The following is a 57,671-nucleotide window of genomic DNA, read 5'->3' on the forward strand; positions in this document are numbered from 1 at the left end:
AGCAGAGAGGAAAATCACAAAGGGATTTTCTTCCCTGCGGGCCTGTGTGTATTAACACAGGCATTGCTTGCCTCTTTTCTCCGAAAATGAAAAGAACCAGTGAGAGAATCGTTAAATTTCACTCACTGGCTCAATTCGTTTCAAATTTCTCGGATAACTCTGTCAGTTCCTTCACCGTTTCTTGGGTGTGATGCAGCAGGGTGTCACGCATTTCTGGCGGACAGCTGGAATAAAGCATTTTCATCTGATTAACACCCTCATCCTCCAGAGAAACATCTGGATTTATAAGCGTATCTAAAGAGATGTGCAGGACCTTTGCCAATGCTCTCAAAATCAAATAGGACGGGTTCATTTTCCCTTTTTCGATATTGGCAATTTGCTTTACAGAAACATGGCTTAGATCGGAAAGTTCCTGTTGTGTCAGTTCTTTATTCTTTCGGGCTTCCCGCATTTTTTGCCCTAAAGCAGTTAAATCATCAATCGGCATAATCGTTCACCTCAAATATATTTTATCGTTCCGATTTGCACAAAGGAATAACCTTATTGTGCTTGAGAACAGGACTGATTATGCCGATTCCTTTTTGATAACATGGTTGCTCCATGATTATGGCGTTTCCGGCTACTAATTGAACTATGAGGATGAATTGCAGATTTCAGCTTTTAGTTCGTTGCCAAACGAGAATGATATTGAATGCAGTAGGGAGGCTAGCAGTTTTATCCGCTCATCTATGAGCCGTTTTTTATTCTCTGTGACATAAAAATTCATCTGGATATTCCGTTTCCGGTTCGCCATGCGCTGCCTCCATTCTTCATAAGAGTTTGAGATTATCTCAACAAACATTTTTCATTTTCGGTCAAGAGATCTGAAAATACGAAAAATCGCAAGCGGGTACTCGCTTGCTGTGCTTGTTATCAAGCCTTACCTTCTATTTTTCTCTCTACTAATACTACAATTTGAAAAGGGGAAAATGGCTATATCCGTAAAGAAAAGCAGAAAAATGCCACGACTGAAACTCCGTTGTAGAGTGATCTGTCGTGGCATTACATTGTGAATTTATTTTTGCTGAGCCATTTTCCGATATTCAATCGGCAGGAGGCCTGTACTCTTGCGAAATAATTCCGCAAACCGGCTAGAAGTAGAGTAACCGATCATTTCCGCAATCTGTCCCATTGTGAAATCCGTATCGATCAGCAAATGCTCTGCCTGGCTCATGCGGCGCTGTTGAATGTACTCTGTGATCGTGCAGCCTTGCAGCTGCTTAAAAGATGTTTTCAGCTTAGTGGTTCCCATACAGGCGATTTTTGCAAGACGTTCTAATGGAATATCAAAAGCATAGTGGTCATTGAGATAAGCAATCACATTTTTCAGTTGCGCCACATCCTGCTCGGACAAACGTTTCTCTTTACGGGACAGAATTTTTTTCTGTTCTTCCACGACAAGAGATACGGCCTCGGCTACTTTCGCTTCATAGAATAATCCTGCGGCAATCCCATCCCCACGGTAGACCTTTACTTCATGGAGCAATTTAGCCATAGCTGGGAAATCTGTTGTCTGATCGATCTGCCGGAAAGCTGCAAGCGGGCTGATATAATCCCCTGGATATTGCTTTTGGAGATAATCCTCATAGTATGCCGGCATGACTTCGATACCGATGGAACGGATGGGGATTTTTTTGTGGATCAGCGCCTTGTATGGCTTATAACCGCCGATAAAGGCTTTAATACATCCGGCAGACATCCGCCGATAGGGATTTAATTCCTCCCCGGAGATAGATTCATACTGGGTAATGCTTAAGGCTTCTGGCAGGTTAAATTCCATGAAGAAATCTTCGTGAAAATAAAAATCGTGGATTTTAATGTCGTACAGGTCTTTTTTCGCATAGACCCAGTAAAGGCCTTCCCCAAATTCAGGCGATAACCGCCAGCATTGTCCGGCAGAATTGAAGCGGTTATTGCTATCTACCGGGATAAAATGGTTATCTGTTAAAAGCGGCTCATAGTAATCCGCAATAATGCTATTGTTCAAATGACGGCCTCCTTTGAAACGATTGGACGGAACTTTGCAATGAAAGGGCGAAGATGCCCGGAACGTATTGCAGACCGCCCGGAAAGTTAGTATCATATAGACCGTGGTTAGCAGAGACTAATCATAATATAACAGATTTCAGGCGGTAGGTCAACCGTTCTTGAAGCAGGAGGAAAAAATATGAGTAATCAAGTAAATGCAAAGGCAGGATTGTCCGTCAAGGACTTAGTAACAACAGGGATTTTCACCGCACTTTTGTTCGTATTCATCATGGTGGGTGGCGTCTTTTTTGCTACCAACCCGATGCTGACCTTTTTCATGCCCGCCGGGAGTGCTCTGCTTGCCGGGCCGGTTTATCTGCTGATGATCGCAAAAGTACATAAGCGCTGGAGTATCACGATCATGGGCGTTATAATGGCCATCATCTGGTTTGTCACCGGTATGCACTGGGCGTTTGCGCTGGGCTATCTCATTATGGCCGTCGTAGCGGATTTTGTCGCCGGTACAAAGCAGTACAAGAGCAAGAAAATCAACAGCCTGTCCTATATCCTTTTCTCCCTGGGCGGAACAGGGTCGTACCTTGTTTTCTTCGCTGATCCCCAGGGCTGGGCACAGACTATGTTGGGAAATGGAACCGAGCAAAGCTATATCGACACCATGCAGGCGACCGCAAACGCGGGAATCTTTATCGCCATGTTTGCCGCTCTCCTTGTAACAGCTTCTATCAGTGCATTTGTGGGCTGCAAAATGCTGAAGAAGCAGTTTGAAAAAGCAGGTATTACAGCATGATGGGTAACACCGTCAAGAAAGGGCTTTGGCTTGACCCGCGGGCCAAGCTCTTTCTTATTTTAATGTGCGTACTGTGTTCCATGTTCGCACCTTCCCTTTCGTATCAGTTTGCACTTGTCCTGCTGATTGCTGTATTGGGAGTGCTTTGCGGAAAGTGGAAATATTCCATAAAAGGGGTCTGCTTTTATGCCGTGGTCTGTGTACTGACGGTCTGGATCATGGCGGCCATGACGGGGACGCTACGGACCATGTTTGTTGCGTTCCTTGGACTGTACCATAAAGTTTATGCTTGTGGGATGCTGGCAGGGATTGTCCTGTCCACAACGAAAGTCAGTGAGTTTTTATCTGCCATGAACCGCATCCATGCCCCGAAAAAATTTGTCATCACATTTGCGGTCATGCTGCGCTATATTCCAACTATCCAGGAGGACTGGCATTTTGTTAAGGACGCCATGCGGATGCGGGATGTATCGCCCTCCCTGGGCGGATTCCTTTCCCATCCGGGGATGACGGTAGAGTGTATTTATGTGCCGCTGATGATGATGGCCTCCAAAGCAGCGGACGAGCTTTCCATTGCCTCTGTTACTCGCGGGATTGAGAATCCCAATCCCCGGACCTGCCTTGTCCAGATAAAATGCGGGATTGCAGATTGGATGGCGATGTTGATTGCTGTTGCTTTCTTTATTTTTGAATTATGTATGCGGGGAGGTGTGACCGGGTGATTGAATTTGAAAATGTATCATTTTCTTATGAGGGACAGGAGCATGGCGGTCTGCATGGAATCAGCCTGAAAATTGCAGACGGGGAATGTGTCTTGTTCTGTGGCCGTAGCGGGTGTGGAAAAACAACGGTCACAAGGTTGGTAAACGGCCTGATTCCACAATTTTACCAGGGAGAACTTCAAGGGCGTGTGCTGGTGGACGGACAGGAAATCAGCAACCTGCCCATGTATCAGATCGCCGCAAAGGTGGGCTCCGTCTTTCAGAATCCCCGGACGCAGTTTTTCAATGTGGATACGGACAGTGAGATTGCGTTTGGAATTGAAAATGAAGCCAGGCCGGTAAAGGAACTGGAGGAACGGGTAGAACAGACAACAAAAGATTTGCATATTGAAAAGCTACGGAACCGCAATATTTTTGAATTGTCTGGTGGGGAGAAACAGAAAATCGCGTTTGCGTCTGTCTATGCCATGAACCCGGAAATCTATCTGCTGGACGAACCATCCTCGAATCTGGACATGGCTTCCATCCAGGAATTGAAAGAACATCTGCGGCTGATAAAAAGCCAGGGGAAAACCATTTTGATTGCGGAGCACAGACTCTATTATCTGATGGAGCTGGCAGATCGCATTGTTTATCTGGAAGATGGAGAAATAGCAAGGATTTTCACGCCGGAGGAATTTCTCCGGCTGCCCGAAACCGAACGGGAACACATGGGGCTGCGGGCGGTTGATCTGGCAAGGGTGCTCCCTCCGGCCAGTCATCCGCCTATTTCCTCTCCCACATTAGCACTCCATGATGTTACTCTGCGCTATAAAAAACGGACGATTCTACACCAGATTGCTCTTTCTGCGGCAAAGGGGGAAGTCATTGGGGTGGTCGGTCATAATGGAGCCGGAAAGACCACGTTTTCTCGCGCCCTGTGTGGGCTTCATAAAGACTGTGAAGGCGCGTTCCTTTGGGACGACCAGCCGATGGAACACAAGGCGAGGTTGAAACGCTCTTATATGGTTATGCAGGATGTGAACTATGAATTGTTTGCGGAGAGTGTGGGGGCAGAATGTTCCTTCGGAATCCGAAACCCGGATCAAGATTTAGTAGAGGAAACCATGAAGGAATTGGGGCTTACAGCCTACCGGGAACGCCATCCCAACACGCTTTCCGGTGGACAGAAGCAACGTGTGGCTGTGGCAGTCAGCATGATCTGTGGAAAAGATTTGCTGGTGTTCGATGAACCCACCAGCGGCCTGGACTTTGACAGCATGGCGCAGGTGGCAGGTCTGATAAAACGGTTATCCGAACAGGGGAAAATCATTTTTATTGTCACCCACGATTTTGAATTTGTCTGCCGTACCTGCTCCCGTGTCCTGCATTTTGATGAAGGGGAAATGCCGGATGACATCCCTGTTGTGATGGATTCCCTTCAAAAGCTCCGGGAACTGTTCTCTGTTTCAGAGAGAAAGGAGATGTGAAGTGATGAAACAGAAAAAAGAAAACAGGATTGCACTGCTGCTTCAATGGGCCGGTGAGCAAAAAATCTGGCTGCTGCTGGCAATCCTGCTGGCCATGGCAAGTGGCCTGTGTATCATTGTCCCGTATATCGGGATTTATCGCCTGATGGATGCCGCTTTCCAGCATATCTGCACAAAAGAGCTTGTCGTACAGACGGTAATGATGATCTCCGTTTCTGTGGCCCTGCGCTTTGTTTTATTCGGGTGTTCCGGTGTGGCGGCCCATAAAGGTGCTTACGGTGCTTTGTTCAAGGTGCGCTGCATGGTGGCGGAACATCTGGCAAAAGTCCCCCTTGGTACATTGAATGAGCGGCGGACCGGGGATATTAAAACGGTTCTGAATGAAGATATTGAAAAGCTGGAGTTGTTTTTAGCCCATAACCTTCCAGACCTTGTGTGCTATATGGTAGGGCCGGTAGCAATTTTCATTTATTTGATGACAGTAAATATCCCATTGGCACTGGTTTCCCTGGTGCCGTTGATTTTGGCCGTTGTGGTAATGGGGGTTATGTTTCGGAATACGGACGGTTTGATGGACCGGGCGAATCGATCCATTACAACGCTCAATTCCGTTATGATCGAGTATATCAGCGGCATGAAACTGATTAAAGCGTACAACATGGGGAGCAAATCGTTCCAGAAATTTTCCGGTGCGATCCAGGAAGAGAATGCCATGTGGAATGAAACCTCCCGGAGAATGGGGCCTCCTTATGCAACCTTTGTGGTTCTGATTGAATGTGGGATGCTGCTGATGGTTCCCCTGGGCGGGATGTTCTTTCTGAAAGGCTCCCTGGCGGCCAGTGCATTTTTGCTGTTCGTCTATGTCGGCTCCATGTATCTGACGGAGATCCGGCCTTTACAGGAATTGGGGACAAACTTTGCGAATGTCCTGGGCGCCATTACCAAAACGAAAGAAATATTGGACGTTCCTGTTTATGAAGGTGGAATGGACTTCCCGGAAAACCATGATATTGAGCTTAAGAATGTACGTTTTTCCTACGATGGGAAAACGGATGTCCTGCAAGGCGTCAACCTCAAGATCAGGGATGGGGAACGCATGGCACTTGTGGGACAGTCCGGCGCGGGCAAGAGTACCGTGATTGAACTGATCTCCCGGTTTTATGATGTGCAGGAGGGGGAGGTGCTGATCGGCGGGATCAACGTGAATGAACTGAACTACGATACCATCCTGAAGAATATTGCCATTGTATTTCAAAAGACATTCCTTACCCGTGACAGTGTACTGGAAAATATCCGCATGGGTTCAGACGCCAGCCTGGAGGAAGTACGGGCTGCCGCCAGGGAGGCGCAGATTGATGACTTCATCATGTCGCTGCCGGATGGTTATGACACAAAGGTAGGCAGCTTCGGCTCCCGTTTCTCCGGTGGGGAAAAACAGCGGATTGCTATTGCAAGGGCAATCTTGAAAAATGCTCCCATCCTGATTCTGGACGAAGCGACAAGCGCCTCTGACCCGGAAAATCAGATGGAAATTGATAAGGCCATTCAGAACCTCTGCAAAGGCAGGACGGTCATTGTGGTAGCGCACAGGCTGAGCGCCTTGAAAATGTGCGACCGTGTGGCGGTGGTAGAGAATCATACGATCACCAGCGTCGGTACCCATGAGGAAGTGCGGAAAGAGAACGCTTATTATCGGAAAGCATGGGAGGACTACGAAACAGCGAGGGGAATTACTTATCAACTGGAAGGAGGCGGGCAGAATGAATCCAAATAACGTATGGAAGAAGAACCGGGAGTTTTATATTGGCGTTGCCGGGACTGTCCTGGAGGGGCTGTTCTCTGGTAGCCTGTTTATGCTGCTTTATTCCGTCATGCGGTTTTTATGGGACGGTCAGTTTGATATGAACCGTGTACTGGTCCTGACAGGTGTTATTGCATTTATCTTTCTGCTCCGTATTTTGATATACAGCTATGGCTATACCAAAGCACAGATCGGCGGCGCAAAAGTCAGTAAAAATATCCGCTTGTTTATGGGCGACCATCTCAAGCGTATCCCGCTTTCCCGGTTTACACAAGGGCAGACAGGCGATTATATCAACACCATTACCAGTGATGTAAATAACTATGAAAAAATTCTGACCCATAAGATCGGGGACATTGCAAAGAGCTTTGCCCTGTCGCTGATGTTGATTGTTTTTGTGATGACGATCTACTTTCCAGCCGGGCTGATCCTCCTGATTGCCGACCTGCTTTTGATCCCCGGATTGTGGCTTTCTTTCCGGCAGGTAGCGAAGTATGGCAAAGAGAAGAACGATATTTGTGCAGAGAATGTCAGCAGCATTGTGGAGTATGTATCCGGTATCCAGACTTTCCGGGCCTATGGCGTTGGCGGTCTGAAAAACAAAACCGTGATCCATGCCATGCAGGAGTTTAGCAGGATCAGCTTTGTGTATGAAGCCAAGGTTCTCCCGATAGGTGCGGGATTTGGTATTTTGAGCTGGCTGTCCTGCCCGGTTGTGATCTGGACGGCCTATGGCCCCTGGGCAGCCGGAACTTTAGATACCGTGTCCTATCTTTTGATTTGTATGCTGCCTTTGTTCTGTGCGAAGCTGGCAAATTCCATTTTTGTAGACCTCACCAGCTATAAGAATCTGATGATCTCGAAAAATAAAATCATGGCTGTGATGAAGGAACCGGAAGAAACCGGCAGCATGGAGCCGCTACAGGCAGCCTCCCATGAGATTGTATTTGACCATGTGAACTTTTCTTATGTTCCCGGGGAACCGGTGTTAAAACAGGCTTCCTTTACTGTGCCGGATCAGAAGCTGACCGCCATTGTGGGGGATTCCGGCTCCGGCAAGTCTACCATCCTGAACCTGATTGCAAAATACTATGAAGTATCTGGCGGCACGATTTCCATAGGAGGCAGGCCGATCAATCATGTAGCTGCGGAACGGGTATTAGACCAGATTTCTATGGTGGACCAGGATGTGTTCCTGTTTGATGATACAGTGCGGGAGAATATCCGCCATGCCCGTCCGGATGCTACGGACGCAGAAATTGAAGTGGCCTGCCGAGAGGCAAACTGTGACGGCTTTATCCGCAAGATGGAGAGGGGTTATGATACGCCGATTGGGGAAAATGGAAATCTCCTGTCCGGCGGCGAACGCCAGCGCCTTTCCATAGCACGTGCCATTTTGAAAAACAGCCCGATCCTGCTGCTTGACGAGGCGACGGCCTCCCTAGACATTGAGAATGAATTGGCGGTAAAGCAGGCGATTGCGAACCTACTGAAAGAGAAAAAAACCGTGGTGATGATCGCACATACCCTATCCATCGTAAAAAATGCCGATCAGATTCTGGTGGTTTCCGATGGTCGGATCACCGAAGCTGGTACACACGAAGAATTGTTAGCAAAGGATGGAAAGTACGCTGCCATGTGGAACGCAGAACAGCGGCTTTCCGCCTAAAAGGAGGCTACGATGAAGATTCATGCGTCCGGGGAGGATTATCTGGAGGCTGTGCTGATACTCCAAAAGAAGCAAGGCATGGTCCGCTCCATTGACCTTGCCCGGCACATGGGCTTTAGCAAACCGAGTATCAGCCATGCGGTAGGCGTTTTGAAAAATGGAGGTTTTCTGACCGTGGATGATGATGGGTTCCTTCATCTGACCGTCATAGGTCGGGAGATTGCCGAGAAAATCTATGAACGCCATTTGTTTTTTATGGAGCAGTTTATCGCTGCTGGCGTCGATCAGGAAACAGCGGAACAAGACGCCTGCCGGATGGAACACGCCATCAGTGATACATCTTTTCGAAAGCTGAAGGAGAAAGTACAAGGAACCGATTAGCGCACATCGGCTCCGCTCTGCTCTGCATAATAAGTTATCTGCCCCGTCCGGGGAAAGAAAAAAACCGTTGACTGGGGCAGATAATTTCGTGCGCTATTTTAAGGTTTGAACTCAATCGGCGGTTTTGAAGGACAATTTCAGAGCCGCCGTTTCTTTGCGTTTACACAAACTAATGACGACTTGCAGGGACACGGTAGCCGCTTGGAGGTTAATTTGCCGTGTCTCTTTTGCTTTTTCAAAGCTCCCATGATCTACATCAATTAAAAAAAGCATTGCCCCTCCTCCGGGCCAGTATAGCATTGCATCGGCATTATCGTTCCATGTGATTCAGCATAATAATGACTGTTCTTGGTGCGCCAGTTTCCCATTGCGGGAATCTGGCGTTTTTTGTTGCCTTTTTTTCGGAGATAATCCGGCTGTATACCGGTGTCGTTCCCCACCTCCATTCGATTCACTCGTCAATCACCCGTGAATCGAAATGGAGGTACATAATGAAGAAAATTAACCTTCGGGAACTTTATCCTGATGTTTATACAACAGACTTTTTTGTAGATGTGACAGAGGAAGTAATGGAGACTATTCGAGCAGCTGAACGTGCGGAGGCTGCGTATGAGCGAAAGATGTATCGTTATAAAGCACAGTATTCTCTGGATTGCGAGAATGGCATTGAAAATGCGGTGCTGTTGAAGCCGAAAACACCGGAGATGCTTCTGGAGGAAAAACAGCTTCAGGAGCAGGTCTATTCTGCTGTGATGAATTTACCGGAAAAACAGGCAAAGAGGATTTATGCCCGATATTACCTGGGAATGACGGTAAATGAAATTGCCGGGGTAGAAGGTGTAGACCCAAGCCGTGTCCGAGACAGTATCCGGCGCGGCTTAAAGCAGCTCGGAAAATATTTTTGATAAAGTTTCGTTTGATGCGCCTGTTTTTTGCCTTTTTTGTCAGTGTTAATAAGAAGGACAAATTTTCCTCCTTCATCTGCACATTGACAATCGAATAGACAGCACAACAGGTACATAACCCATGTACGAGCGAATATGAAACGCCGCGAGGATGGAGCAGTCAGGGAGGTGATGAAAGCACTGCTTCGGAGCGATCTACGATTTCATAAAAGAATGGTGGCAGATTTGGCGCGATGACTACATGGGGGCTTAAAGATACTTCCTCACGGCCCGCCAAAGACTTGGGGGGAACCCTGCGGCACACGATACGAACGATGCTGCGGAGTTATGACATCCGCGCCAGCGGAGACCTGTTGTGTTCCCATCGTCAGGGGGCGTGGCAAATGTGACGAAAGCTGAGAAATATAAATAGGAAGCGTTTGCCGCTTTCTGTTCAAAATCAGATACCATGCGCTGGTGGTTTCGGCTGCCAGCGTATTCATGTGATTTTGAACAAACACGATGACAAACTTGACGGATTGGAGGAAATATGCTTTATGGAAAAACTTATTACGCGAAAAGAAGCAGCAGAAATTTTGGGTATCAGCATTGCAACGCTGGACGCGGCCCGTAACAATGGTCTTATTTCTTATGTGCAATATGTGCAGAATGGCTGTGTGTACTTTACCTCAGCGGGCCTTCAGGAGTATATCGCAAAATGCACCCACAGAGCAAAGCCAGCAGAAAAGAACGCAACTTATCGTAAACCTCGCAGAGCTGGAGTGTGAGCCGGTCCGTATCCTTGTCGAAATCATAATGGTCTGATAAAACATAGATACAGCGCTGGAGTATATTCTTAGGAGGTGGAGGAATTGGCAAATAGGAAAATAATGCTTCCTCAATATGGCACAGTTATGAAAAGAGGTGTCCTATATTATAGGACCAGAATCAAAGACACGAATGGTAAGCTCGTAGCTATCTACGCAAAAACACCTGAAGAACTATACAACAAAGAAACGCTTGCGTTGGAACAGATTGAGAATGCCACTTTTCATCGGAAAACGCCCACAGTTGCAGAGTATTGTGAAAAGTGGCTGCTGATGCAGTCGGTTCATGTACGAGCTACTACTTTGACGGATTACACCTCAAAGGTCAGGCGGCATATTATAGCGGAATTGGGAGATAAACGGATGGGTGAGGTTAGCCTGGATGATATTCAGCTTGCCCTTGTTCCGGTTTCCAAGAAATCTGCATCGGTTTATAAATCTGTGGTAATCCTTTACAAATCTATCTTTCGCGCAGCGATGGAAAGCAGGATCATTGACCATAACCCGACGATTTATCTCACGACAAAAGGTGGCGGTGTTCCACAAGAGGATCGTCAGGCTTTGACAGATGAACAGGCAGCACGCCTTTTGGATGCTATCCGAGATTTGCCGCCTTATGTCTTTGTCATGATTGGTTTATACGCAGGGCTGCGCCGGGAAGAAATTCTTGCTCTGCAATGGGATTCAGTATATCTGGATACGGATACTCCATATCTGACGGTAAGGCGGGCATGGCACACAGAACACAACAGACCGGTAATCTCAGACGAATTGAAAACCAAGGCTGCGGAGAGAAATATCCCTCTTCCTGTTTGCTTGGCTGAGTGTTTGAAAGCAGCAAAGGAAACATCGACTTCGGAGTATGTGGTTTCAAACCGGGACGGCGAACCGCTGTCCTACACGCAGTTTAAGCGACTTTGGCAGTATATTGTTACGAGGACGGTCAAGGAGCGGAGCTATTATCGGTATGAAGATGGAAAAAGAGTAAAGCATACTGTCACACCTGTCTTGGGGGAAAAGGCTGCTCATAACGGAAAAGTGGTTTACAGTCTGGACTTTGAAGTAACACCCCATCAGCTGCGGCATACTTACATTACCAATCTCATTCATGCATCGGTAGATCCCAAAACGGTTCAATACCTGGCAGGCCATGAAAGCAGCAAGATTACCATGGACATTTATGCAAAGGTTAAGTACAACAGACCAGATGAGCTGGTCAGATCAATGAGTTGCGCGTTTGCAAGCTGGGACGCAGCACAGTAATAATAAAATAGGAAGTAAAGCAGGAGCGAGGCAAGGATGTCTCGCTCTTTGTTTTACATCAGCCGTATCTTTGATTAAATCGAGGCTTTCTGATAAAAAGAAAGTGTAGATACGGAGACTACACATTATCAAGAAAGGACGATCAAAGATGGCAAAAAAGAAAACACAGATCCCGAAGTATGGGACCATTACATTGAAAGGAATCCAGTATTACAGAACCAGGATTACGGATGCAGATGGCAAAGAGTTGAGTTTGTATGCCGCTACTTGTGAAGAATTGTATGAGAAGCAGTTAGAGGCCCGGAAGAAGGTGGAAGAAATTATCTTTCACCGGCAGCACCCGACAGTAGCTGAGTATGGAGAGAAGTGGCTGCTGATGCAGTCGGCAAAGGTGTCTGCGTCTACACTCAGAGGTTATACGAGGGATATGACAAACTATATCATCAAACCTCTGGGAGAGATGTATATGGAAGAAGTGACTGCTGACGATATTCGGCTGGCTCTTGTTCCATTGTCAAAGAAATCGGAAGGCTTATACAATAAGGTCAATATGCTGCTCAAGTGCATTTTTTATGCGGCAGAGAGAAACCAAATTCTTGAACACAATCCCTGTGCGGGAATATCCGGTAAAGGCGGAAAACCGACAAAAAAGAAGGAGGCATTGACAGATCAGCAGGTAGCCGTGCTTCTGGATACAGTCAAGGGGCTTCCTCCATATTTGTTTATTATGCTCGGTTTGTATTCCGGTCTGCGTCGGGAAGAAATTCTTGCACTGCAATGGGATTGTGTGTTTCTGGACGAGGATACACCTTATCTATCGGTGAGGCGGGCATGGCGTACAGAGCATAACAGACCCGTGGTTTCTACGGTGCTAAAGACTCCGGCGGCAAAAAGGGATATTCCGATACCGAAGTGTTTGGTGGACTGTCTGAGAGAAACGAAAGAAAATTCCATATCAGATTATGTGATCGCTGACAGCAAAGGAGAGCCACTGGCTGCCTCGCAGTTCCAAAGAGTGTGGCAGTATGTCGTTGTCCGCTCCACTAAGCCCCGGAGCTATTATAAGTATGTAAATGGGGAGAGTATCAAATATACGGTTACTCCAACGCTGGGTATGACCCAGAAGAATCAACCCCAAATCAAATATACGCTGGACTTTGATGTGACACCTCATCAGCTGCGGCACACTTACATCACCAATCTTCTCTATGCGGGCGTTGATCCAAAGACAGTACAATACCTTGCCGGACACGAAAACAGCAAAACAACTATGGACATCTATGCAAAAGTGAAGTATAATAAACCAGAGGAGTTGTTTGGGGTAGTAAATGGTGCGTTTCATCAGGCTATCGCTGAATGAAAAAAGGCCGTTTTTTATGGTCCGCACACCGGATAACTGAGAAGCAGAAAGCCGGAAAAGCCCGGAATATCAAGGAAAAACAGCTCAAAAACTCGCGCAGTACGGCCTGAAGGCTGCCCGCCGCGCTCCCCAGTTCAGCAAGCGCTGATTTTTCCTTTTGGATTTTCAAAAATGCCGCCCATTCTGGGCGGCATTTTTTGCATTTCCTAGATTGGGGTCCCGCAAGATCGTATGGAGGCAGTAACCGTGCAGGCAGTTTGCTTTCCCATTTCCCGACCTTCCATATAAACTTGCTTTTCCTATCTGTATTTAGTATAATTGTAAATAAACTCTTGCGTTTCGCGCATCTACCATTCATTATTAGGAGAGCCATATCATGCTGGGAACCAACTTATCGACCTCCTCCCCCGTATATCAGTCTCTCTGCGCGTTTTTTGACGCCTATCTTGTCCGCCGCGATCTGGATGCCGCCCTTGCCCAGGTCACAGAGGATATTTACAGTCTTGGAACCGGTGTTCACGAGGAAGCCCATGGCCGGGCCGAATTTGCCGCCCTGCTCCAGGAGGAATTGCACTCGGAACCAAACCCCAATCATTATCAGATCCATTCCTATTGGGAAAAAGAAGTTGCCCCGGGGATTTACAGCTGCCTCTGTCAAATCGAGGTTTCCGCCGAGGTCCCCGGTGAGGGCCGCGCCTACTTTTCCACCCGTCTTACGGCCGGCTTTCGGGCCGAGGAGGGCAAATACCGGGCCTTCAGCCTGCACATGTCCTGCGCCAATCCCATTCAGCAGGAGCGGGAATTTTTCCCGCTCCATTACGCCGCTCAGGAACTGAAAAAAATGAATGCCGACTCCCAGAGCAAACTCGCCGAGCTCTTCAATGAAATCGTACCGGGCGGCATCATGGGCGGCTATCTGGAGCCGGATTTTCCCCTCTACATCATCAACGACCACGCCTTGGATATGTTGGGCTATACTTATTTGGAATTCTGCGCCGACACAGAGGAAAAGATCGCCAACACGATCCACCCCGATGACCTCCCCGGCGTGATCCGGGCCATCGCGGATAGTTTTGCCGCCAGTGACAAGTACGATGTGGAATACCGCCTGCGCAAAAAAGACGGCTCCTATCTTTGGGTCCATGACGTGGGGCGAAAGATCGTCACAGAAGAAGGGCGCCCCGCGATCATCAGCGTCCTGGTGGATATTTCGGAGCGGGTGGCCTATCAAACCCTGCTGAAGGACAATTCCATCCGGGATTTCCTGACCGGGATCTATAACCGCCGGGGTGCGGAGGAATGCATGTCCGCCCTCCTGACGGCAGAGCGGGCGTCCTATGGTTTCCTACTGCTGGATCTGGACGATTTCAAGCAGATCAACGACCGCTTTGGCCATGCGACCGGAGACCGGGTACTCCAGATGGCTGCGGCACAGCTGCGGGCCCATTTCCCGGATGGCATCTGTGCCCGTCTGGGCGGGGATGAATTTGTGGTCCTGGTCCCCAACCTCTCCGAGCTTGAAGTCTTTCAGCTTCGCACCCAGTCTCTCTGTGAGGCCTATCGGAAGAGTTTGTCCACCCTCTGTACAGGCCATCAGGCCGGCATGAGTATTGGGGGACTCTTCTTCCACCAGTCTCGTTCCTTTTCTTCCCTGTATGTCCAGGCGGATCAGCTGCTCTATCAGGTCAAACACCACCGGAAGGATGGGATCTGCATCCACTCCCTCCCCTGAGCTCCTGTCCCGCGATATGCGATACAAAAGCCGGCAGGCCGGAATAATTCCGGCCTGCCGGCTCTTCTCATACATAACCAAGCATGCCCCGCACAGAGACTTCGCCCGCGTTGACGATCTCCCGCCGTCCATCGCTCCGGCGGACCACCAGCTGGAAATCCTCGTCGATCTCTTCCGCCACACCGGTCCAGCTCTCGCTGCCCCGGAGGATCCGCACCTCTTTCCCCAAGGTCACACAGTCTCTCCGGTACTGCTCCAAATAGCGCTCCCTGCTCCGGGGAAACTCCGCCCGCAGGGTGTCCAGCGACCGGAGCAGCGCCGCTGCCAGCTCCGCCCGGCGGGGTGGATGTTCCAGGATCTCTCCCAGCGACACGGCCAGAGGCGCCACCTCCGGCCCGAAGTCCTCGGCGGTCTGGGAGACATTGATTCCCACGCCGATGACCACATACTGGGGCTGGACGCCCTCGCCCTCCATCCCCAGCTCCGTGAGGATGCCGCACAGCTTCCGCCCATTCCAGACGATGTCATTGGTCCATTTGATGCCCGGACGGAAGCCGCAGACCTCCTCCACCGCATCGCAGACCGCCACGCCGGTCCAGGCCGTGAGCCAGAGCAGCTCCCGCAGGGCGCTCTCCGGCCGCAGGAGGACCGAGAGATATAGCCCCTTCCCCGCCGGGGAGACAAATCCACGGCCCCGCCGTCCGCGGCCCGCCGTCTGCTGATCTGCCAGCACGGTCAGGCCCTCCGCGGCGCCCTCCAGCGCCCGGCGTTTGATCTCACTGTTGGTGGAGTCCACCGTATCCAAGCATATTAGTTCCCGGCCCAGAACGCATCCCGCCAGACTTCCGGCCAGCTCTCCCGCAGAGATCCGGTCGGGAGAGGCCTCCAGCCGATAGCCCCGATTGGGCGCGGACGAGATGAGATAGCCCTCGTCCCGGAGGGCGCTCACAGCCTTCCAGACGGCCGCCCGGCTCACTCCAAGCCGCTGGCTCATCTCCTCCCCGGACTGGGGCCCCTCCCCCTCTTTCAGCAGTTTCAGCACATCTTCCCGGAGCATATCGGTTCCTCCTTCTTGTTTCCATTGCCCCCATTGTACCTGCTGGCAGGGACTTACGTCAACTCCCTCCCGGGCATATCCTCTCCTGTCGTTCCATATACATAGTAGCAAGATTTGGGAAAGGCGGGATGTACCATGGCATATGACGAAGCACGCCCCGGTGCGGATGTGCTCCACCACATCATTCTCGAAGGGCGGGAGCAGCTTACCGTCTCCGGCGTGGAAGAGGTGGAGAGCTTTGACGAAAACAGCATTGTAATGGATACCATCAAGGGCGTTCTGATCGTGCGGGGGGAAAACCTCCACATTGAAAAGCTCAGTCTGGACGGGGGCGATCTGAAAGTAGAGGGCAGCATTGACTCCCTGACCTACGAAGAACGCCGGAATGCACAGGGCGGTCTCTTTGCCCGCCTGTTCCGCTGAGCCATGGGTGTCTCCATTTCCGGCCAGCTCACCGCCCTCCTCTCGGCCCTGGGCCTGGGCCTGGGGACCGGGATGGTGTATGACTGCTTCCGCATCCTCCGATGCCGGTGCCGGTGGCGCTGGCTGGGCGGTCTGCTGGATTTTCTCTTTTGGCTTCTGGTGACTCTTGGCCTCTTCCTCCACGCCCTGGATACCGGCGGCGGGGTCCTCCGCTTCTACATGGTGGCCGCCGTACTGGGCGGCGCCATCGGCTACTTCCTGCTGCTCAGTCCTCTGTTTCTCTTTCTGGGTTACCGGATGGCTGATTTTGCCGGCATTCTCTTTCGTCTGGCGGTCTCTCCTCTGATCCTTCTGCGGCGGATCCGTAAAAAAATAGTACAGAACACAAAAAAGAACTTCCATTATCGCCGGAAATGGTATAGAATAAAGCTACTAATCGGTGAAATGGATGATGCCGTGCCCCGCGGGGCCGCGCAGCGAAAGGGGGGCGGAGCCCATGAAGACAAAACCGGCGGGATTTCTGACCAAACTGGTCGTGTTTGCCCTGTTGGTGGTCACCGCAAGCGCACTGCTCAATCTGCGCACCCAGATTCTCAGCGCCCAGGCGGAGCGGGACGCACTGCAGGCGGAGCGGGATGCTCAGCTTCAGATCAACGCCGATCTGCAGGACGCCGTAGACAACAGCGACGATCCCGACCGTCAGGCTGACATGGCCCGCACCAAGCTTGGGCTGGCTGCTCCCGGCGATCAGGTCATCCTGTTCACCGACTGACGCGGGCCTTGTGTCCCCGTTTTAACTTAAAGGAGGATATTTCAGTCAGTATGGAGTTCGGTGTTGGTTCGATTCTGGAAGGTAAAGTAACAGGTATCACAAAGTTCGGTGCGTTCGTGTCCCTGCCGGAGAACAAGTCCGGTCTGGTCCACATCTCGGAAATCGCTTATTCCTATGTCAGTGATGTCAAGGACCATCTGAAGGAGGGACAGGAGGTCAAGGTCAAGGTCATCGGGATCGACGAGAACGGCCGGATCAATCTCTCCATCAAGAAGGCTATGGATCCTCCTCCCCGTCCCGCCGGTGGTCCCCGTCCCGGCGGACGGCCCAATGGCGCCCCTCGGGCGGCCGGCGGAGGCGCCGGATTCCGCCGTGCGGCTCCCCAGGAGCCCACTTCTTTTGAGGATCGCCTCAAGCAGTTCATGCAGGCTTCGGACAGCAAGCTCTCTGAGCTGCGCTACATGGACAAGCGTGGTTCCCGCCGCGGCGGCCGAAAGTAAAAAAATATATCCCGCTCCGGCTCTACCGGAGCGGGATATTTTGTTTCTGGTGCGCTTCTTACAGCTCCCGGTACATGGCGGGGGCATCAGCCTTACCCACGTGCTCGGCCACGGTGAGGACCTGCACCTTTACGGTGCGCTCTCCAAACCGCAGCTCCAGCACATCCCCCTCCTTCACGTCGTAAGACGCCTTGACGGGGCGGCCATTGGCTGTGACACGCTGGTTGTCACAGGCCTCATTGGCCACGGTACGGCGCTTGATGAGACGGGAGACCTTCAGCCATTTGTCCAGACGCATCCGCATACCTCCTCTTCCAGCTGCACAGCGGCCCCGGGCAGATGCCCGGGGCCGCGATCCGTTTCAATGCTTACTTGGAAACAGCGTCCTTGAGGGCCTTGCCGGGCTTGAACATGGGCAGCTTGGAGGCAGGGATCTCAATGGGCTCCTTGGTCTTGGGGTTGCGGCCGGTACGGGCGGCGCGGTTCTTCACCTCGAAGGAACCAAAGCCCACCAGCTGGATCTTGTCACCCTCGGTCAGGGCGGCGGTGATGACGTCGATGGCAGCGTTCAGAGCGCTCTCCGTATCCTTCTTGGACAGGCCGGACTTCTCGGCAGCGGCGGCGATGAGTTCAGTTTTATTCATGGTTTTTTCCTCCTGTGCATTGTTGCGGGCGGGTTTCACCCTGTATCCTAAAAGCGGCTTCCAGGCGCGCGAATCGCGCCGTTCCCTCTCTGGGCCGGAAGTCTCCCGCTTTTATGCGTGTTTCGCGCGCTCCCAGAGCGCGTCCAGCTCCGCCAGGGACATCTCCTCCATGGGGCGTCCCTCGGCCTTGGCCTGGGCCTCCACCTTGCGGAACCGGTCGATGAATTTATCGGTGGCCTTTGTGAGCGCCTGCTCCGTGTCCACCTTCACAAAACGGGAGACATTGACCGCAGAAAAGAGCAGGTCCCCCAGCTCCTCCTCGATGTTGGAGCCCTCGGCCACGGCGGTCTTGAGCTCCTCGATCTCCTCGGAGAGCTTGTCCAGCGCACCGGAGACATCGGGCCAGTCAAATCCGGCCTTCTTCGCCTTCTTCTGGACCTTCTCGGCCCGCCACAGGGCGGGCAGGCTCCGGGCCACAGCAGAGAGGGCATCCGTGTTGGTCTTCTGGCCCTTCTCCTTGCGCTTGAGATCCTCCCAGTTGGAGAGAACCTCCCCGGTGCCCGACACCTTCATATCCCCAAAGACATGGGGATGGCGGTAGATGAGCTTCTGACAGATCCCATCCGCCACACCGTCCAGGTCGAAGCGTCCCTGCTCCTCCTCCATACGGGCGTGGAGAACGATCTGGAGCAGGACATCTCCCAGCTCTTCCCGCAGGTGCTCGGCGCTGCCCTCGTCGATGGCCTCCACCGCCTCATAGGCTTCCTCCAGGAAGTTGCGGCGGATGGACTCGTGGGTCTGCTCGGCATCCCAGGGGCATCCTCCGGGTGCCCGGAGGATGCGCACGATCTCTTCTAAATCTTTTACCGTATAGTGCTGCTTGTATTCAAAATCTACCATATTTTCATTCCTCCTGCAACAGCTCCCACACTTCATTTTAATGAATGTGCAGAATCTTTGCAAGTTTCTCTCCCTTAGGCATGAGTTCCAAATCTTCCCTGGAAATCACACGCAGGGCCAGTACCAGCACCAGATAGAGCACCACGCCCACGCCGATGGCCACGGCCACCGCCACGGCATTGCCCAGGAAGCTGAGCTGATCGCCGCCCAGGATGCGCTCCATCATTCCGTAGACCGCCCATACGCCGCCGCCCATAATGGCCGCCGCGATGACCGGCTTCACAAAGACTTTTGTATAGCTGGGTGCGCTGGGGACCCGCGCCTTGATGATGAGCAGGTTGAGCACTGCCGCAATGGCAAAGCAGCACAGGGTGCCCACCGGTGCGCCGTAGATCATGATGTTGGGGTTGCCCACCAGCGTATAGTTGACCAGGATCTTCACCACGCCGCCGATCACCACCGTGACGATGGGCAGGTTCACAATGCCGTTGGCCTGCAGGATGGAGGTGGCAATGAGCTGCACGCACACGAAGATGGACGCCAGGCCCAGGATGGACAGCAGAGGACCGGCAATGGTGTAGTCCGTGCTGCCGCCGGTGAGCAGGCGGATGATGGGCTCACCCAGGACAAAGAGTCCGGCGCCGGCCGGAAGGGCCAGGAGCGCGGCAAAGCGCAGAGCCGACTCGGAGACCTTCCGGGCCTCCAGGTCATTGCGGCGGGCACGGGCCGCCGACACGGCGGGGATGATGCTGGCGGTGAGGGGCACCATCAGATTGAAGGGCAGGTTGTAGATGCTCATACACTTCTGATAGGCGCCATACAGTCCGCGGGCAGAGTCCAGCACCGGGACCACGCTGGGATCGGTCAGGGCCGCCTGCATGTTCTGCTGGAGGATCAGGACCGCCTTGTTGCCGATGTCAAAGAGTCCGCGCACGCCCTCGGTGACCGTGGGCCCCGCGTCCTGGATGCTCTGGAACACATTCTGAAGCTGTCCGTTGACCAGGTTGGTGTCAATGAGCGTCACAATGGCGCTGGTGGAAGAGCTGATGGTGATGGGGATGGCCAGCTTCAGGAGCCGCCCCAGGATCACCTTGGAGCTGTCCGCCCGGTCGGTAAAGGGACCGGGGCGCAGCCGGTTGGTGCGCCGGTGGTTGAAGAACAGATAAAAGACCGACAGGATGCTGCCCACCGACACGCCCGCAATGGCGCCCACCGCCATCATCCGGTCGCCCAGATCGGCGGGCTGGATGGCCAGCGAGCCGATGAAGAGGGCCAGCCCCATGCCGATGATCAGCTTGGAGAGGTTCTCGGTGACCTGGGAGATGGCCGTCGGCATCATATTCATATGCCCCTGGGCATAGCCCCGGAAGGCCGAGCAGCAGCAGGTACAGAGCACTGCCGGCGAGAGGGCCACCACACACCACACTGCCTTCTCGTTCTGAAGGGCATAGGTGGCCACGGGCAGCGCAAAGACCGACATACAGATAAAGCTGAACAGGCCCATGGTCAGGAAGGCAAAGAAAGCCACCTTGAAGACCTTCTGCACCTGATTATACCGCCCCAGGGCATTAGCCTCCGACACGGTCTTGGAGAGGGCCACGGGCAGGCCTGCGGTAGAGATCGTCAGGAAAAAGGAATAGATGTTGTAGGCCGCGCCAAAATCGCCGTAGGCCTCATCGGACAGGATGATGCCCAGCGGGATCTTATAAATGGCGCCGATGACCTTGATGATGATGGTACTCACCATCAGCACGGCCACACCGCCGAAAAAGGTATTTTTTTTCTGCTGACTGGACAACGGTTCTCCCCCTTACTTTTGGAACAGCAGGGGCAGGGCGTAGTCCTGGACCTCCCGCTTGACCCGCTCAATGTCGATGGTGAGGAACTCACCATTCTGGTATATGACCTGACCGCGAGCCATATTCATGATGACGTCGCATCCACGGGCGGCGTAGACCAGATTGGAGATCACGTCGTGACAGGGCGTGAGGTTGAGCGCGTCAAAGTTGATCAGGATAAGGTCGGCGTCATAGCCCGCCTCGATGCGCCCCGTCTTGCGGCCCAGAGCGGCGGCGCCGTTGGCGGTGGCCATGCGCAGGGCCTGTGCGGGCAGAACGGCCAGCGGGTCGCAGTTGGCGCCGTTCTGGAGAATGGCCGCCAGCTTCATCTCCGCAAAGAGATCGGTGCAGTTGTTGGAGGAGACGCCGTCGGTCCCCAGTGCCACGTTGACCCCCGCCTTCTGCATGGCGGACACCGGCGCGATGCCGGAGCCCAGCTTCAGGTTGGACATGGGATTGTGAATGGCCGAGATCCCCTTCTCGGCCATGATGGCCCAATCCTCAGGGGTGGTCCAGACACAGTGTGCCGCGATGGCCCGGGTATCCCACACGCCGTACTGGTTCAGGGTCTGGATGGGCGTAAGGCCGTTATGGCGCCCCTTGCAGGCCTCATGCTCCGTGCGGGTCTCAGAGATATGCACGTGCATGCCCAAGTCCTTTTCCCGGGCATAGGCCGCCATCCACTCCCACAGGTCGGCCCGGGAGGTGTACTCCCCGTGGATGGAGGCGTCGATCCGGATCTGGCCGTCGTTGTAGCCGTGCCACTCCTCGGTCAGGGCACGCTGCACCTGGCACTCATGGTCGGTCTCCGGGTCAAAGGTATCGGAGAAAAGCACCCCGCCGCAGCACAGGTTGGCGCTGATGCCGGACTGGGCCACCCGCTGGGCGATAACCCCGGTGCGCATATACATATCGGCAATGCACGTCACGCCGGAGGCGATCATCTCGGCCAGGCCCAGATCGGTGCAGCATGCTACCGCCCGGTCATCCCATCTGGCCTCGGTGGGGAAAATATATTTCTCCAGCCAGTCCTGAAGGTTGTTGCCGTCGCCGTAGCCACGCATGGCCGTCATGGGCACATGGGTGTGGGCATTGACGAAGCCGGGCATCAGGACGTTGTTTCCACCGTCGATCTCCCGGTCAAAGGGACCGTCGGGGCGCTGGGTGCCCACAGAACAGATCTTGCCGTCCTCTACCGCCACAAAGGCGCCGGAGAGAACGGTGTCTGCCGCATCCATGAGCACGGCACGGACATTGGAAATCAGGGTCTTCATACCGCGCCCCCTTACATCTGCTTCAGGCACTCCAGCACCAGGCGGGAGAACTTATCCTTGCAGGCCTCGGCCGCCTCGAGCACCTCCTGCTCACTCAGGGGCTGGTCCAGAATACCGGCCGCCATGTTGGACAGCAGGGTAAAGCCCAGCACCTGCATGCCGCAGTGGCCGGCCGTAATGACCTCGGGCGCGGTGGACATGCCCACCGCGTCGGCCCCGGCGATGCGGGCAAACCGAACCTCGGCAGGGGTCTCATACTGCGGGCCGGGGAAGTACATATACACGCCCTCCTTCAGCTCGATGCCCAGGTTCTTGGCCGCATTGCGGGCCACCTGGCGCAGGGCGGGGGTGTAGAGCTTGGAGGCGTCGGGGAAGCGGACGCCGAACTCAGGCAGGTTCTCGCCGCGCAGAGGAGACTCCATAAAGATCTTGATCTGGTCGGTGATGAGCATCAGGTCGCCCGCCTTCCAGTCCATGTTCACGCAGCCGGCGGCATTGGTGACCACCAGGGTGTCGCAGCCCAGCAGACGCAGCACCCGCACGGCATAGGACACCTCCTCGTAGGAGTAGCCCTCATAGTGGTGCATCCGGCCCTGCATGACCGCCACCCGGCGTCCCTCCAGGGTACCGAAGACCAGCTGGCCCTTGTGACCGGGCGCGGTGGACGCCTTGAAGTGGGGGATATCCCGGTAGGAGACCACGATGGGATTTTCCACCACATCGCCCATAAAGCCCAGACCGGAACCCAGCACCATGGCGACCTGGGGCTTAAAATCTCCGATCTTTCCGCGGATGTAGTCGGCGCTCTCCTGGTACTGTGCAAAGGTATAGTTCATCGTTCAATTCCTCCTAATGGATGGGGGAACAGGACGCCGGACGGAACTTCCGTCCGGCGTCCTCCCCTCTTGATTGTGTTGGTTGGTCTCTTATAGAACCGCTCCACAGTGTTTGCAGTATCGATCCTGTAAACCGCAGTGCTTTTCGCAGGCCGGGCACACCTTAACATCCCGCAGCGCGGCAGCCTGCTCCCGCAGATGCTCGATCTGGGCGTAGCGTTTTTCCAGCTCTTCCATGCGCTCCTCCAGAAAATCGCTGTGGTCTTCCCCGGTCTGGAGAGACTCATAGACCTTTTCTCCGATGTCACGCAGCAGGCCCTTACACTCCCGCTCCAACTCCAGCGCCTTCATATTCAGTTTGGCCGCGCCGAGGGCTTCCCCGGTCTTTTTCCCGGCATAACACGCCGCCGCCTGGGCTGCTGTTCCCATCGTGGCCGCCGCCGCTTTCGTTCGGTCCAGGAATTCTTGCATACGCTCGTCCATGCGGAAGTCTCCTTTCACGCGGCAATCGCAGCGCTTTCAAGTCTGATTTCTCCTCATTTTACACCATGACGTGGGAAAAAGCAATTGAAAAGGCACACAGTTTTCATTCTTCCCGGAAGGGGCGTTCACATTCCGCCGCCCAGTGCGGCAGAGAGGGTGCGGTACACCTCAGCCAGGTCGATGGGCTTGGAGATGTGCCCGTTCATCCCGGCCTCCCGGCTCTTTTCCACATCTTCAGAGAAAGCATTCGCCGTCATGGCCAGAATGGGGATGCGCTTTCCGTCGGGCCGCTCCATGGCGCGGATGGCCCGGGTGGCCGCATATCCGTCCATCCGGGGCATCTGCACATCCATCAGGATCAGATCATAGTGTCCCGGACGGGAGGCCGCAAACCGCTCTACCGCTTCCTGGCCGTCGCAGGCCGTCTCCAGCCGGGCGCCGGATGGTCCCAACAGCTCCACGGCGATCTCCCGGTTCAAATCGTTATCTTCTACGATCAGGATGCACTTGTCCCGGAAATCATAGTCGGCCGGGCCCTCTTCCCGGGCCGGAAAGGCCCCCCGCTCCGACCACAGCCGGTCCAGCAGGTCCACCAGAGCCGACTCAAATACCGGCTTGTTCAGCACATCCCGGGCACCCACGTTCTTTGCTTTCTCCCGCACCTCATCCTCATCAAAGGCCGTGATGAGTACGACCGCCGTTTCCGGGGCCTCTCCGTGCAGTCTGCGAGCGGTCTCCACGCCGTCCAGGAAGGGCATTTTCCAATCCACCAGTACCAGACCGTAGGGATCGCTCTCATCCCGGGCGCGCTCCACCCGGGCCAGGGCCTCATAGCCGTTGTCCACCCAGTCGCACCGGGCGCCCAGCTTGCGCAGGAGCAGGGCGATGTGCTCACAGCTCTCCAGATCGTCATCTGCCACCAGAGCCCGCAGCTGTCGGTACTCCTCCCGCGGCGGTGTACCGGCACTCTCCACACGCTGGAAGGGAATGTGGACAAAGAAGGTGCTCCCCTTCCCCAGGGTACTGCTCAACCCAATCCGGCCCCCCATCATCTCCACAAAGCGTTTGCAGATGGCAAGGCCCAGGCCGGTCCCGCCATACTGGTGGGCCACTCCGGCGCTCTCCTGTTCAAAGGTCTCAAAGATCTTTCCAAAGTTCTCTTCCGCGATGCCGCACCCGGTGTCCTGCACTTCAAAGCGGATCTGCTGGGTCTGGACATTGCTCTCCAGCAGCTCCACACGCAGAGCAACCTTTCCGCCCCGCGGCGTGAATTTCAGCGCGTTTGAGAGGAGATTCATCAGGATCTGGTTCACCCGGAGCGAATCGCCGATGAGCTGCTCATCCATATCCCCCACCAGCTGCATTCCAAAGGTGATCTCCCGCTGGGCCGCCTGTCCATAGGCCAGATCCGCCACGCCTTCCAGCAGCCGCCGGAGATCAAAGGGCTCCCGCTTGAGTTCCAGCTTTCCGCTCTCGATCTTGGACATGTCCAGCACGTCATTGATGAGCACCAATAGGTGCTTGGAGGACATGCTGATCTTCCGCAGGCACTCCACCACCTTTTCCCGGTCATCGGATTTTTGCAGCGCGATGAGGGTCATGCCGATGATGCCGTTCATAGGCGTGCGGATCTCATGGGACATGCGGGAGAGGAACTCGCTCTTGGCCCGGCTGGCCTGCTCCGCCCGGGCGGTGGCCTCCTCCAGCTCCCGCTGGGTGCGCAGCAGCTGGGTCTCGTCGGTAAAGACTGTGATATACTGGGGCTCATCCTCTTTTCCTCCACCGGATACCCGGTAGACCTGAATCAACAGATCCCGGTCCTCACCGGTATGAGGATGGCGGTAACACACCGTGCTCTTCCAACAGCTCTCCCCGCCGTCTTTCAGCGCGGCCGCAATGCTCTCCCGCTCCTTCTCGGTAATATAGGGTCTGAGGACATAGGGGTCTTTCATCAGTTGTTCCACGGGTACGCCCAGAATGCGCTCCGCATTGGGGGAAATATAGTCCTCCCGGCCGCTTCTGGGAGAGCTGATGAAGAAGACGGTATCCACGGTTCTGCCCAGCAGATCAAAGAGCCGGTTCTGCCGCAGGATTTCTCTGGTCTGCCGGCGGATCCGCGTGCGGTAAAAATTCAATACCGCTACCACTGCGGCCGTAATAAGGATGACAAAGATCGTACCCTCGGTACGGATGTCTCCCGCCGCGCTATAATAGTAATCAAAACGGTCTCTGGCATAGTCCATGATGCCCGAGAGGATCTCCTCCATCTCTGCCTGGCTGGATGTGATCTCCTGCTGTGTGAAGGCAACGATCTCGGATTCGCTGCGCTCCTCTGCGGCGGCATATTGGAAGAGCTGTTCGTTGGCTGTTTTCAGCCGCTCCAGCTGCTCTCGCAGGGCGGCGACCTCCGAATGTTCTCCCAGATAGCGCTCTTCCACTATCTGGAGATGCTCCTCCACCTCCAAATAGATCGTTTCGATCTGTTCACGGACCTCGGCCACCATGTCGGGATCGTTGTTATATTGCAGGCGTTCCGTATAGACCTGTATCCGCTCCAGGTCATTTTGCAGGATGGAGGCGGAGTCCAGCACCCGGAAGGGATGCTCGGAGATCTGCTCCAACTGCTCCATCAGACGATAGGTGTTCAGAATGGTCATAAATACGAACGCAATGAGAAGGAGTACCAGCACCAGACCCGAAACCAGGGTCACCCGGCCTTCCCATGGCATGATTTCCTTCTCTTTCCCCTTCCACTCCACCTTGCATTCCCGCCTTTCCGCCATGCCCAATTGCGTGGAACAAATATGCTTTTATTATAGCGGGTTACACGAAAACTGGCAACATCGTCCCGGATTGGAAAAGAAAGCGTCCCCGGAGCCGATGGCTCCGGGGACGCTCTGCCGCTTTTATGGATGAATGATTCTGTGGCTCAGCGAATCAGTCCCAGATCTCCAAAGGGAAAGAGGACCAGCTCCGCCTTTCCCAGGATATAGCGGGTATCCACCGTACCCAGATCGGGATTTCGGCTGTCGTTGGAGACATTGCGGTTATCTCCCATCACAAAGACCTCTCCCTCCGGCACTGTAATGGTGGAGATGGTCTGCCAGGATTTCTGCTCCATGGGCTCCAGAATATAGTCCTGGGGGATCTCCTCGCCATCCACATAGATCGTATTGGCCGCATAGTCGATCTCCACCGTCTGTCCGCCCACGGCGATGACGCGCTTGACAATGGGCCCGGTGATATTCTCAAAGGGCTTGGTGAGGACCACCACATCCCCCTGCTTGGGGGTATACCCCAGACTACGCACGACCATCATATCCCCATGCCACAGGGTCGGTTCCATGGACGGTCCGTCCACGGGGGTCAGCCGTCCCACAAAGGTGAAGACCAGCACGATCCCGATGATGACAGGCGCCACTGCCTGAAGCCAGCTGTACAGACTCTGCCCCAGGGTCGCCTGCTCCTCCGGCTCATTCTCCTTCTTGACTGCCTGTGTGTCTGCCATAGTATTTTCTCCTTCTGCGCGGGGAGGCCCCGGCGTTTACCGCCGGGGCCTCCGCCTGGTGTCCCGCAGCGACTGTCCGCCGCGGCTTATTTGGCATACTCGACGACTTTGGTCTCCCGGATCATGTTAACCTTAATCTGTCCGGGATATTCCAGCTCGTCCTCGATCTTCTTGGCAATGTCCCGGGCCAGGAGGACCATCTGATCCTCAGACACCTGATCCGGCTTGACCATGATGCGCACCTCACGTCCGGCCTGGATGGCAAAGGACTTCTCCACCCCGGGGAAGGAAGAGGTGACCTCCTCCAGCTTCTCCAGACGCTTGATGTAGTTTTCCAGGTTCTCTCTCCGGGCGCCGGGACGGGCCGCGGAGATGGCGTCGGCCGCCTGCACCAGGCAGGCCACGATGGTCCGGGGCTCCACATCGTTGTGGTGCGCCTCAATGGCGTGGACCACGTTTTCATTCTCCCGGTACTTCCGGGCCAGCTCCACGCCGATCTGGACATGGGAGCCCTCCACCTCGTGGTCGATGGACTTGCCCAGATCATGCAGCAGGCCGGCGCGCTTGGCTTCCGCCACATTGGCGCCGATCTCGGCAGCCAGCAGGCCGGAGAGATGCGCCACCTCGATGGAGTGGTTGAGCACGTTCTGGCCGTAGCTGGTGCGGTACTTCATGCGGCCCAGGAGCTTGATGAGCTCGGGGTGCAGGCCGTGCACATTGGTCTCGAACACGGCGCGCTCGCCCTCGGCCTTGATGGTGGCGTCCACCTCGCGCTTGGCCTTCTCCACCATCTCCTCGATGCGGGCGGGATGGATCCGGCCGTCCTGGATCAGCTTCTCCAGGGCGATGCGGGCGATCTCCCGGCGGACCGGGTCAAAGCAGGAGACCGTAATGGCCTCGGGGGTATCGTCGATGATCAGGTCCACACCGGTCAGGGTCTCCAGCGTGCGGATGTTGCGGCCCTCACGGCCGATGATGCGGCCCTTCATCTCATCATTGGGCAGGGGAACCACAGAGACGGTGGCCTCGGCCACATGGTCAGCCGCACAGCGCTGAATCGCCAGCGAGAGGATCTCCTTAGCCTTGGTGTCGGCCTCTTCCTTATAGCGGGTCTCGATCTCCTTGACCTTCATGGCAGCCTCGTGGGTCACATCATCCTCGATCTGATGGATGAGGTAAGCCTTGGCCTCCTCCGCGGTAAAGCCGGAAATCCGCTCCAGAACTTCCATCTGGGTCTTTTTGACCACAGCCACCTCTTCCCGGGCATTCTCCAGCTCGGTCAGCTTGTTCTGAAGGTTTTCTTCCTTCTTCTCCATATTTTCGGTCTTGCGGTCCAGGTTCTCTTCCTTCTGCTGGAGCCGGCGCTCCTGCTTCTGCAGGTCGGCACGGCGCTCCTTTACTTCGCGCTCGTACTCGTTGCGGGCCTGCAGAATCTCCTCCTTGGCTTCCACCAGGGCCTCGCGCTTTTTCGCTTCCGCGCCTTTGATGGCCTCGTTGATAATGCGCTTGGCTTCCTCTTCCGCGCTGGAGATCTCCTTCTCGGCCACGTTTTTCCGCCACTGAATGCCGGCGGGGATTCCTATGGCAAGTGCGACCACGGCTGTGATCACACAGGCAATGATTGTCTGCATCAAGGTTTGAACACACCTCCATATAGTTTATTTGTAATTTTTGTTGTTATGATGTCTGTGGAATCGGTTTCCTTTGGCCAATCCACACAAAATTCGAAAAACTTCCCCTCTTGTTTTTCAAAATATTACACCGAATCTATTTTAGAACCAAGCGCTTCCCCTGTCAAGAAGTTTCGTATCCGACACAACAGTTTCCAGTGTCCATTTCACGTCATTTATTCAATAAAGTCGCGAGCTAATATTGATTTTTTTTATAAAAGGATCATATCCCTCTATTTTCGCGGAAAGTGCTCCTCTCCAGTCCGGTTTTTCCGGAAGAAAACCGCTTTCTTCTCCCCATGCCATTCCACTCCAGTTGACAGTTTCCCGCTTCAAATCTATAATATTTTTCACGAAAAGAAACCATTTGAAGGAGATTTTACTATGTCTCGTATCATTGACGCCAAGGGAAAGGCCTGTCCCATGCCGGTGCTCATGGCCAAGGAGGCCATCTCCGCGGGCGAGAGTCAGTTCACCGTTCTGGTGGACAATACCACTGCTGTTGGAAACCTCCAGCGTCTTGCCGCGAACCAGGGTTTTGACGCCTCGGTGGAGGAGAAGGACGGGGCTTACTGCCTGTCCTTTTTGAAAAATGGTTCCCTGCCTGTTGCCTCTGCGGAGGAGCTGGTCTGCGCGCCCGCTCCCTCTGCCGGCTACGCCATCTTTGTGGGCCGGGACATCATCGGCGACGGTGACCGGGAGCTCGGCACCAATCTCATGCGGATGTTTTTCTATACGCTGGCCCAGTCCGACGATCTCCCCCGCTCCATCCTGTTCATGAACGCCGGTGTAAAGCTGCCCGCCGGGGATGAGCAGGTGGCCCAGCACCTCCAGACCCTGCTTGACCGCGGCGTGGAGGTACTGGTCTGCGGTACCTGCCTGAACTTCTACGGGATCGCCGATCAGCTCGCCGCCGGTACCGTCAGCAATATGTATGACATTCTCACCCGTATGCAGGAAGCGGGCAAGGTGATCTCTCTCTAAGTCATGGATTACTGTCTGATTACCTTCTCTTCCTCCAGCGGGGCCATCCAGGCTCAGCGGGCCCTGAAAGGCCACCTTCCCTTTCAGACCATGCCGGTCCTGCGGGAGATTTCGGCCAGCTGTGGCATTGCCGTCCGTCTCGCCCCTGACGCGGCCGACGAAGCCCGCTCGCTCCTCTCCCATTCGGAGCTGCGGGCAGATGAGTACGCCTTTTATGGCATAAGCGGGCACGGCCCCACGCTTACCGCACAGCCCCTGTTTGGATAACGTATGTTCATTTGAAATCCCCCGGAGGATACCTCCGGGGGATTTTCAGTACTCTGTGACCGAAAAAAGAGAAAGTGCGCCATCCAGGGTCACGGGCCCGCTGCTGCGGACCAGAAACCGCAGTCCGGTCTGGACCGGCACCACAAAGAGAAACTGTGTTCCCATGGACAGCGGCTGCTCATCCGCAGCATGTATCACGGCACGCAGCATATCCTCCTCCGCCAGACCGGTCACCGGAATCACCGCACAGCTTCCCCCGGCCGGCAGCTGCGCCACCAGATGACAGGCGCAGTAGGCAATCCGCCGGGGCTGAGTCAGCACAGTATCTCCGTTCTGGAGTGTAAAGGTGCCTTGACCAGGCAAAAAATCATGGAAGCGCACATAGGTCCCATCGCTGTAGCTGCCCTGGTTGACCAAGAACTGGGCATAGTCCGTAAAAGCAGACAACCCCTGAGGGCCGGTGGGGCCGGCAGCGCCAGCTGGTCCGGTTGCCCCGATGGGGCCGGTCGGGCCGGTTGGACCCGGCGGGCCTGCTGGCCCCTGTGGACCCGGCGGGCCCGGGACACAGCACAGGCAGCATCCGGGCGGTCTCTGTGACGGCATATGGCATCCCCTCCTGCCTCAGGGTATGCCGCAGGAGAGCTCAGGGTGTCTTTTCTTCCTGCTGCTTTCGAAGGGCTTCCTGCCGCTTGGTCATACGCCAGAGGGTGGTACGGCTGATCCCCAACTCCTTGGCCAGGTCCTTTTTCTTCATGGTGACCGGAATCTGGAAGGTGATGGGTTCCTGCATGGGCCGCTCCACTTCCACCGTCCGCGGACTCTCCCGCTCCGGGAAAAAGAGGTGAAGATCCAGCAGGGCCTCCTCATCCACCGCCTGGGCGCTGCTGAGCACCACCAGCCGCTCACAGACATTGCGCAGCTCCCGCACATTGCCCGGCCAGGCGTAGCGGCGCAGCAGGTCCCTGGCCTGCGGCGTCAGCAGAGGCGGACTTTTTCCCTGCTCGGCAGCCAACACACGGATCTGGCTCTCTACCAGAGGCAAAATATCGTCCGGCCGCTCCCGCAGGGGCGGAATATAGATCTCCAGGGTGTTGAGCCGGTGCAGCAGGTCGCTGCGGAACTTCCCCTGGGCAATCTGGCTCTGGATATTGACATTGGTCGCGGCAATGACCCGCACATCCACCGGGATGACCACCGTACTTCCCACACGACGGATCTCCCGCTCCTGGAGCACACGCAGGAGTTTGGCCTGGAGGGTGACGGGGATCTCCCCGATCTCATCCAGGAAAATGGTCCCGTGGTGGGCCAGCTCAAAGAGGCCCGTCTTTCCCTCCCGGGACGCCCCGGAGAAGGCCCCCGGCTCATAGCCGAACAACTCGCTCTCCAGCAAGGTTTCAGGCAGGGTGGCGCAGTTGACCGCCACAAAGGGCTGGCCCGCCCGGCTGCTGGCGGCATGGATGCTGTGGGCAAAGAGCTCCTTTCCGGTGCCGGTCTCCCCGGTGATCAGCACGTTGGATGGGGCCTGGCTGAATTTTTTTGCCATCTCCACCTTGTGCTGCATAGCGGGACTGACCGCGATGATGTCCCGGAAGGAGTACTTGGCGCTCAGCCCCTTCTGGAGCAGGCCCCGGCGGATCTTGCGCTCTTCCTGCAAGATCTTATCTGCTGCCTGGGTGGTGATCAGCGTTCCCAGACCGGAGGTCTCGCCGGAAATGAGCTTGTATTTGACGAGAAAGCGCTGCCCGTACAGATTGAGGAAATTTTCATCGCCGTCCCGGCAGGGATTTTCCCGGTTTCCAATAAAGGTGAGGTCCGGGTGGATATCGCTCACCCGCCGGCCCTTCCAGTCCGCCACAAAGGCCAGATGGTAGAGCTGGTAGGCCTGGTCATTGGCCTCCAGAATACGGCCGGATTCATCCACGGCCAGCACAGCGTCCTCATTCCCATCCAGGATCATGCGGATGATATTGCTCTTAGTCCGCTCTGTATTGATGCTGATCGCCGTATTCTTGGCCTCCACCAGAGCATGTTCCAGCGTCTCGGAGCGAATGTGGATATAGGTATATGGCATCCCTCTGCCCTGGCAGATGTGCCCGACGGTGCCGCCGCAGACCACGGCGTCCATCCCGTCGCTCTGACAGGCGTCCACCGCCTGAATGGCACTCTGCTCATCCGTCACCTCATAAATGCGGATCTTTGCCCGGCACAATTCCTCCAGACCGCCCAGAATACTCTGTACCTCTTCCCGTTTGAGGCACAGGCCGATCCGGTTCGGGTGAAAGTCCTCCCGGCATTGGAGCAGCGCGCCCATGATGTCCATCCCGTCAAAGCTGAGGTGGGTCACATGCTTTTCCGGATAGAGTTCCTGGACCTTTCCATAGGTGATCCCTCGGGCTACAATGACGTCATAGCGCTCCAGATGGTGCAGGATCTCCGGCGTGCCGAAGCAATGGACGGCGTCAATGTGGACCTCATCGCTCTGCATCCGTTCCACCAGGCGTTCTACCGGCTTGAGCATCTCCGGCGCAGGGACAAATACGATGACATTGACCATCAGACCTCTCCTTTCCCATCCGTTTTGATTCCCCCCGGTCCACCGGCCGGGGCACTCACAGAAAATAGGGAGCGAACCCTCTGATCTCGCAGGTCCGCTCCCATGATACTATATTTTAGCCTTCGGCTCAACCTTCCTTGGAAGCCAGGTAGTCAGCCTGGAAGTCAGCCACATACTGGGTGGCCTCCTCGGTGGCCTTGTACTCGTCGATGAGCTGGTTGAGCTCCAGGTACTCCTGCCAGGCCTCGCTCTCGGCGCACTGGCCCAGAACGTTGCTCCAGTAGGTGACAGCCTCATCGCTCATGGCAGCAGGGGCAGCCACGCCGCGCCACACGGGCTTCTCCACGTTCTCATAGTCGCCGATCTCAGAGAGAGTGGGGGCGTCGGCCAGGTTGCCGGTGAAGCGCTCGGTGGACAGGGCCAGGGTGGGGGTCAGGTCGCCGGACTCCACATACTGGGAGGCGGCGGCGGGCTTGGAGATGACGAAGTCCAGGTTGCCGCCCAGAGCAGCGGTGATGGCGTCACCGGTGGAGTCATAGGTGATGTAGCCCATCTGATCCTGGGTCAGGCCCAGTTCCTCCAGGAGGGCGTTGTAGGTGGCGATATCGTCGCCCTTGGAGCCGCCGATGACCACATAGGTGCCGTTTTTGGCGGCCTCAATGGCAGCGGCAAAGTCGGTCAGGTCGCCGCCAGCCTTGGCATAGTCGGTCTTGTGCTCGGCCGCGGTCTCGCTGGTGAAGAGCAGCTGCTTATCCACCGCCATGATGGCCAGGATCCGGAAGTTCTCCGCGCGGTTCTTGGTGTTGTCCACCATGGGCATCAGGTCGCCGGAGTTGAAGGTCAGCAGGTTGTAGTCCGCACCGCTCTTCATGGTGGCGATCTTGTTGCGGCCCACTTCACCGGCGCCGTCGGTCTCATTGGAGACCACGATGGTCTGGCCGTTGACCAGGTCTTCATTCTTCATGATGTCGCTGAGCTTGCGGGTAAAGAGGTCGGAGCCGCCGCCCGCGGAAGAGGTGCAGATCCAGGTGATGTTCTTGGTGGGATTGAACTCGCCGTTTTCATTGATGTCGGAGGCGCCGCCGCAGGCCGCCAGAGAGACGGTCATCATGGCCGCCAAGGACAGGGAGAGCAGTTTCTTCTTCATATTCATGATTATCTTCTCCTTATGGATTCTTATATTTGATATAGGATACGTCCAGAGAATATCAGACCGCAGCCTTGGTGTTGCTGCCCTTGACCTTGCGCAGGATGCTCTTGACCACGGGAGTCAGGACCAGCACCAGGAAGATGGCCAGCAGGACCAGCTTCAGGGGGCTGTTGACAAAGATGCCCAGTTTACCCTGAGAGGCGATAAAGGCCTTGCGCATGTTCTCCTCCAGCATGGGGGCCAGAACAAAGGCCAGCAGCATGGGGGCGGTGGGGAAGCCATTCTTCTCCAGCAGGTAGCCGATGATACCGGAGATAAACATGATGACCACGCCGTACATGGAGTAAGAGGTGCTGTAAGCGCCCACGATGCACACGCAGGTGATGATGGGGATCATGTACTTGACGGGCACGCTCAGGATGTTGATGAGCACAGGGATGATCAGGATGGCCACCAGCAGGGTGAACACGTTGGCCAGATACAGGGAGGAGATCAGGCTCCAGCAGAACTCAGGGTTGGTATCAAAGAGCAGGGGACCGGGATTCAGGCCCCACATCATCAGGCCGCCCAGCAGAACGGCGCCGGTGCCGGAACCGGGGATGCCCAGGGCCAGCAGGGGAGCAAAGGCGCCGGCGGCAGCGGCGTTGTTGCCGGCCTCAGAGGCGGCGATACCCTCAATGGCACCGGTGCCCATGGGCTCTTCGCTCTTAAACTTCTTCTGCATGGCATAGCCCACCATGGAGCCGGTGGTGGCACCGGAGCCGGGCAGAACGCCCACAAAGGTACCCAGCACACCGGAACGGAGGATGGGGGGCAGGATGCGGCGGAAATCGTGTCCCTTGAGGAGGCTTCCGCGGATGGAGAGCTTGATCTTGCGCTCTTCGCTCTGGCGCTTCTCCTCATCGGCCTTGCGCTCATTGACCAGCTTGATGACCTGGGCAAAGCCTACGCAGCCGATGACAAAGGGAGTAAAGGTAATGCCGCCCAGCAGGTAGATGTTGCCGAAGTCGTAGCGGGGCACGCCGGAGAGGGTGTCCATACCGATGCTGGCCACCAGAATGCCCAGCATGGTGATGACGATGCCCTTGATGGGGTTCTCACCGATGAGCCAGCTGATGCTGGTCATGGCGATGAGCAGCACCACGGTCATCTCGGCATAGCCGAACATCAGGCCCACCTGGGCAAGACCGGAGGCGGTAATAGTCAGGATCAGGATGCCGATGGTGCCGCCGATAAAGCTGGAGAGGTTGGCGGCCACCAGCGCCTGGCCAGGACGGCCCTTCTTGGCCATGGGGTAGCCGTCCAGAGCAGTCGTAATTGCGGGGGTATCGCCGGGGATGTTCAGCAGGATGGCGCTGAAGGAGCCGCCGTACATGTTGGAGTAATAGAGGGCGCCCAGCATGATAATGGCAGTGGTGGGGTTGAACTTATAGGTGAGGGGGAGCAGCAGGGCCACGCCGGCCAGGCTGCCGATACCGGGCATGGCGCCGACCACCAGGCCCAGGATAGCGCCCAGCATACAGGCGCCGATGTTTACGGGATCCAGAACGGTCTGAAATCCGGCAAACAGCATTGCAAAGTTTTCCATACTTTTTCAGACCTCCTTACATGAAGAGCTCAAACAGGCCCATGGGGAACTGAACCTGCAGCCAGACCACAAACACGCCGATGATGATGGCGGCCAGAATGGCCTCAATGATGATCACATGCTTCCAGGGAGCATGCTCCACCAGCTTGAGCCACAGCACCAGGTACACCAGGCAGCTCAGGATCAGACCGATCACCATGCTGCCGATGATGATACCGGCGGCGCCCAGAATGACCATCAGCTCCGCACGGTTATACTGAACGTCCTTCCCGTCCTTATCCCGGGCCACCTGGATAAAGCTGGCGATGCTGGCCAGCAGCAGGACGACCGCAATGATGATGGGGAAAAATCCAGGGGTGGGACCCGCGTCCCAAAATCCAAAGTCGATCATGCCGACTGCAATGAACAAGATGGCCACAATGGCAGTGACTACCGGGATCAGTGCCCGTGTGTTGAGTTTCTTTTTCTCCACGTTCTATCTCTCCTCTCTTGCTTCCGGCCAGTGCTCCTATGGCCCCAGCCGTCCGGCGGAGTCGCCGGAGTTTGCCCGCTCCCGCATATCGACTGTACATTACCCTCCTCCGATGCAGTTGCAGGCGGTCAAGACCCTCACGCGGGCCTCATTCTGCCCGAATAAAAAAGCAACGCCTGTGCCAATCTCCCATTTTTTCAAACTTCTCTTTTCTCTTTCGGTGTTTTTTGTACAAATTATCCTGTATCTTTTCAAAAAATGTCCTTATATTTCCTCCCAGAAATTCTTAACAAAAAGTTTTCAATTTTTTTATGAAGTTGCGCTTTAGAACAATTGCTTCATTTTGTTTCACAATTTGTTTCAAAAAATGAAACGCATTGAAACATATACGTTTCAATGCGTTTCATTCAACTTCTGTGTGAAAAATAGGATCCCTCTACCCACTTCTGTTTCACCGAAGCACATGGTATCATACTCCAAAAGGAGGGGATCTTTTGCATCCATTTGACAGGCTCCTGCTCCAGGTACAGCAGGAGGCACATGCTCTGAGCATCCCGATCTCTGCTCAGATCGTCCCCCACGTGCACATCAACACCCGGGCACTCACCCGGTTTGGCCGCTGCTCCTTTCGGGACGGAGCATACCACATTGAATTGACCCACCGCCTTCTGGATGCGCCGGAGCGGGCCATCCGCCAGACACTGGCCCACGAACTGCTCCACACCTGTCCCGGCTGCCAGAACCACGGGCCGCTCTGGCAGCACTATGCCGGAGAGATGAATGCCGCTTACGGCTACTCCATCACCCGCACCGCACTCCCCAGTTCTCTGGGGCTGGCCGACGAAAAGCCGGTGCGTCACTTGGTGGTCTGTCTCTCCTGCGGCCGGGAATTTCCCCGCTCCCGCGCCTCCCGCCTGACCCAGCACCCGGAGCGCTATCGCTGCCGCTGCGGCGGCAAACTGGCGCTGCGCTTTTAGCCGTTTGGCGTATCTGTCTCACACTTCCCGTGAAAGAGCACGCAGCTGGTATAGGTAATGGTGTTGGGTCCGTAGTAATAGGGTACGCCAGCCCGCTCACAGGCGCTGGATACCAGCAGTCCAAAGGCCTCCATGGAGATGACCGCCCGCTGGGGGAAGCGGCAGGGCGCATCCGGATAGGTACACTGAGCACACAGCTGGCAGGTCCCAGCCCCCAGGGGCAGGCAGTCGGCTTCCTCCGCCCGGGCCGCCTCTGCCAGAGCGGCAAAGCGCTCCTTGTGGATCCGCTCCGTCTCCATCATGGTGTCTGCGTCAAAGGGGTCGTCCAGCATGCCGGTGCTCTGTACCAGCACGCCCTCCCCGTATTCCTTCAGCCGGGCCGCGCACTCCTCCAGACTTCCGCAGCCGGGAGGGCAGGTCCACCGGGTACCAAAGGCCCCGCACCGGCCTGCCGCACACATATCCCGCACCTCCGGCAGACACTCCAGGTCCTGTGCACGCACCACTCCCACATGCTCAAACCCAAATTCCTGCGCCTTTTTGCACCAGTCCATCTCGACCGTCCCTCCCTAATTTATTCTATATTTTTTTATTTTACTGCTCTTTTCCCCCATATGCAAGCTTTGCCCATTTACGCCAGCTCAGATGAAGAGTATAATAAGATATTCTAGCGCTCTTAAGGTGCGGATCTTGCCGCACCGGAAAGGAGATCTGTATGAAACGATCCGCACTTCTCCCGCTGACCGCTCTGCTGTTGGCCCTGGTGTCCTGTTCTCCCAAAGCGCCTGCTCCGTCTTCTTCCACGGCACCAGTCCCCACACCTTCGGCTCCCCCCACCCCCTCTCCCACCCCCACTTATACCTATGTTGCACCTGTTCTCTCCGAGCAGGTCTTTACCCAGGACTACACAGCCGACGACGGCACCACTGTACTGTCGGTGTCCTATACTCTGCCGGATTTCGAAAATAAATCCGAGTCCCCCGCCCTCGCCGCCATTTCCGCCTGGTATGCCGCTGAGGGACAGGCTCTTCTGGACAATACCACCGCCACCACCGCCCAGGACGCCCTCAGTGACTATGAGCTCTCCGGTCCTCTCGGGCTTCCGTTTCAGCCCATGAAAGAGGAAATGACCTATACCTCCCTCTATCAGAATGAGCAGGTCATCTCCTTTGCCCGGGAATTTTATGCCTCCTCGGAGGGGGCCGCGCACCCCACTGTCTTCCGTATGGGGGAGCTCTTTGACCTGACCACCGGTGCCTCGCTGACCTTTACCCAGTGCTTTACCGACGCCATTGCCGCCTCGGAACAGGCGCTGGAGTATATTCTCGCCTCGGATACGGCTGCCGGACTGATGCAGCAGGGCGTGGAGAAAGCTCAGCTCCAGGCCGCTTTTCAGCCGGAGAACTTCTATCTGACCAAGGATGGATTCGTTTTCTGGTTCCAATCCGGGGATCTGGGCGCCAACAACAGCCCCGTGGAGATCCCCGTCCCCTATTCTGCCTTGAAGGAGTATCTTGTCTCATGGATCGGATGATGGAACACACCATACAAACACTGACTGTCGACGCCTATTCCAGCGACGGCGCCGGCGTCGCCCATCTGGACGGCGCGGCCGTCTTTGTGGCGGGCGGCCTGCGGGGTGAGACCTGCCGGGTCTACCTGGACAAGGTGGGACGCACCGCGGTCTGGGGCCATGTGGTGGAGGTCCTGACTCCCTCCCCCAACCGGCTGACCCCTGACTGTCCCTATGACGCCCAGTGCGGCGGCTGCCGTTTTCGCCACATGACCTATGCGGAGGAGCTCTCCGCCAAGCGCCAGCGGGTAGAAGATGCTCTGCGCCGCATCGGCGGACTGGATCTGTCGGTGGAGGAGATCTTAGGTGCGGCCCATCCCGAGCGCTACCGCAACAAGGCACAGTTCCCCGTCTGTCCCGGTCCCCGGATCGGATTCTATCAGGCCGGGACCCATACTGTCACCGATGTCGCCGACTGCCTTCTCCAGAGCGAAGCGGCCGCCCGGCTGCGCACCGCCGCCAAGGAGTGGATGACCGCCTTCCGCATCCCCGCCTATCAGGAAAAGAGCGGCAAGGGCCTGGTACGCCATGTCTATGTCCGCACCAACCGCCGCGGCCAGTCTCTCTTCTGCCTTCTGGTCAACGGAACCAGTGTCCCCCACGAGGAGGAGCTGGTGCGGGCCCTGCGCAGCGCCGAGCCCGGCCTGATCGGTGTTGTACTGGGCGTCAACGAGAAGCGCAGCAACGTCATCCTCGGTGACTCCTACCGCACATTGTGGGGAAATGACTTTTTGGACGATACCCTCTGCGGACTTACCTTCCGCCTGTCCGTCCCCTCGTTTTATCAGGTCAATCCAGAGCAGACCGAGATCCTCTATGGCAAAGCGGCCGAATTTGCGGCCCTCACCGGAAGAGAAACCGTTCTGGACCTCTACTGTGGCATCGGCACCATCGGTCTGACCATGGCCGGAAAGGCCCGCTCCATCATCGGCGCTGAGGTGGTCCCGGAGGCCATCCGGGACGCCCAGGCCAACGCCCAGCGCAACGGCATCACCAACGCCCGCTTCCTGTGCGGAGATGCCGGTGAGGCCGCCCGCCGTCTGGCGCAGGAGGGACTCCGCCCCGGTGTGGTGTGTGTGGACCCCCCGCGGAAGGGCCTGCGGGAGGACGTGGTGGAGACGGTGGCCTCCATGGCTCCCCAGCGCATCGTCTATGTCTCCTGTGATCCCGCCACGCTGGCACGGGATCTGGCCCGTTTTGCCCAGTGCGGTTATTCCACCCAGAAGGCCGTGGCCGTGGATATGTTCCCCCGCACCGCCCATGTGGAGACGGTCTGTCAGCTCATCCGGGCCAGCCGCTGAGTCAACCGCTCCGCCTCAACTACATTCACTGATACTTCGCAGCGCCTTCCGGGCCGGCCTATCCCGGACTTTTGCTGTGTGCCCATGGAGGTACTGCTATGACAAATCCCCGCTCTTCTCTCACGGAGATTCTGGACGGCCTAAAGACCACTGCGGTCTACATCGTCCATCCCCAGACCCGGGAACTTCTTTTCCGCAATCAGGCCGCCGCTGCCCTGACACCCGAACTGATGCCCGGAAGTCCCTGTCCCGCCTTTCCGGACGCCTCTGTCGCGCCCATTCACTGGCAGGACGACACCGAGGCGGAGATGCTCTCCCGCACACTTCCGCGGGAGGTTGGGGACACTTCCTCCCCCTGTACCGGTGCGGTACCGGTATCGGCACTCTCCGCCTGCTGCGATCTGTTTTCCTACGTGCTGGACCTTACCGCGGGCACATATTGCATCTGTCCGCCCGCTCTCTCGGGTCAGCGGGGCACATTAGAAGAGCTGCGCACGCAGCTGTGCAGCCAGGTCTCCTCGGACCGTGTCTCTCTGCTGGAGCATTTCCTCTCCCCGGAGCAGCTGCGTCAGGCACTGACCGCTCCCCTCCCCCCGCTGGAGCTGGATCTGAAGCAAAGCGACGGCAGTGAACACCATGCCGTCCTCACCCTGCTGCCCCTCTCTCCCGCCGCCTGTGGTCCGGACCGCGTCCTGCTCACCGGCCGCACCCAGCACCAGACCATGGCTGCCCGACGGCATGCCGCCGAGCAGCGGGCGCTCTACGACTCTCTCCCCGGCGGGGTAGCCAAGTTCCGGATTGATGAACAGACTACCTTCCTGGGCGGAAGTTCCACCTTCCTGGAGATGTTCGGTACCCCGCCCCACAAGGGTATGGGGCACAGCATCCTCCACGAATACCGGGCCCATATTCTCTCGGAAATCCACAGCAAGGCCCGGCGCCGCCTGCCCATCTCGCTGGAATTTCCCATGCTGTGCCGGGATGGCCGTTCCATCTGGGTCCAGTGCGAGGGGACCTGTGTGGAGGAGGACGGCGGATATCCGGTCTATCTCTTCCTGCTGCTGGATATCACTCTGCGCCACGAAGCTGTGGAGGCGCTGGAACAGGAGCGGGCCAAGTACCGCCTGGTGGCGGAAGGGGCCGCCGACATCGTCTTTGAGTACTTCCCCCATCAGGACCACCTCTGTATCCAATACAGCCAGGGCGAATCCAGCCTTGCCATTCCCGGATATCTGGGCGATGTCGTGCAGCGGGAACGCTGTTCCGGCGCAGACCTGGAGCGGCTCCAACAAGTCCTGTGCGGCAGTCTCCGGCAGGCTGAGGTCCGCATTATCCCTTACCAGGAGGCCGAGCCCCACTGGTATCTGCTCCAGGGAAATCCGCTTCTGGACGGCGGGGAGATCACCCGGGTGATCGGCACCTTCCGCCTCATTGACGAGCCAAAAGCCCAGATCCAGACCGCCCAGCACCAATTGGCGGAGGCTCTGGAGGAAAACCGGCGGGCCAACCGCCGCTTCTCCAGCGCGGTGAGCCGGTTCTATGATGCCATCTATGAGGCAGAGCTCTATTCCGGTGATCTGATTATCTGGAAGGAGTCGGAGGGGGTCCTCACCCCCATGGAGAGCGGTGTTACCCTGTCCGAGCACATCCAGACGGTGGCCGACCATTTTGTCCATCCGGATTACCGGGAGCGCTTCCTGGCCCAATTCACCCAGGAACGGCTGCTGGAGTTCTTTCTCAGCGGCGGGCAGGAGTGCTCCATGGAGGCGCCCAACCTTCTCGTCTCCGGTGAATACCACTGGTTCAGCCTCCAGGTCCAGCTGGTGGAGCGGGAGGAGCATGTTCTGCGCATCATGCTCTACCTCAAGGATATCGAGGCGCAGAAGGCCGAACAGGAACGCCGGCAACAGGCCCTGCGGGACGCCCTCAAGCTGGCCGAACAGGCCAACGACGCCAAGACGGACTTCCTCTCCCGGATGAGCCATGACATCCGCACACCTATGAACGCCATCATCGGCATGACCACCATTGCCTCCTCCCATCTGGAGGAGCCGGAAAAAATCGCCGACTGTCTGCAGAAGATCACCTCTTCCTCCCGGTATCTTCTCTCTCTCATCAACGATATTCTGGATCTCTCCCGCATTGAATGCGGCAAGCTCTCCATTGCGCAGGAGCCCTTTGATCTGTTACAGCTGATCGAGGATCTGAACGCGGTGTGTTCCTCCCAGGCCCTGCTCAAAGAGCAGGAGTTTCGCATGACCGTCTCTCCCCAGCTGCGGCGCACCTATACCGGAGATGCCCTGCGCTTCCATCAGATCCTGATGAACCTGCTTGGAAACGCCCTGAAGTATACGCCTGAGCATGGCCATATCTCCTTCCGCGCCGACTGCAAACGGCTGACGGCGGATTCCGATCTGCTCACCTTCCAGGTGCAGGACGACGGCATCGGCATCACGCAGGACTTTTTGTCCCATATCTTCGACGCCTTTTCCCAGGACCGCCAGACCGACGCCCGGGTGGGCAGCGGCCTGGGCCTGGCCATTACTCAAAACCTGGTCCATCTCATGAACGGCAACATCTCTGTGGAGAGTGAATTTGGCAAGGGAAGCTGTTTTACGGTGGAGATCCCCCTGAAATATCCCGATGTCCAATCCGGCTTTGCCGAGGATGATCTTCCCGTGGACCTGCGGGTCCTGGTGGTGGATGACGACTCCACCGTTCTGGAACAGGCTGTCACCCTTCTCTCCCAGATGGGGGTCACGGCTCAGATCGCCGGCAGCGGCGCCAAAGCCCTGAGCATGCTGGAACATGAGCTGGAAAAACAGCAGCACTACGACATTGTTCTGGTGGACTGGAAAATGCCGGGCATGGACGGCGTCGAGACCGTACGGCGGATCCGCACCCTGACCGGCGGCGAGACCTTGGTGGCCGTCATGTCCGCCTATGACTGGAGTGATATCGAAACAGAAGCCCGGGAGGCCGGTGTGGACCTCTTTGTCTCCAAGCCGCTTCAGCCCCACAATCTGCGCGCCGTACTCACCTCGTCGGCCCGCCATCACAGACAGCAGGCACAGGAGGTCCACTTTGACGGGCAGCGCGTACTGCTGGTGGAGGACAATGAGCTCAATCAGGAGATCGCAGCCACTATTCTGGAGGAAAAGGGTCTTCTGGTAGATGTGGCGGAAAACGGGCAGGTCGCTCTGGAGCGGTTCCAGGCCACCCCGCCGGGGACCTATTTCGCCCTGCTCATGGACATCCAGATGCCGGTGATGAACGGCTACGAGGCCGCCCGGGCCATCCGGGCGCTGGACCGCCCCGACGCCTCCAGCGTTCCCATCATTGCCATGACTGCAAACGCCTTTGCCAGCGATGTCTCCGAGGCCATGTCGGCAGGTATGAACGGCCACATCGCCAAACCCGTGGAATTTGAAAAGCTCGCCGCCCTGCTCCGCGACGTGGCCAGAGGGCGTACCGACGCCCAACCGTGAAACGAGGGATACTATGTCTGATACCCATTCCATCCATGTCATCGCCCACATCCACACCCAGTTCCCCACGAAATTCGGCATCCCCCGTCAGAGTGGTCTGGTGGAAGAACTGCGGGGGACGGTGGTCTTTGAGCCGGAATACCGCAATCCCGACGCCCTGCGGGGTTTGGAGGCCTTTTCCCACATCTGGCTGATCTGGCAGTTTTCCGGTGCGGTACGGGAGAACTGGTCCCCCACCGTCCGCCCGCCCCGTCTGGGCGGCAACCGGCGGATGGGTGTGTTTGCCACCCGCTCTCCCTTCCGCCCCAACCCCATCGGGCTCTCCTCCGTGCGCCTTCTGGGCGTGGAACACCATCCGGAGCTGGGCCCCGTACTCCAGGTGGCCGGGGCTGACCTGATGGACGGCACGCCCATCTACGACATCAAGCCCTATATTGCCACCGACCTCCATCCGGATGCCGCGGGCGGCTTTACTTCCGGTCTCGACGAGCGCAGACTGGAGGTGGAGTTTCCCCCCGCTCTTCTGGAGCAGATCCCCGAGGTGCACCGCTCCGCCCTGCTGGGGGTGCTCTCCCGGGACCCCCGTCCCAGCTATCAGAAGGATTCCGACCGTCTCTACGGCCTGGCCTTCGCCGGATGGGATATCCAATTTACCATTTGGGAAGGCGTCCTCACCGTCCGCCATGTCCGCCCCTGCTGACCCGGGGCACACTGAAAAGGAGTCTTTATGACCTATTCTCTCTATCAACTTCTCTGGCTCTTCCTGCTCTACTCCCTTTTGGGCTGGTGTGCCGGCGTCGTGGCGTCCTCCCTGCGCAAACATGCCTTTATCAACACCGGTTTCCTCAACTTGCCCCTGTGCCCCATCTATGGCACGGCCGCCGTCCTCTTTTCCATTTTTCTCCCGGAACTGGCCCAAAACCTCTTCTTCCTCTTCCTGGGCGGCGCAGTACTCTCTGCCTTCCTGATCTTTGTGACCGGCTTCCTGCTGGAGCGCATTTTTCACCGGAAATGGTGGGACTTCACCCAGCACCGTTTTCAGTTTGAGGGGTATATCTCGGTTCCCCTTCTGGCCCTCTGGGGCGCCCTGGCCGTGGTATGCATCCGGCTGGGGAATCCCCTTCTTCTGCATCTGACACAGCTCATCCCCCGTTCCGTCGGCCAGACCATTCTGGCTGTGGTCTACGGACTGGTGGGGCTGGACTTCCTGCTCTCCCTGGTCTCGGTCCTCCAGCTGCGCTTCCGGGTCAAAAAGCTCACCGAACTGGAGGAGGACTTCCGCAATCTGTCCAATCAGTTCGGAAATGCCATTACCGGACGCATTCAGCGCCGTGTGATCCACGCCTATCCCAACCTGGAAACCGAAAAAATCGTCAAAACACAGAAGGAAGCTAACCGCCGGGAAAAGTCCCTTGTCTTTGCACAGGGCTGCTGCTTTCACAAGCTGGTGTGGCTCTTTGTCATCGCCGCCTTTTTGGGCGATATCATTGAGACGGTCTTCTGCCGCTTTACCCTTGGCTGGTGGATGAGCCGTTCCAGCGTGGTGTGGGGCCCCTTCAGCGTGGTGTGGGGACTGGGCGCAGTCATGCTCACCGCGGCCCTCTATAAATACAAGGATAAGAGCGACGGCTCCATCTTTTTGGCCGGGACCATCCTGGGCGGCGCCTATGAATATGTGTGCAGCGTCTTTACCGAGCTGGTCTTCGGCACCATCTTCTGGGATTACAGCCACCTCCCCTTCAACCTGGGCGGGCGGATCAATCTGCTCTTCTGCTTCTTCTGGGGGATCGCTGCGGTGGTCTGGCTCAAGTACATCTACCCCCCGCTCTCCCGTCTCATCGAGCGCATTCCCATCCGCTGGGGCCGTGTGGGAACCTGGGTGCTTCTGGTCTTTATGGTGTGCAATATGTCCCTCTCCGCCCTGGCGCTGGCCCGCTACTCGCAGCGCCAGACTCAGCCGGATGCCCCTCAGAATGCCGTGACCGCTTTCCTGGATGCCCGCTTCCCCGACGCACGGATGGAACGGATCTATCCGAAGGCTGAAATTGTAAACTGAATTCTCCACATTTTACGGCTCCATTGTGGAAAATCTATTGTGCCAGGAGGTCTTCTTCATGCCCAAATCCCAGGGACTTGTCCTCTATTATAACGCTTCCACCCCGCAGGAAGCCGCGAAAGCCCGCCTCGTTTTCATCCGTATGGGTCTGCGGATCAAGCTGATCTCCATGGAAGAATTGGGACAGGCGGTGGGCTCCTTTGCGGGTCTGGAGGTACCGCCCCCTCCCGCTGCCGATCCTGTTTCCATTGAGGAGAGCATTCTGGTCTTCTCCGGCCTTCCGGGGCGTGCGCTGGATCAGACGCTGGCCGCCCTGCGCAAGGCCGGGATCCCCCGCTCGGTCTACAAGGCCGTCCTGACCCCTGGAAATGCCTCCTGGTCTTTCTATCAGCTCTATCAGGAGCTCTGTAAGGAGCGGCAGGCCATCGAAGATGGCAATTCTCCCGATTGACTTCGACAATCCTCTATTTTATTAAGCAAGATTATAAAATTTTTCTCAAAAACAACTTTTTGCTTGTCCCGTGCGTCAAAAAGAGGTAAGCTTAGTGTTCGGTAGCGATCGGACGCAGGGCTTACCCCTGCCGTCAGTCTATGGAAAGGCAGGTGCGGCGCACTTTGAGCATCAATTATGACCAGCTTCTGGATCTGGCCACCGAGCTTGGCTTCCGTCTGATGGAGACGGGAGCCGAGATCTACCGGGTGGAGGAATCCGTACAATACATTCTGCGGGCATACGGTGTGGAGACCGGCGAGGTCTTTGCCATTCCCAACTGCCTGATCGTCAGTCTCACCGATACCGCAGGGCACGCCAGCACACGGGTGCGGCGGATCCCCGCCCACGGAACGGACATCTCGCTTCTGGAGTCCTACAACGAATTCTGCCGGAACATCGTACAGTCGCCTCCCCCGCTGGAAGAGGCCCTGAACCGCATGGAGGCCATCTCCGCCCGGCACTTCGTCTACCCCTTCCCCGTGATGCTCCTGGCCTATTTTGTGGGCGGCGGGGCATATTCCCTGTTTTTTGGCGGGGACTGGACCGACGGCATCTGCGGCGGACTGTGCGGCGTGGCCATCGGGCTGTGTCTCCGGCTACTGGGCCCCCTTGGCGCCAACTCCTTTGTGCGCACCATGGCTGCCGGAGCGGTAGCCGCCCTGTGCGCACTGGTTCTGGTGGGCATGGGTCTGGGACACAATCCGGACTTTATCACCATCGGCGCGCTGATGATCCTGGTGCCGGGGATCGCCTTTACCAATGCCATGCGGGATATCATGGCCGGTGATCTGACATCAGGGGTCAACAAAGTGGTGGAGGCCCTCCTCATCGCCACCGCCATCGCACTGGGAACCGGCTTTGTTCTGAGCCTGGCTCCGACGGTCTAAGGGGGTGGATGTGTTGGAACTGTTCACCTTCTCCTACTTTCTCCCCTGTCTCTACGCCTTTGTGGGCTGCGTGGCCTTTGCCGTCTCCTTCAATATCCACGGCCGTGAGATCCCCATTTCCGCCCTGGGCGGCGCGGTAGGCTGGCTGGTCTATCTGATCTCCGCCCCCTGGTTCCCGGGTGAGGTCGTGCGGTATTTTCTGGCCTCCCTGGCCCTCACCGCTTACTGTGAGGGGATGGCCCGGGTGCGCAAATGTCCCGCCACTTCCTATCTTCTGATCTCGATTTTCCCCCTGGTCCCGGGCGCCGGCATCTACTATACGATGGAGTATGCCGTCCACGGTGAGACCGCCCTCTTCCTTCAGCAGGGAATGGATACACTGAGCCTGGCCGGCGCGCTGGCGCTGGGCATCCTGCTGGTGACCTCCATCATGCGTATGTGGACCCTCTTCTGCCGCCGGACCAGGCGGACTTCCGCGCAAAGGAGATGATCTCTTGCCCCGCTACGACTATGTGCTCTTTGATGCGGATAACACCCTGTTTGACTTCGATCTGGCCGAGCGCCGGGCGCTCCAGGCTGCGCTGGAGGCCCACGGCTATCCCTTCAATGACCTGACGGAGCAGCTCTATCTCTCCGTGAATCGAGCGCTCTGGCACCGGTTTGATCTGGGCACCATTGACAAGGATACCCTCCTGCGGGAGCGCTTTGCCGTCTTTTCCCGTGTGATGGGCGGAGAGGACGATCCGGAGGAATTCAACCGCTTCTATCTCGACCGTCTGGCCGAGGGGAGCGATCTGCTTCCCGGTGCAGAGGCCCTCTGCCGCGCCCTTGCGCCCCACTGCACCCTGGCCATCGTCACCAACGGAGTCTCCCATGCCCAGCGGGGCCGCTTCTATGCCTCGCCCCTCCCGCCCCTCTTTTCCGGGCTGTATATCTCCGGCGAATTGGGCGTGAGCAAGCCCCAAAAGGCCTTTTTTGATGCAGTTCTTCAGGACCTGCATATCCCGTCCCATGCCCGTACCGTCGTGGTAGGGGATAATCTGCTCTCCGATATTCAGGGCGGGATCAACGCGGGTCTCGACACCATCTGGTACAATCCCCGGAAGCTTCCCAATCCCAACGGCCCGTTCCCCACATTTGAGGTATCGGATTTTGACGCGCTGCGCACGCTGCTCCTGTGCTGATTTTATTTCCTGAAATGAGGTACATATCCCATGTCTAACGTCAAGCGTTCCTCTTACCGCCGCCCGCCCCGGCGTCCCTCTCTCCCTCTGCTGGCCGCCGGCCTGGTGGTCTGCGCAGGACTGCTGCTGGCGCCTACGCTGACCCGCGCATTTTCGTCGGATTCCCCATCTTCCTCCAGTCCCACCCCCTCCCCTTCTGCGGCCGCTCCCTCCGTAACTCCGGTGGCCCCTTCCGTTGCCACGCCGCCTCCTGCCGCGCTGAGCGCCGCACCCCAGGCTTCTCCCACCCCCGCGCCTGCTGCCGAGTCCCCTGCGCCCGCCGGTAATGGTACCTACGACTATACCAAGCCGGCTCCCGCCTCTGACCCGGTCGATATGTCCTATTTCTCCGACGCGCTCTTTATCGGAGACTCCCGTACCGAGGGTCTCCAGCTTTACAGCGGCATTGAGGGCGCCTCCTTCTACTGCTATAAGGGCATCACCATTTTTGACGTGATGCAGGAGAATCCCAAAAAGCTCATCACCATCAACGGGCAGAAATATTCCATTGTGGACGCGCTCTCCGCTGAGGCCGGGAAGTACAGCAAGGTGTACATCTCCCTCGGCATCAACGAGCTGGGCTATTACGACGACCAGGGCTTCCACGACAAATTTGCCGCCCTCATCGATCACATTCGGGAAACCCAGCCCAACGCCATTATCTATCTCCAGAATCAGGTGCCGGTCAATCCCACGCTCTGCGCCAAAAACTGGCCCTCTTATGTAAACAACGACAAGGTCGCCGTCTACAACGGCATCTTTGAGCAGCTCGCCGAGGAGAAGCAGGTGGTTCTGCTGGATGTGGCCTCTGCCCTCTCCAACTCCGACGGGATCCTGGCCCAGGAAAACACCGTGGATGGCGTGCATTTCACCACCAGCTGGTACAAGACCTGGCTCACCTATCTGATGAATCACACCGTGGACCCCGCTCTCCTGTAACCCATGTGACCTACATGACACTATAACAATAGAAAGGAAGTCTTGCTCCATGCGTCCCTCCCTCTTCCGGCGGCTTCTTCCTCTGGCTGCCCTCTGTCTCCTGCTCTCTGCCTGCGGCGGAAAAGCTGCCACCCCCTTTGATCCTGCGGCCACGGCCCAAGCCCTTCAGGACTCCGGCGCCTTTTCTGAGCCTCTGGAGTCCATGTCTCAGGACCTGGCCTGCGGGACTCTCTACGCCATTGACAGCGCCGATGTGACCGGATGTGCCGTCTACACTACGCCCACCGCCGGCGCGGAAGAGATCGCTGTCTTCACCCTGGTGGATGAGGATGCCGCGAAGAGTGCCTTGGACGCTCTGACCCAGCGGGTCGCGGACCAGAAGGAGGCGCTGGAGAATTACCAGCCCGACGAGGTTTCCAAGCTGGACAACGCTATTTTGGAGCAGCGGGGCAACTCCGTCCTGCTGGCAGTGGCCGCCGATGCGGATGCTGCACAAAAGGCGCTGGACGCCCTGAAGTAAGCAGAATTTTGATACGGCCTGGTGGAGAATGTGCCATTCTCTACCAGGCCGCTTTTTTGTGGCTATCTTTTCCTTCCTCTTTTTCCAAATCATACAGGCTTTCGGCACCTGCTTTTGCAATCCTCATCCAAGAAAAGGCGCTTTTTTTCTTTTCTGTGCAATTAAATGAATATCTCTGTCTCTTTTTAGACTATATATAATTTTTGACAGTTTTACTTGCATTCTTTTGTGAAAATGCTATAATGCAAAGTGTCAAAGCTTTGAGGAGGAATGTCACATGGGCCACAAATATGTTTATCAGTTCAGTGAAGGCAACGGCAAAATGCGTGAGCTGCTGGGCGGTAAAGGCGCCAACCTGGCCGAGATGACCAATCTCGGTATGCCTGTACCCCAGGGCTTTACCGTAACCACCGAGGCCTGCACTCGTTATTATGAGGATGGCCGTGCCATCGCCCCGGAGATCCAGGCTGAGATCTTGGAGTACCTCTCCAAACTGGAGGAGACCACCGGAAAGCAGTTTGGCAACGCCTCCAATCCTCTGCTGGTCTCGGTGCGCTCCGGCGCCCGTGCCTCCATGCCCGGCATGATGGACACCATCCTGAACCTGGGCCTCAACGACAGCGTCGTGGTGGGCCTGGCTGAAAAATCGAAAAATCCCCGCTTTGCCTATGACTCCTACCGCCGCTTTATCCAGATGTTCTCCGACGTGGTCATGGAGCTCTCCAAGAGCCGCTTTGAGGAGATCATCGACGATGTCAAGGCCAAAAAGGGCGTCGTACACGACATCGATCTGGATACCGAGGATATGAAGACCCTGGTGGAGCGCTTCAAGGCCTTCTACAAGGACGAGAAGGGCGAGGACTTCCCCCAGGACCCCAAGCAGCAGCTGATGGAGGCGGTAAAGGCCGTCTTCCGCTCCTGGGATAACGACCGCGCCAATGTCTATCGCCGCATGAACGAGATCCCCTATGACTGGGGCACCGCCGTCAACGTGCAGTCCATGGTCTTCGGCAACTTCGGCAGCACCTCCGGTACCGGCGTGGCCTTCACCCGCAACCCCGCCACTGGCGAAAAGCACCTGTTCGGCGAGTACCTCATCAACGCCCAGGGCGAAGACGTGGTGGCCGGTGTCCGTACTCCCAGCAATATCTCCAAGCTCCAGGAGGAGATGCCTGAGGTCTACAACCAGTTCGCCGCCATCGCCTCCAAGCTGGAGCAGCACTATAAGGATATGCAGGATATGGAGTTTACCATTGAGAACGGCAAGCTCTATATGCTCCAGACCCGCAACGGCAAGCGTACTGCCGCCGCCGCCCTGAAGATCGCGGTGGATCTGGTGGACGAGGGCGCCATCACCGAGAAGGAGGCCGTCCTCCGCGTGGAGCCCAAGCAGCTGGACTCCCTGCTCCATCCCCAGTTCGATGCCGACGCCCTCAAGAAGGCGGTGCCCATCGGCAAGGGCCTGGCTGCCTCTCCCGGCGCTGCCTGCGGCAAGGTGGTCTTTACCGCCGAGGACGCCAAGGAGTGGACCGACCGGGGCGAGCAGGTCATCCTGGTCCGCCTGGAGACCTCTCCCGAGGATATCGAGGGCATGCACGCGGCCAAGGGTATCCTGACCGTTCGCGGCGGCATGACCTCTCACGCCGCCGTGGTGGCCCGCGGCATGGGCACCTGCTGTGTTTCCGGCTGCGGTGAGATCGTGGTGGACTACGCCAAGAAGCAGTTTGAGCTGGGCGGCAAGGTCTATCAGGAGGGCCAGTACATCTCTCTGGACGGCTCTACCGGCAACATTTACGGTGAGGCCATCCCCACCGTTCCCGCCGATGTCTCCTCCGGCGACTTCGGCCGTTTCATGGAGTGGGCTGACCGCTACCGCCAGCTGGAAGTCTACACCAATGCCGATACCCCCACTGACGCCCGCCAGGGCCGCGCCTTTGGCGCCCAGGGCATCGGTCTGTGCCGTACGGAGCATATGTTCTTTGAGGAGAGCCGCATCAAGGCCATGCGCGAGATGATCGTGGCTGACAACGAGGCCGACCGCCGCCGCGCTCTGGCGAAGCTCCTCCCCTTCCAGCAGAGCGATTTTGAGGGCATCTATGAGGCTATGGAGGGCCATCCGGTGGTCATCCGCTTCCTGGATCCCCCGCTGCATGAGTTCCTTCCCACTAAGGAAGAGGATATCCGGGAGATCGCCAACGAGATGGGCATCACCGTGGAAAAGCTCCACAATGTCATCAGCAGCCTCCACGAGTTTAACCCCATGATGGGTCACCGCGGCTGCCGCCTGGCTGTCTCCTATCCCGAAATCGCCGAGATGCAGGCTACCGCTATCATTACTGCCGCCCTGAACGTGCAGAAGAAGCATCCCGATTGGACCATGGTCCCCGAGATGATGATCCCCCTGGTGGGCGAGGTCAAGGAGCTCAAGTACGTCAAGGACGTGGTGGTTGCCGTCGCTGACAAGCTGATCGCCGAGTCCGGTCTGTCCATGAAGTATGAAGTGGGCACCATGATCGAGATCCCCCGCGCCGCTCTCACGGCGGACGAGATCGCCAAGGAAGCTGAGTTCTTCTCCTTCGGCACCAACGATCTGACCCAGATGACCTTCGGCTTCAGCCGTGATGATGCTGCCAAGTTCCTCAGCTATTACTATGACAAGAAGGTCTACGAGTCCGATCCCTTCGCCCACCTGGATCAGAAGGGTGTTGGCAAGCTGGTCGACATGGCGGTCAAGCTGGGCCGCTCGGTCCGTCCCGAGATGCACCTGGGCATCTGCGGTGAGCACGGCGGCGATCCCACCAGCGTGGAGTTCTGCCACCGCGTGGGTCTGAACTATGTCTCCTGCTCTCCCTATCGTGTGCCCATCGCCCGTCTGGCTGCCGCCCAGGCTGCTATCAAGAACCCCCGCAAGTAAGAGTTCTGTCATTCACCATTGGATTTGATGAAGCACAAACCTTCTATAAATCCCATGGATACGGCATAAAACCGTCAAAATGGCATGATTTAACCGTGGAGGTTTATATCTAATCGCCAAAACCCCCGTACATTCCCAATTGGGCAATGTGCGGGGGTTTTTTATTGTTATTTTGGGCTGTTTGTACAAATCTAAACGGGAACGCAAAAATGTATTCTGATTTCAAAAATACATTTTGTCCATGCTCGCTGCTATTTTCACAGCAGCCAGTTCCGTAATTTTGGACGAATTCAGCTTTCAGTAAAGGGGGCCATTATGGGACGAGACGATCAAAGGCAAGCAGTAAAAAACATTCCCTTGGAACAACTGAAGCCATTTAAGAATCATCCCTTTCAGGTACGAGACGATGAGGAATTTCGGCGTCTTGTTGAGAGCATTGAAATTCACGGTGTAATTCATCCAGCGGTGGCTCGCCAGATTGGTGAGGAATGCTATGAACTAATTTCTGGTCATCGACGCAAAGCGGCTTGTGAAGTATTGGGTTACTCTGAGATGCCTGTTTTAGTCCGGTCTATGACGGATGATGAGGCAGTTGTAAACATGGTAGATGCAAACCTTCAGCGTGAGACGATTCTCCCAAGTGAAAGAGCCTTTGCATACAAAATGAAGTTGGCAGCTATGAGCCATCAGGGGCGTAAAGGATTTACTTCCGCCCAACTTGGGCGGAAGTGTGTCGGAAAAGAATCCAGAGAGTTAATTGCTGAACAAGTCGGTCAAAGTCGCAACCAAATTTCTCGCTATATCCGTCTTACTGAATTAATACCAGAAATTCTTGAAATGGTTGATAATCGAAAAATCGCATTGAATCCAGCTGTATCTATTTCCTACTTGGACAAGAAGCAACAAAAGCTACTATATAAGGTGATGGTAGCACTAAAAGCAACCCCATCTATTTCTCAGGCAAAAGCCATCCGAGAAAAGGCCAGTGAATCAGACTTCACAGAAGATTCCTTGGTTTCTATCTTATCGAAAAAGAAACCAAACCAGAGAGAGCCGATGATTGTTGAAGAAGAAGAAATCAAGCAGTATTTCCCCTCGCATTACAATAGTGAACAGATGCACAACACGATTTTACTGTTGATTAGGAATTGGAGTAAAAAGCGTGGCTACACACAATAAAAGGTCATTATACCTTGTCACAACAGGGAGCAGAAAATTTTTCTGCTCCTTTTTTTATTTTTTGCGCAACAAACGGCCTCTGCCGTGGCCTACAAGTGAGAGTTACATCTCATGGACCTTGAAAATTCAGAAGAACATCAGGTACAACCGTCCCTCGGAGAGCCACTCCGGTGATACGCCATGACGCCTACGGGTCGAGCGACTTCCCTATCGCCGGTAAAGAGCTTGATAACTTGAGGCCACGATCCAGGGACAGGGGGAAAACTTACACTCAGCCACAGTCCGAGCGTTAAAAGCGTCGCAGGCAATGGGAGTGTCCGGTACAGAACCGTGATAAATGAATCCTAAATCAAAAGGATGCCGAAATGTTCTTGATTTTAAGAAAACCCAAGGGGGTAGTTTACCCTCTTTACATTCCATCTTCTGTTCAATACACAGGAGGAAACTGAAATGAACACACAAATTATCGCCATCGCCAACCAGAAAGGCGGCGTTGGCAAGACAACCACCTGCGCAAACCTGGGTATCGGGCTGGCACAGGCCGGGAAGAAAGTGCTGCTGATCGACGGGGACCCGCAAGGAAGTCTGACCATCAGCCTGGGCCACCCCCAGCCGGACAAGCTCCCCTTTACCCTGTCCGACGCGATGGGCCGTATCCTGATGGACGAGCCGCTGCGCCCCGGCGAGGGTATCCTGCATCACCCGGAGGGCGTTGACCTGATGCCCGCTGACATCCAGCTCTCCGGCATGGAGGTCTCTCTGGTGAACGCCATGAGCCGAGAGACAATCCTGCGGCAGTATCTGGACACCCTCAAGGGACAGTATTCCCAGATCCTGATTGACTGTCAGCCCTCCTTGGGGATGCTTACGATCAATGCGTTGGCTGCTGCCAATAGGGTAATAATCCCCGTCCAGGCGGAGTATCTGCCCGCCAAGGGCTTGGAACAGCTGCTCCAGACGGTCAATAAGGTGAAACGGCAGATCAACCCCAAGCTCCAGATCGACGGTATCCTGCTGACGATGGTGGACAACCGCACCAACTTTGCCAAGGAGATTGCGGCTCTGCTGCGAGAAACCTACGGCAGCAAAATCAAAGTGTTCGGAACTGAGATTCCCCATTCCGTCCGGGCAAAGGAAATCAGTGCCGAGGGCAAGAGTATTTTTGCCCATGACCCCAAGGGCAAAGTGGCCGAGGGTTACAAAAATCTGACCCAGGAGGTGATGAAACTTGAAAAGCAGCGCGAAAAAAGTAGAGCTTGCTCCATACGATGACTTGTTTTCCACCGAAGAAAGCCGCCAGGATGCCAAGCTGGAGAAGGTACGGGAAATCCCGCTGTCTGAACTGCATCCTTTCAAGAACCATCCCTTCAAAGTCAAGGATGACGAAGCCATGATGGAGACCGCCAACAGTGTACGGCAGTACGGTGTTCTGGTTCCGGCGATTGCTCGCCCGGACCCGGAGGGTGGCTATGAGCTGGTAGCCGGTCACAGGCGGCACCGGGCCAGTGAACTGGCCGAGAAAGAAACCATGCCGGTCATTGTCCGCGACCTGGACGATGATGCCGCCACCATCATCATGGTGGACAGCAACTTGCAGCGGGAAAGCCTGCTTCCCAGCGAGAGAGCCTTTGCCTATTGAAGCGGCGGTGCGGGAGCACTTCGACGGGATGTATCTCAGCCGTGATGCTGCCAAGGATGTGATTGAGACCTACGGTATTGACCGGGTGATGTTTGTTCTGGCCAATACCGTCCAGCTCCAGGACTGGGATGGTCGTTACTCGCCCCGCAACAAGGCGTGGGCAAAGACCATTCCCAACGACAACTCCGATACTGTCCGCTATTGTAGAGAATCCCAAACCCCACGGAAAGAGCTACAACAAGTGGTTGGGCGACCAGGCCAAGCCCTCCCATCGGGAATTGCTGCGTGTTGCCATTGACAACGCCCTGGAACAAAAGCCTGCCGACCTGGACGAGTTGCTGAAGCTGCTCCGAAAATCTGGCTGTGAAGTATCCAAGCGCGGGAAATCCTACCGTTTGAAGCTCCCAGGCTGGAGCAAAGTATCCCGCCTGGACAGTCTGGGTGATGGCTACACCCTGGAAGACCTGTTGGCCGTCCTCGCCGGTCAAAAGGTGCATACGCCCCGTCAGAAGCCGGTCAAGCGGGCAGATTTGCCGAAGGTCAATCTGCTAGTTGACATCCAGGCAAAGCTCCAGGCCGGAAAAGGTGTCGGATATGCGAGATGGGCCAAGGTCTTTAACCTGAAACAGATGGCGCAGACCGTGAACTATCTCACCGAGCATAACCTGCTGGAGTATGCAGTGCTGGAGGAAAAGGCTGCTGCGGCCACGGCCCACAACAATGAGCTATCCGCAAGAATCAAGGCTGCGGAGAAACGAATGGCGGAGATCGCCGTCCTGCGGACTCACATCATCAACTACGCCAAGACTCGTGACACCTATGTGGCCTATCGGAAGGCTGGTTACTCCAAAAAATTCCGAGAGGAACATGAGGAGGGGATTCTGCTCCATCAGGCGGCCAAAAATGCCTTTGATGATATGGGGGTCAAGAAGCTTCCCAAAGTCAAGGAGCTACAAGCCGAATACGCCCGGCTCCTAGAGGAAAAGAAAAAGACATATACCGAGTACCGGCGCTCCCGTGAGGAAATGCGGGAGCTACTGGCGGCAAAGGCCAATGTGGATCGGCTCTTAAATATGGAAATGGCATACGACATGGAAAAAGAAAAAGGTCACGATCAGCGGTAAGCTGATCGTGACCCAGTAGGTCGTATAAGTGGCCATCAGCACATAGAAATAGTTGATGCGGTGTCAGAGGCATCTTCCAAAACATGAGAGTTAACGATCTGGCTTCCTGCATACATCAGATACTTTATTCCACTTGCTATGGCCATCTCCTCTGCGGCTGCTTGCTTCGCTTTTACCACAGTATCGTCAATTTTATTATCTCCTTTGACTTCAATCAGCTGGTAGGACCCATCCGCCATTTTTGCCAAGAAGTCCGGATAGTATTGACGGATTCTGCCCGATTCCGGGTCATAATAATGCACGGAAAGATCTCCCTGATTGGAGGTAAACATTCCTGTGAAGTATACTTCTTTGACTTTTCCACTGGTGATATACTGCATAAAACATTCTTTCTCTGGGATAGAATCGAAGCAGTAGGTATCAGCATGGAAACTTTTCTTGATTTGTTCCGGGGTAAAGCCGGGATAACGATTTGTAATGACCAGGTCATCCTTTGCAGAAAATTCGTAATATCCAGCTTCTTTGGGTTCACGCAGCAGGACCAGCTCTTTATCCTCCGTTTTCAGTTCCGCCGTGATATCAAAGAGCGCATGAAACACGCCTGGGATAATGTAGTCATCCAGAACTGCGTTATAGCGGTTGACTGCATCCAAGATCACATCTGCGCCATCTACGGATTCCCTCAAGATCTTTGCCGCAAGGATACAGGAAATGTTCAAGTATCGTGCTACTTCTCCAGCAAGGGAGTATTCGCTGTACTTCATATTCTCCTGCAGGTAGTCAATGTTTTTTTCTTTGACTGTAGTATCCCGTGCAAGGCTGTCACGCTCATACATGGTGCTGGCGTATTTAGAAAGGTCGGCTCCTGCCAGTTTGAAGTCTACCGGCTGGGAGTATTCTTTTTTGTGAAGGGTATACTCATGCCATACACGCTTTAGGGTAATTGTCCTCGGAGGCGGAAGCACACGCACCTGGTATTTGTGGCGGTTATCATTTGATGGCTTTTTGATATCTTTGATCTCCATGTTGAAGTTCTTGTGGAGTTCGTCATCCAAAGTATCATAGTTTTCTTTGGAGAGGAACACCGTAGCCGTCAAACGCTCATCCGTGATGGCACGGAGACAACGCATGGTGGCCTGGAGAACAAATATCTTTGATTTGGGGCTACGGAAAAGTGCGACGCCAAACAAAGAGCGACAGTTCCATCCCTCCTTACCCTTTTCAACAAGAATAATGAATTGCTTCTCATTACCCTCTGTTCCAGGAACATCCAGATTGTTGAAGTCTCTGATATCATCGTTCTTGGTGTATTTTGCGTCTCCCACATTCAAAAGAATTTTCGAGGCCGGAACACCGAGCTTGGCCAGAATTCTTTCAAGTGCCGGTTTTACCTCTGTTGCGGCTTCCTCAACACCCGCAGCATAGATGGCCAGCTTGGGATTCAGGCCATCGTAAATCCGGCCACCATAACGCTCCCAGAACGTAGTTACCACAGCGGTGAGGAATTCCTCGCTT

The 57,671-nt window shown here is 56.0% G+C and carries 52 protein-coding genes and 3 pseudogenes (1 of these 55 cut by a window edge); 34 read left to right on the plus strand and 21 right to left on the minus strand.

Annotated features, from left to right (window positions below; all coding sequences use genetic code 11):
• Positions 1-130: 130 nt before the first annotated feature.
• Together GPK94_RS05955 and GPK94_RS05960 are read right to left on the minus strand one after the other, a co-directional pair.
• Positions 131-487 carry a helix-turn-helix transcriptional regulator gene (locus GPK94_RS05955; protein WP_005337966.1) on the minus strand — a complete coding sequence of 119 codons (357 nt, stop codon included), beginning with the start codon at positions 485-487 and terminating at the stop codon, positions 131-133.
• 567 nt (positions 488-1,054) lie between these two features.
• Positions 1,055-2,026: an AraC family transcriptional regulator gene (locus GPK94_RS05960; RefSeq protein ID WP_008395299.1), complete on the minus strand. Its 972-nt coding sequence runs from the start codon at positions 2,024-2,026 to the stop codon at positions 1,055-1,057.
• A 180-nt stretch (positions 2,027-2,206) separates the two neighbouring features.
• Between GPK94_RS05960 and GPK94_RS05965 the strand changes: the two genes are divergently transcribed.
• The 6 genes from GPK94_RS05965 to GPK94_RS05990 are packed head-to-tail and all read left to right on the plus strand — an operon-like array spanning position 2,207 to position 8,857.
• Positions 2,207-2,815 carry an MptD family putative ECF transporter S component gene (locus GPK94_RS05965; protein ID WP_008395298.1) on the plus strand — a complete coding sequence of 203 codons (609 nt, stop codon included), beginning with the start codon at positions 2,207-2,209 and terminating at the stop codon, positions 2,813-2,815.
• Positions 2,812-3,537 carry an energy-coupling factor transporter transmembrane component T gene (locus tag GPK94_RS05970; protein ID WP_208061684.1) on the plus strand — a complete coding sequence of 242 codons (726 nt, stop codon included), beginning with the start codon at positions 2,812-2,814 and terminating at the stop codon, positions 3,535-3,537. The genes GPK94_RS05965 and GPK94_RS05970 overlap by 4 nt, the downstream gene beginning before the upstream one ends.
• Positions 3,534-5,006, plus strand: coding sequence for an energy-coupling factor ABC transporter ATP-binding protein (locus GPK94_RS05975; protein WP_117485012.1), 1,473 nt, complete (start codon positions 3,534-3,536; stop codon positions 5,004-5,006). The genes GPK94_RS05970 and GPK94_RS05975 overlap by 4 nt, the downstream gene beginning before the upstream one ends.
• 4 nt (positions 5,007-5,010) lie before the next feature.
• Complete coding sequence (locus GPK94_RS05980) at positions 5,011-6,780, plus strand: ABC transporter ATP-binding protein (RefSeq protein ID WP_117485014.1); 1,770 nt, start codon at positions 5,011-5,013, stop codon at positions 6,778-6,780.
• Positions 6,767-8,476 (plus strand): ABC transporter ATP-binding protein, encoded by a 1,710-nt coding sequence (locus GPK94_RS05985; protein WP_215655042.1) that lies wholly within the window; start codon positions 6,767-6,769, stop codon positions 8,474-8,476. Before GPK94_RS05980 ends, GPK94_RS05985 begins: the two co-directional genes overlap by 14 nt.
• A gap of 12 nt (positions 8,477-8,488) precedes the next feature.
• Positions 8,489-8,857: a metal-dependent transcriptional regulator gene (locus GPK94_RS05990; protein WP_215655044.1), complete on the plus strand. Its 369-nt coding sequence runs from the start codon at positions 8,489-8,491 to the stop codon at positions 8,855-8,857.
• Between the two features lie 111 nt (positions 8,858-8,968).
• Here the strand turns inward: GPK94_RS05990 and GPK94_RS05995 are convergent, their stop codons facing one another.
• Entirely contained in the window at positions 8,969-9,130 is a 162-nt protein-coding gene (locus GPK94_RS05995) for a hypothetical protein (protein WP_015529866.1), read from the minus strand.
• A 218-nt stretch (positions 9,131-9,348) separates the two neighbouring features.
• Between GPK94_RS05995 and GPK94_RS06000 the strand changes: the two genes are divergently transcribed.
• From GPK94_RS06000 to GPK94_RS06020, 5 genes are all read left to right on the plus strand, one after another.
• Positions 9,349-9,762, plus strand: coding sequence for a sigma-70 family RNA polymerase sigma factor (locus GPK94_RS06000; protein ID WP_015518833.1), 414 nt, complete (start codon positions 9,349-9,351; stop codon positions 9,760-9,762).
• Between the two features lie 536 nt (positions 9,763-10,298).
• Positions 10,299-10,529 carry a helix-turn-helix domain-containing protein gene (locus tag GPK94_RS06005; RefSeq protein WP_008728422.1) on the plus strand — a complete coding sequence of 77 codons (231 nt, stop codon included), beginning with the start codon at positions 10,299-10,301 and terminating at the stop codon, positions 10,527-10,529.
• 84 nt (positions 10,530-10,613) lie between these two features.
• Positions 10,614-11,831: a site-specific integrase gene (locus GPK94_RS06010; protein WP_055224659.1), complete on the plus strand. Its 1,218-nt coding sequence runs from the start codon at positions 10,614-10,616 to the stop codon at positions 11,829-11,831.
• A gap of 148 nt (positions 11,832-11,979) precedes the next feature.
• Entirely contained in the window at positions 11,980-13,191 is a 1,212-nt protein-coding gene (locus tag GPK94_RS06015; RefSeq protein ID WP_215655046.1) for a site-specific integrase, read from the plus strand.
• 376 nt (positions 13,192-13,567) lie between these two features.
• Entirely contained in the window at positions 13,568-14,923 is a 1,356-nt protein-coding gene (locus GPK94_RS06020) for a diguanylate cyclase (RefSeq protein WP_215655054.1), read from the plus strand.
• A 67-nt stretch (positions 14,924-14,990) separates the two neighbouring features.
• On the opposite strand, the gene GPK94_RS06025 is transcribed toward GPK94_RS06020, so the two are convergent.
• Positions 14,991-15,980 carry a biotin--[acetyl-CoA-carboxylase] ligase gene (locus tag GPK94_RS06025; protein WP_215655056.1) on the minus strand — a complete coding sequence of 330 codons (990 nt, stop codon included), beginning with the start codon at positions 15,978-15,980 and terminating at the stop codon, positions 14,991-14,993.
• A gap of 135 nt (positions 15,981-16,115) precedes the next feature.
• On the opposite strand from GPK94_RS06025, the gene yabP reads away from it, so the two are divergent.
• From yabP to GPK94_RS06040, 3 genes are all read left to right on the plus strand, one after another.
• Positions 16,116-16,403, plus strand: a complete 288-nt coding sequence (yabP, locus tag GPK94_RS06030) for a sporulation protein YabP (RefSeq protein WP_101691506.1) — start codon at positions 16,116-16,118, stop codon at positions 16,401-16,403.
• Positions 16,404-16,899: 496 nt separating this feature from the next.
• Positions 16,900-17,175, plus strand: a complete 276-nt coding sequence (locus GPK94_RS06035) for a septum formation initiator family protein (protein ID WP_180956719.1) — start codon at positions 16,900-16,902, stop codon at positions 17,173-17,175.
• A 50-nt stretch (positions 17,176-17,225) separates the two neighbouring features.
• Entirely contained in the window at positions 17,226-17,675 is a 450-nt protein-coding gene (locus GPK94_RS06040; RefSeq protein WP_193538259.1) for a S1 RNA-binding domain-containing protein, read from the plus strand.
• 58 nt (positions 17,676-17,733) lie between these two features.
• Here the strand turns inward: GPK94_RS06040 and GPK94_RS06045 are convergent, their stop codons facing one another.
• The 10 genes from GPK94_RS06045 to rny form a co-directional block, all read right to left on the minus strand.
• Positions 17,734-17,973, minus strand: a complete 240-nt coding sequence (locus GPK94_RS06045; protein ID WP_101691509.1) for an RNA-binding S4 domain-containing protein — start codon at positions 17,971-17,973, stop codon at positions 17,734-17,736.
• A gap of 70 nt (positions 17,974-18,043) precedes the next feature.
• A complete protein-coding gene (locus tag GPK94_RS06050; RefSeq protein WP_328821073.1) occupies positions 18,044-18,358 on the minus strand; it encodes an HU family DNA-binding protein in 315 nt (104 codons plus the stop codon).
• A 72-nt stretch (positions 18,359-18,430) separates the two neighbouring features.
• Positions 18,431-19,219 carry a nucleoside triphosphate pyrophosphohydrolase gene (gene mazG, locus GPK94_RS06055; protein WP_215655058.1) on the minus strand — a complete coding sequence of 263 codons (789 nt, stop codon included), beginning with the start codon at positions 19,217-19,219 and terminating at the stop codon, positions 18,431-18,433.
• Between the two features lie 37 nt (positions 19,220-19,256).
• Positions 19,257-21,017: a polysaccharide biosynthesis protein gene (locus GPK94_RS06060; protein WP_215655060.1), complete on the minus strand. Its 1,761-nt coding sequence runs from the start codon at positions 21,015-21,017 to the stop codon at positions 19,257-19,259.
• A gap of 12 nt (positions 21,018-21,029) precedes the next feature.
• Entirely contained in the window at positions 21,030-22,331 is a 1,302-nt protein-coding gene (locus GPK94_RS06065; RefSeq protein WP_101691513.1) for an amidohydrolase, read from the minus strand.
• 11 nt (positions 22,332-22,342) lie between these two features.
• Positions 22,343-23,167, minus strand: coding sequence for a purine-nucleoside phosphorylase (locus GPK94_RS06070; protein WP_101691514.1), 825 nt, complete (start codon positions 23,165-23,167; stop codon positions 22,343-22,345).
• Between the two features lie 90 nt (positions 23,168-23,257).
• Positions 23,258-23,650: a hypothetical protein gene (locus GPK94_RS06075; protein WP_101691515.1), complete on the minus strand. Its 393-nt coding sequence runs from the start codon at positions 23,648-23,650 to the stop codon at positions 23,258-23,260.
• Positions 23,651-23,775: 125 nt separating this feature from the next.
• Positions 23,776-26,379, minus strand: a complete 2,604-nt coding sequence (locus GPK94_RS06080; protein ID WP_215655062.1) for a response regulator — start codon at positions 26,377-26,379, stop codon at positions 23,776-23,778.
• Positions 26,380-26,579: 200 nt separating this feature from the next.
• On the minus strand, positions 26,580-27,158 hold the full coding sequence (lepB, locus tag GPK94_RS06085; protein WP_101691517.1) for a signal peptidase I: 579 nt from the start codon (positions 27,156-27,158) through the stop codon (positions 26,580-26,582).
• 86 nt (positions 27,159-27,244) lie between these two features.
• Complete coding sequence (gene rny / locus GPK94_RS06090; RefSeq protein WP_101691518.1) at positions 27,245-28,789, minus strand: ribonuclease Y; 1,545 nt, start codon at positions 28,787-28,789, stop codon at positions 27,245-27,247.
• 423 nt (positions 28,790-29,212) lie between these two features.
• Between rny and yedF the strand changes: the two genes are divergently transcribed.
• On the plus strand, positions 29,213-29,812 hold the full coding sequence (gene yedF / locus GPK94_RS06095) for a sulfurtransferase-like selenium metabolism protein YedF (RefSeq protein ID WP_215655064.1): 600 nt from the start codon (positions 29,213-29,215) through the stop codon (positions 29,810-29,812).
• Between the two features lie 3 nt (positions 29,813-29,815).
• Positions 29,816-30,079, plus strand: a complete 264-nt coding sequence (locus GPK94_RS06100; protein ID WP_101691520.1) for a DUF3343 domain-containing protein — start codon at positions 29,816-29,818, stop codon at positions 30,077-30,079.
• 45 nt (positions 30,080-30,124) lie between these two features.
• Here the strand turns inward: GPK94_RS06100 and GPK94_RS06105 are convergent, their stop codons facing one another.
• The 5 genes from GPK94_RS06105 to GPK94_RS06125 form a co-directional block, all read right to left on the minus strand.
• Entirely contained in the window at positions 30,125-30,526 is a 402-nt protein-coding gene (locus tag GPK94_RS06105; RefSeq protein ID WP_215655065.1) for a hypothetical protein, read from the minus strand.
• Positions 30,527-30,722: 196 nt separating this feature from the next.
• Positions 30,723-32,633, minus strand: coding sequence for a sigma 54-interacting transcriptional regulator (locus GPK94_RS06110; RefSeq protein WP_215655067.1), 1,911 nt, complete (start codon positions 32,631-32,633; stop codon positions 30,723-30,725).
• A gap of 127 nt (positions 32,634-32,760) precedes the next feature.
• Positions 32,761-33,786 (minus strand): tripartite tricarboxylate transporter substrate-binding protein, encoded by a 1,026-nt coding sequence (locus tag GPK94_RS06115; RefSeq protein ID WP_252192533.1) that lies wholly within the window; start codon positions 33,784-33,786, stop codon positions 32,761-32,763.
• Between the two features lie 55 nt (positions 33,787-33,841).
• A complete protein-coding gene (locus GPK94_RS06120) occupies positions 33,842-35,371 on the minus strand; it encodes a tripartite tricarboxylate transporter permease (RefSeq protein WP_215655069.1) in 1,530 nt (509 codons plus the stop codon).
• Positions 35,372-35,387: 16 nt separating this feature from the next.
• Positions 35,388-35,843: a tripartite tricarboxylate transporter TctB family protein gene (locus GPK94_RS06125; protein WP_346727996.1), complete on the minus strand. Its 456-nt coding sequence runs from the start codon at positions 35,841-35,843 to the stop codon at positions 35,388-35,390.
• A gap of 494 nt (positions 35,844-36,337) precedes the next feature.
• Here GPK94_RS06125 and GPK94_RS06130 point away from each other — a divergent pair, with 494 nt between their 5' ends.
• Positions 36,338-36,820, plus strand: a complete 483-nt coding sequence (locus GPK94_RS06130; RefSeq protein ID WP_215655071.1) for a SprT-like domain-containing protein — start codon at positions 36,338-36,340, stop codon at positions 36,818-36,820.
• On the opposite strand, the gene GPK94_RS06135 is transcribed toward GPK94_RS06130, so the two are convergent.
• Positions 36,817-37,374, minus strand: coding sequence for a DUF2284 domain-containing protein (locus tag GPK94_RS06135; protein WP_215655073.1), 558 nt, complete (start codon positions 37,372-37,374; stop codon positions 36,817-36,819). The two genes, GPK94_RS06130 and GPK94_RS06135, sit on opposite strands and share 4 nt — an antisense overlap.
• Before the next feature lie 161 nt (positions 37,375-37,535).
• Here GPK94_RS06135 and GPK94_RS06140 point away from each other — a divergent pair, with 161 nt between their 5' ends.
• The 17 genes and pseudogenes from GPK94_RS06140 to GPK94_RS06220 form a co-directional block, all read left to right on the plus strand.
• Positions 37,536-38,354, plus strand: a complete 819-nt coding sequence (locus GPK94_RS06140; RefSeq protein WP_101691527.1) for a DUF3298 and DUF4163 domain-containing protein — start codon at positions 37,536-37,538, stop codon at positions 38,352-38,354.
• Positions 38,342-39,694: a 23S rRNA (uracil(1939)-C(5))-methyltransferase RlmD gene (gene rlmD, locus GPK94_RS06145; RefSeq protein ID WP_215655075.1), complete on the plus strand. Its 1,353-nt coding sequence runs from the start codon at positions 38,342-38,344 to the stop codon at positions 39,692-39,694. Before GPK94_RS06140 ends, rlmD begins: the two co-directional genes overlap by 13 nt.
• Positions 39,695-39,792: 98 nt before the next feature.
• Entirely contained in the window at positions 39,793-43,182 is a 3,390-nt protein-coding gene (locus tag GPK94_RS06150; RefSeq protein ID WP_215655076.1) for a PAS domain-containing hybrid sensor histidine kinase/response regulator, read from the plus strand.
• 13 nt (positions 43,183-43,195) lie between these two features.
• A complete protein-coding gene (gene tsaA / locus GPK94_RS06155) occupies positions 43,196-43,882 on the plus strand; it encodes a tRNA (N6-threonylcarbamoyladenosine(37)-N6)-methyltransferase TrmO (RefSeq protein ID WP_186963924.1) in 687 nt (228 codons plus the stop codon).
• A gap of 27 nt (positions 43,883-43,909) precedes the next feature.
• Positions 43,910-45,238: a putative ABC transporter permease gene (locus GPK94_RS06160; protein WP_193538208.1), complete on the plus strand. Its 1,329-nt coding sequence runs from the start codon at positions 43,910-43,912 to the stop codon at positions 45,236-45,238.
• A 58-nt stretch (positions 45,239-45,296) separates the two neighbouring features.
• The gene (locus tag GPK94_RS06165) at positions 45,297-45,689 is read left to right on the plus strand and encodes a DUF3783 domain-containing protein (protein ID WP_101691532.1); all 393 of its coding nucleotides are present in this window, start codon (positions 45,297-45,299) and stop codon (positions 45,687-45,689) included.
• 164 nt (positions 45,690-45,853) lie between these two features.
• Complete coding sequence (locus tag GPK94_RS06170) at positions 45,854-46,618, plus strand: threonine/serine exporter family protein (RefSeq protein WP_252192534.1); 765 nt, start codon at positions 45,854-45,856, stop codon at positions 46,616-46,618.
• A 13-nt stretch (positions 46,619-46,631) separates the two neighbouring features.
• Entirely contained in the window at positions 46,632-47,108 is a 477-nt protein-coding gene (locus tag GPK94_RS06175; protein ID WP_215655081.1) for a threonine/serine exporter family protein, read from the plus strand.
• Between the two features lie 4 nt (positions 47,109-47,112).
• Complete coding sequence (locus GPK94_RS06180) at positions 47,113-47,802, plus strand: YjjG family noncanonical pyrimidine nucleotidase (RefSeq protein WP_186963922.1); 690 nt, start codon at positions 47,113-47,115, stop codon at positions 47,800-47,802.
• Positions 47,803-47,832: 30 nt separating this feature from the next.
• Complete coding sequence (locus tag GPK94_RS06185) at positions 47,833-48,780, plus strand: GDSL-type esterase/lipase family protein (RefSeq protein WP_193538202.1); 948 nt, start codon at positions 47,833-47,835, stop codon at positions 48,778-48,780.
• 49 nt (positions 48,781-48,829) lie between these two features.
• The gene (locus tag GPK94_RS06190) at positions 48,830-49,300 is read left to right on the plus strand and encodes a DUF4358 domain-containing protein (RefSeq protein ID WP_101691538.1); all 471 of its coding nucleotides are present in this window, start codon (positions 48,830-48,832) and stop codon (positions 49,298-49,300) included.
• Between the two features lie 277 nt (positions 49,301-49,577).
• Positions 49,578-52,214 (plus strand): pyruvate, phosphate dikinase, encoded by a 2,637-nt coding sequence (gene ppdK, locus GPK94_RS06195; protein ID WP_215655088.1) that lies wholly within the window; start codon positions 49,578-49,580, stop codon positions 52,212-52,214.
• A 315-nt stretch (positions 52,215-52,529) separates the two neighbouring features.
• Complete coding sequence (locus tag GPK94_RS06200; protein WP_215655090.1) at positions 52,530-53,393, plus strand: ParB/RepB/Spo0J family partition protein; 864 nt, start codon at positions 52,530-52,532, stop codon at positions 53,391-53,393.
• Between the two features lie 450 nt (positions 53,394-53,843).
• On the plus strand, positions 53,844-54,665 hold the full coding sequence (locus GPK94_RS06205; RefSeq protein ID WP_209346000.1) for a ParA family protein: 822 nt from the start codon (positions 53,844-53,846) through the stop codon (positions 54,663-54,665).
• Positions 54,622-55,029, plus strand: a pseudogene (locus GPK94_RS06210) (ParB/RepB/Spo0J family partition protein); the annotation flags it as partial. The gene GPK94_RS06205 and the pseudogene GPK94_RS06210, both read left to right, overlap by 44 nt.
• Positions 55,028-55,231: pseudogene (locus tag GPK94_RS06215) on the plus strand (DUF3849 domain-containing protein); the annotation flags it as partial. The pseudogenes GPK94_RS06210 and GPK94_RS06215, both read left to right, overlap by 2 nt.
• Positions 55,230-56,156, plus strand: a pseudogene (locus GPK94_RS06220) (relaxase); the annotation flags it as partial. The pseudogenes GPK94_RS06215 and GPK94_RS06220, both read left to right, overlap by 2 nt.
• Before the next feature lie 35 nt (positions 56,157-56,191).
• On the opposite strand, the gene GPK94_RS06225 reads toward GPK94_RS06220, so the two are convergent.
• On the minus strand, positions 56,192-57,671 hold the 3' portion of the coding sequence (locus GPK94_RS06225; protein ID WP_215655092.1) for a TnsA endonuclease N-terminal domain-containing protein. Its footprint extends 1,148 nt past the window's final position; 1,480 of the gene's 2,628 nt are visible here — the last part of the coding sequence; its start codon lies off the right edge, out of view — the gene reads right to left on this strand; its stop codon occupies positions 56,192-56,194.

This window comes from Pseudoflavonifractor sp. MCC625 (assembly GCF_018784545.1).
Lineage (GTDB): Bacteria > Bacillota > Clostridia > Oscillospirales > Oscillospiraceae > Pseudoflavonifractor_A > Pseudoflavonifractor_A gallinarum.

Bases quoted from the DNA above. Each gene is read 5' to 3' on its own strand.
- GPK94_RS05955 (WP_005337966.1), bottom strand. From the start codon at position 487: ATGCCGATTGATGATTTAACTGCTTTAGGGCAAAAAATGCGGGAAGCC.
- GPK94_RS05965 (WP_008395298.1), top strand. From the start codon at position 2,207: ATGAGTAATCAAGTAAATGCAAAGGCAGGATTGTCCGTCAAGGACTTA.
- GPK94_RS05970 (WP_208061684.1), top strand. From the start codon at position 2,812: ATGATGGGTAACACCGTCAAGAAAGGGCTTTGGCTTGACCCGCGGGCC.
- GPK94_RS05980 (WP_117485014.1), top strand. From the start codon at position 5,011: ATGAAACAGAAAAAAGAAAACAGGATTGCACTGCTGCTTCAATGGGCC.
- GPK94_RS05985 (WP_215655042.1), top strand. From the start codon at position 6,767: ATGAATCCAAATAACGTATGGAAGAAGAACCGGGAGTTTTATATTGGC.
- GPK94_RS05990 (WP_215655044.1), top strand. From the start codon at position 8,489: ATGAAGATTCATGCGTCCGGGGAGGATTATCTGGAGGCTGTGCTGATA.
- GPK94_RS05995 (WP_015529866.1), bottom strand. From the start codon at position 9,130: ATGCTTTTTTTAATTGATGTAGATCATGGGAGCTTTGAAAAAGCAAAA.
- GPK94_RS06000 (WP_015518833.1), top strand. From the start codon at position 9,349: ATGAAGAAAATTAACCTTCGGGAACTTTATCCTGATGTTTATACAACA.
- GPK94_RS06005 (WP_008728422.1), top strand. From the start codon at position 10,299: ATGGAAAAACTTATTACGCGAAAAGAAGCAGCAGAAATTTTGGGTATC.
- GPK94_RS06015 (WP_215655046.1), top strand. From the start codon at position 11,980: ATGGCAAAAAAGAAAACACAGATCCCGAAGTATGGGACCATTACATTG.
- GPK94_RS06020 (WP_215655054.1), top strand. From the start codon at position 13,568: ATGCTGGGAACCAACTTATCGACCTCCTCCCCCGTATATCAGTCTCTC.
- GPK94_RS06025 (WP_215655056.1), bottom strand. From the start codon at position 15,980: ATGCTCCGGGAAGATGTGCTGAAACTGCTGAAAGAGGGGGAGGGGCCC.
- yabP (WP_101691506.1), top strand. From the start codon at position 16,116: ATGGCATATGACGAAGCACGCCCCGGTGCGGATGTGCTCCACCACATC.
- GPK94_RS06035 (WP_180956719.1), top strand. From the start codon at position 16,900: ATGAAGACAAAACCGGCGGGATTTCTGACCAAACTGGTCGTGTTTGCC.
- GPK94_RS06040 (WP_193538259.1), top strand. From the start codon at position 17,226: ATGGAGTTCGGTGTTGGTTCGATTCTGGAAGGTAAAGTAACAGGTATC.
- GPK94_RS06045 (WP_101691509.1), bottom strand. From the start codon at position 17,973: ATGCGTCTGGACAAATGGCTGAAGGTCTCCCGTCTCATCAAGCGCCGT.
- mazG (WP_215655058.1), bottom strand. From the start codon at position 19,219: ATGGTAGATTTTGAATACAAGCAGCACTATACGGTAAAAGATTTAGAA.
- GPK94_RS06065 (WP_101691513.1), bottom strand. From the start codon at position 22,331: ATGAAGACCCTGATTTCCAATGTCCGTGCCGTGCTCATGGATGCGGCA.
- GPK94_RS06070 (WP_101691514.1), bottom strand. From the start codon at position 23,167: ATGAACTATACCTTTGCACAGTACCAGGAGAGCGCCGACTACATCCGC.
- GPK94_RS06075 (WP_101691515.1), bottom strand. From the start codon at position 23,650: ATGGACGAGCGTATGCAAGAATTCCTGGACCGAACGAAAGCGGCGGCG.
- GPK94_RS06080 (WP_215655062.1), bottom strand. From the start codon at position 26,379: ATGCCATGGGAAGGCCGGGTGACCCTGGTTTCGGGTCTGGTGCTGGTA.
- lepB (WP_101691517.1), bottom strand. From the start codon at position 27,158: ATGGCAGACACACAGGCAGTCAAGAAGGAGAATGAGCCGGAGGAGCAG.
- rny (WP_101691518.1), bottom strand. From the start codon at position 28,789: ATGCAGACAATCATTGCCTGTGTGATCACAGCCGTGGTCGCACTTGCC.
- yedF (WP_215655064.1), top strand. From the start codon at position 29,213: ATGTCTCGTATCATTGACGCCAAGGGAAAGGCCTGTCCCATGCCGGTG.
- GPK94_RS06100 (WP_101691520.1), top strand. From the start codon at position 29,816: ATGGATTACTGTCTGATTACCTTCTCTTCCTCCAGCGGGGCCATCCAG.
- GPK94_RS06110 (WP_215655067.1), bottom strand. From the start codon at position 32,633: ATGGTCAATGTCATCGTATTTGTCCCTGCGCCGGAGATGCTCAAGCCG.
- GPK94_RS06115 (WP_252192533.1), bottom strand. From the start codon at position 33,786: ATGAATATGAAGAAGAAACTGCTCTCCCTGTCCTTGGCGGCCATGATG.
- GPK94_RS06120 (WP_215655069.1), bottom strand. From the start codon at position 35,371: ATGGAAAACTTTGCAATGCTGTTTGCCGGATTTCAGACCGTTCTGGAT.
- GPK94_RS06135 (WP_215655073.1), bottom strand. From the start codon at position 37,374: ATGGACTGGTGCAAAAAGGCGCAGGAATTTGGGTTTGAGCATGTGGGA.
- GPK94_RS06140 (WP_101691527.1), top strand. From the start codon at position 37,536: ATGAAACGATCCGCACTTCTCCCGCTGACCGCTCTGCTGTTGGCCCTG.
- rlmD (WP_215655075.1), top strand. From the start codon at position 38,342: ATGGATCGGATGATGGAACACACCATACAAACACTGACTGTCGACGCC.
- GPK94_RS06150 (WP_215655076.1), top strand. From the start codon at position 39,793: ATGACAAATCCCCGCTCTTCTCTCACGGAGATTCTGGACGGCCTAAAG.
- tsaA (WP_186963924.1), top strand. From the start codon at position 43,196: ATGTCTGATACCCATTCCATCCATGTCATCGCCCACATCCACACCCAG.
- GPK94_RS06160 (WP_193538208.1), top strand. From the start codon at position 43,910: ATGACCTATTCTCTCTATCAACTTCTCTGGCTCTTCCTGCTCTACTCC.
- GPK94_RS06165 (WP_101691532.1), top strand. From the start codon at position 45,297: ATGCCCAAATCCCAGGGACTTGTCCTCTATTATAACGCTTCCACCCCG.
- GPK94_RS06185 (WP_193538202.1), top strand. From the start codon at position 47,833: ATGTCTAACGTCAAGCGTTCCTCTTACCGCCGCCCGCCCCGGCGTCCC.
- GPK94_RS06190 (WP_101691538.1), top strand. From the start codon at position 48,830: ATGCGTCCCTCCCTCTTCCGGCGGCTTCTTCCTCTGGCTGCCCTCTGT.
- ppdK (WP_215655088.1), top strand. From the start codon at position 49,578: ATGGGCCACAAATATGTTTATCAGTTCAGTGAAGGCAACGGCAAAATG.
- GPK94_RS06200 (WP_215655090.1), top strand. From the start codon at position 52,530: ATGGGACGAGACGATCAAAGGCAAGCAGTAAAAAACATTCCCTTGGAA.
- GPK94_RS06205 (WP_209346000.1), top strand. From the start codon at position 53,844: ATGAACACACAAATTATCGCCATCGCCAACCAGAAAGGCGGCGTTGGC.